The organism is Paenibacillus sp. WC2504 (assembly GCF_052682475.1).
Genome location: NZ_JBQZFH010000001.1, coordinates 1,206,216 through 1,263,886 on the forward strand (window position 1 = coordinate 1,206,216; position 57,671 = coordinate 1,263,886).

49 protein-coding genes and 1 riboswitch (2 of these 50 cut by a window edge) are annotated in these 57,671 nt (G+C 48.4%); of the genes, 32 read left to right on the forward strand and 17 right to left on the reverse strand.

The window, feature by feature from the left end:
• A protein-coding gene (locus ACUN27_RS05495) for a spore germination protein (protein WP_315953939.1) crosses the window boundary here: on the reverse strand, nt 1–272 show its start. The gene continues 1,249 nt to the left of window position 1, outside the view; the window shows 272 of its 1,521 coding nt (coding positions 1–272); its start codon is at nt 270–272; its stop codon lies off the left edge, out of view.
• A 517-nt stretch (nt 273–789) separates the two neighbouring features.
• On the opposite strand from ACUN27_RS05495, the gene ilvB reads away from it, so the two are divergent.
• From ilvB to ACUN27_RS05525, 6 genes are all read left to right on the forward strand, one after another.
• Nucleotides 790–2,535, forward strand: coding sequence for a biosynthetic-type acetolactate synthase large subunit (gene ilvB, locus ACUN27_RS05500; RefSeq protein WP_315953940.1), 1,746 nt, complete (start codon nt 790–792; stop codon nt 2,533–2,535).
• Entirely contained in the window at nt 2,535–3,026 is a 492-nt protein-coding gene (ilvN, locus tag ACUN27_RS05505; RefSeq protein WP_127455556.1) for an acetolactate synthase small subunit, read from the forward strand. The genes ilvB and ilvN overlap by 1 nt, the downstream gene beginning before the upstream one ends.
• Before the next feature lie 167 nt (nt 3,027–3,193).
• Nucleotides 3,194–4,186 carry a ketol-acid reductoisomerase gene (gene ilvC / locus ACUN27_RS05510; RefSeq protein WP_127455524.1) on the forward strand — a complete coding sequence of 331 codons (993 nt, stop codon included), beginning with the start codon at nt 3,194–3,196 and terminating at the stop codon, nt 4,184–4,186.
• Between the two features lie 330 nt (nt 4,187–4,516).
• The gene (locus ACUN27_RS05515) at nt 4,517–6,064 is read left to right on the forward strand and encodes a 2-isopropylmalate synthase (protein WP_181646652.1); all 1,548 of its coding nucleotides are present in this window, start codon (nt 4,517–4,519) and stop codon (nt 6,062–6,064) included.
• A gap of 92 nt (nt 6,065–6,156) precedes the next feature.
• Nucleotides 6,157–7,353, forward strand: coding sequence for an aminotransferase-like domain-containing protein (locus tag ACUN27_RS05520; protein WP_445558530.1), 1,197 nt, complete (start codon nt 6,157–6,159; stop codon nt 7,351–7,353).
• Nucleotides 7,354–7,572: 219 nt separating this feature from the next.
• Nucleotides 7,573–8,028 (forward strand): DUF2269 family protein, encoded by a 456-nt coding sequence (locus ACUN27_RS05525; protein ID WP_315954024.1) that lies wholly within the window; start codon nt 7,573–7,575, stop codon nt 8,026–8,028.
• Nucleotides 8,029–8,122: 94 nt separating this feature from the next.
• Here ACUN27_RS05525 and ACUN27_RS05530 read toward each other — a convergent pair whose 3' ends face one another.
• Together ACUN27_RS05530 and ACUN27_RS05535 are read right to left on the reverse strand one after the other, a co-directional pair.
• Complete coding sequence (locus ACUN27_RS05530) at nt 8,123–8,980, reverse strand: SDR family oxidoreductase (RefSeq protein ID WP_445558531.1); 858 nt, start codon at nt 8,978–8,980, stop codon at nt 8,123–8,125.
• 101 nt (nt 8,981–9,081) lie between these two features.
• On the reverse strand, nt 9,082–9,501 hold the full coding sequence (locus ACUN27_RS05535) for an Rrf2 family transcriptional regulator (RefSeq protein WP_379173350.1): 420 nt from the start codon (nt 9,499–9,501) through the stop codon (nt 9,082–9,084).
• A gap of 220 nt (nt 9,502–9,721) precedes the next feature.
• Between ACUN27_RS05535 and leuB the strand changes: the two genes are divergently transcribed.
• The 3 genes from leuB (at nt 9,722) to ACUN27_RS05550 (ending at nt 12,038) form a co-directional block, all read left to right on the forward strand.
• Nucleotides 9,722–10,801, forward strand: coding sequence for a 3-isopropylmalate dehydrogenase (leuB, locus tag ACUN27_RS05540; protein ID WP_127455529.1), 1,080 nt, complete (start codon nt 9,722–9,724; stop codon nt 10,799–10,801).
• A gap of 222 nt (nt 10,802–11,023) precedes the next feature.
• Entirely contained in the window at nt 11,024–11,572 is a 549-nt protein-coding gene (locus tag ACUN27_RS05545; RefSeq protein WP_127455530.1) for a peroxiredoxin, read from the forward strand.
• A gap of 76 nt (nt 11,573–11,648) precedes the next feature.
• Complete coding sequence (locus tag ACUN27_RS05550; protein WP_445558532.1) at nt 11,649–12,038, forward strand: glycine cleavage system protein H; 390 nt, start codon at nt 11,649–11,651, stop codon at nt 12,036–12,038.
• 392 nt (nt 12,039–12,430) lie between these two features.
• Here the strand turns inward: ACUN27_RS05550 and ACUN27_RS05555 are convergent, their stop codons facing one another.
• The 7 genes from ACUN27_RS05555 to ACUN27_RS05585 all read right to left on the reverse strand — a co-directional run bounded on the left by ACUN27_RS05555 (nt 12,431) and on the right by ACUN27_RS05585 (nt 24,243).
• Nucleotides 12,431–14,395 carry a glycoside hydrolase family 15 protein gene (locus ACUN27_RS05555; protein ID WP_315954025.1) on the reverse strand — a complete coding sequence of 655 codons (1,965 nt, stop codon included), beginning with the start codon at nt 14,393–14,395 and terminating at the stop codon, nt 12,431–12,433.
• Between the two features lie 159 nt (nt 14,396–14,554).
• Nucleotides 14,555–17,518: a 1,4-alpha-glucan branching protein domain-containing protein gene (locus ACUN27_RS05560; RefSeq protein ID WP_445558533.1), complete on the reverse strand. Its 2,964-nt coding sequence runs from the start codon at nt 17,516–17,518 to the stop codon at nt 14,555–14,557.
• Entirely contained in the window at nt 17,473–18,033 is a 561-nt protein-coding gene (locus ACUN27_RS05565; RefSeq protein WP_315953948.1) for a DUF4912 domain-containing protein, read from the reverse strand. Before ACUN27_RS05565 ends, ACUN27_RS05560 begins: the two co-directional genes overlap by 46 nt.
• Nucleotides 18,034–18,154: 121 nt before the next feature.
• The gene (locus ACUN27_RS05570) at nt 18,155–18,367 is read right to left on the reverse strand and encodes a hypothetical protein (RefSeq protein ID WP_246069161.1); all 213 of its coding nucleotides are present in this window, start codon (nt 18,365–18,367) and stop codon (nt 18,155–18,157) included.
• A 73-nt stretch (nt 18,368–18,440) separates the two neighbouring features.
• The gene (locus tag ACUN27_RS05575) at nt 18,441–20,849 is read right to left on the reverse strand and encodes a sugar phosphate nucleotidyltransferase (RefSeq protein WP_445558534.1); all 2,409 of its coding nucleotides are present in this window, start codon (nt 20,847–20,849) and stop codon (nt 18,441–18,443) included.
• A gap of 97 nt (nt 20,850–20,946) precedes the next feature.
• On the reverse strand, nt 20,947–23,781 hold the full coding sequence (locus tag ACUN27_RS05580; RefSeq protein WP_445558535.1) for a 1,4-alpha-glucan branching protein domain-containing protein: 2,835 nt from the start codon (nt 23,779–23,781) through the stop codon (nt 20,947–20,949).
• A 9-nt stretch (nt 23,782–23,790) separates the two neighbouring features.
• Complete coding sequence (locus ACUN27_RS05585; RefSeq protein ID WP_445558536.1) at nt 23,791–24,243, reverse strand: DUF4912 domain-containing protein; 453 nt, start codon at nt 24,241–24,243, stop codon at nt 23,791–23,793.
• Between the two features lie 178 nt (nt 24,244–24,421).
• On the opposite strand from ACUN27_RS05585, the gene ACUN27_RS05590 reads away from it, so the two are divergent.
• Complete coding sequence (locus ACUN27_RS05590) at nt 24,422–24,844, forward strand: hypothetical protein (RefSeq protein ID WP_315953952.1); 423 nt, start codon at nt 24,422–24,424, stop codon at nt 24,842–24,844.
• A gap of 68 nt (nt 24,845–24,912) precedes the next feature.
• Here ACUN27_RS05590 and ACUN27_RS05595 read toward each other — a convergent pair whose 3' ends face one another.
• On the reverse strand, nt 24,913–25,713 hold the full coding sequence (locus ACUN27_RS05595; RefSeq protein ID WP_445558537.1) for a LytR/AlgR family response regulator transcription factor: 801 nt from the start codon (nt 25,711–25,713) through the stop codon (nt 24,913–24,915).
• 339 nt (nt 25,714–26,052) lie between these two features.
• On the opposite strand from ACUN27_RS05595, the gene ACUN27_RS05600 reads away from it, so the two are divergent.
• A complete protein-coding gene (locus tag ACUN27_RS05600) occupies nt 26,053–26,499 on the forward strand; it encodes a hypothetical protein (protein ID WP_445558538.1) in 447 nt (148 codons plus the stop codon).
• Here ACUN27_RS05600 and ACUN27_RS05605 read toward each other — a convergent pair.
• The gene (locus ACUN27_RS05605; RefSeq protein WP_315953955.1) at nt 26,470–27,111 is read right to left on the reverse strand and encodes a helix-turn-helix domain-containing protein; all 642 of its coding nucleotides are present in this window, start codon (nt 27,109–27,111) and stop codon (nt 26,470–26,472) included. The two genes, ACUN27_RS05600 and ACUN27_RS05605, sit on opposite strands and share 30 nt — an antisense overlap.
• 196 nt (nt 27,112–27,307) lie before the next feature.
• On the opposite strand from ACUN27_RS05605, the gene sigI reads away from it, so the two are divergent.
• The 4 genes from sigI (at nt 27,308) to ACUN27_RS05625 (ending at nt 32,679) form a co-directional block, all read left to right on the forward strand.
• Complete coding sequence (gene sigI / locus ACUN27_RS05610; RefSeq protein WP_315953956.1) at nt 27,308–28,087, forward strand: RNA polymerase sigma factor SigI; 780 nt, start codon at nt 27,308–27,310, stop codon at nt 28,085–28,087.
• Between the two features lie 29 nt (nt 28,088–28,116).
• Nucleotides 28,117–29,556 carry an anti-sigma-I factor RsgI family protein gene (locus tag ACUN27_RS05615; RefSeq protein ID WP_315953957.1) on the forward strand — a complete coding sequence of 480 codons (1,440 nt, stop codon included), beginning with the start codon at nt 28,117–28,119 and terminating at the stop codon, nt 29,554–29,556.
• Between the two features lie 579 nt (nt 29,557–30,135).
• Complete coding sequence (locus ACUN27_RS05620; RefSeq protein WP_326063890.1) at nt 30,136–31,149, forward strand: aldo/keto reductase; 1,014 nt, start codon at nt 30,136–30,138, stop codon at nt 31,147–31,149.
• A 21-nt stretch (nt 31,150–31,170) separates the two neighbouring features.
• On the forward strand, nt 31,171–32,679 hold the full coding sequence (locus ACUN27_RS05625) for a leucyl aminopeptidase (RefSeq protein WP_326063891.1): 1,509 nt from the start codon (nt 31,171–31,173) through the stop codon (nt 32,677–32,679).
• Between the two features lie 68 nt (nt 32,680–32,747).
• Here ACUN27_RS05625 and ACUN27_RS05630 read toward each other — a convergent pair whose 3' ends face one another.
• Nucleotides 32,748–33,305 (reverse strand): hypothetical protein, encoded by a 558-nt coding sequence (locus ACUN27_RS05630; protein ID WP_326063892.1) that lies wholly within the window; start codon nt 33,303–33,305, stop codon nt 32,748–32,750.
• A gap of 132 nt (nt 33,306–33,437) precedes the next feature.
• On the opposite strand from ACUN27_RS05630, the gene ACUN27_RS05635 reads away from it, so the two are divergent.
• Both ACUN27_RS05635 and ACUN27_RS05640 read left to right on the forward strand, forming a co-directional pair.
• The gene (locus ACUN27_RS05635; RefSeq protein WP_326063893.1) at nt 33,438–34,706 is read left to right on the forward strand and encodes an MFS transporter; all 1,269 of its coding nucleotides are present in this window, start codon (nt 33,438–33,440) and stop codon (nt 34,704–34,706) included.
• A gap of 9 nt (nt 34,707–34,715) precedes the next feature.
• Nucleotides 34,716–35,639: a Gfo/Idh/MocA family protein gene (locus tag ACUN27_RS05640; protein ID WP_445558539.1), complete on the forward strand. Its 924-nt coding sequence runs from the start codon at nt 34,716–34,718 to the stop codon at nt 35,637–35,639.
• 408 nt (nt 35,640–36,047) lie between these two features.
• Here ACUN27_RS05640 and ACUN27_RS05645 read toward each other — a convergent pair whose 3' ends face one another.
• The gene (locus tag ACUN27_RS05645) at nt 36,048–36,176 is read right to left on the reverse strand and encodes a hypothetical protein (RefSeq protein ID WP_445558540.1); all 129 of its coding nucleotides are present in this window, start codon (nt 36,174–36,176) and stop codon (nt 36,048–36,050) included.
• A gap of 192 nt (nt 36,177–36,368) precedes the next feature.
• Between ACUN27_RS05645 and ACUN27_RS05650 the strand changes: the two genes are divergently transcribed.
• On the forward strand, nt 36,369–37,343 hold the full coding sequence (locus ACUN27_RS05650) for a helix-turn-helix transcriptional regulator (protein ID WP_326062620.1): 975 nt from the start codon (nt 36,369–36,371) through the stop codon (nt 37,341–37,343).
• A 77-nt stretch (nt 37,344–37,420) separates the two neighbouring features.
• The gene (locus ACUN27_RS05655) at nt 37,421–37,930 is read left to right on the forward strand and encodes a DinB family protein (RefSeq protein WP_315953965.1); all 510 of its coding nucleotides are present in this window, start codon (nt 37,421–37,423) and stop codon (nt 37,928–37,930) included.
• A gap of 58 nt (nt 37,931–37,988) precedes the next feature.
• Here ACUN27_RS05655 and gcvPB read toward each other — a convergent pair whose 3' ends face one another.
• From gcvPB to gcvT, 3 genes are read right to left on the reverse strand one after another with little or no spacing between them, the layout of a single operon-like run.
• Entirely contained in the window at nt 37,989–39,482 is a 1,494-nt protein-coding gene (gene gcvPB / locus ACUN27_RS05660) for an aminomethyl-transferring glycine dehydrogenase subunit GcvPB (RefSeq protein ID WP_326062604.1), read from the reverse strand.
• Nucleotides 39,479–40,831, reverse strand: a complete 1,353-nt coding sequence (gene gcvPA / locus ACUN27_RS05665; protein ID WP_445558541.1) for an aminomethyl-transferring glycine dehydrogenase subunit GcvPA — start codon at nt 40,829–40,831, stop codon at nt 39,479–39,481. Before gcvPA ends, gcvPB begins: the two co-directional genes overlap by 4 nt.
• A 24-nt stretch (nt 40,832–40,855) precedes the next feature.
• Nucleotides 40,856–41,950 carry a glycine cleavage system aminomethyltransferase GcvT gene (gene gcvT, locus ACUN27_RS05670; RefSeq protein ID WP_445558542.1) on the reverse strand — a complete coding sequence of 365 codons (1,095 nt, stop codon included), beginning with the start codon at nt 41,948–41,950 and terminating at the stop codon, nt 40,856–40,858.
• Between the two features lie 206 nt (nt 41,951–42,156).
• A riboswitch (glycine riboswitch) is annotated at nt 42,157–42,254 on the reverse strand.
• Nucleotides 42,255–42,415: 161 nt separating this feature from the next.
• Between gcvT and gcvH the strand changes: the two genes are divergently transcribed.
• The 13 genes from gcvH to ACUN27_RS05735 all read left to right on the forward strand — a co-directional run.
• Nucleotides 42,416–42,805: a glycine cleavage system protein GcvH gene (gene gcvH / locus ACUN27_RS05675; RefSeq protein WP_315953969.1), complete on the forward strand. Its 390-nt coding sequence runs from the start codon at nt 42,416–42,418 to the stop codon at nt 42,803–42,805.
• 697 nt (nt 42,806–43,502) lie between these two features.
• On the forward strand, nt 43,503–44,507 hold the full coding sequence (locus tag ACUN27_RS05680; protein WP_315953970.1) for a LacI family DNA-binding transcriptional regulator: 1,005 nt from the start codon (nt 43,503–43,505) through the stop codon (nt 44,505–44,507).
• A 16-nt stretch (nt 44,508–44,523) separates the two neighbouring features.
• Nucleotides 44,524–45,909, forward strand: coding sequence for an acyclic terpene utilization AtuA family protein (locus ACUN27_RS05685; RefSeq protein WP_445560599.1), 1,386 nt, complete (start codon nt 44,524–44,526; stop codon nt 45,907–45,909).
• Between the two features lie 2 nt (nt 45,910–45,911).
• A complete protein-coding gene (locus ACUN27_RS05690) occupies nt 45,912–46,223 on the forward strand; it encodes a DUF4387 domain-containing protein (RefSeq protein WP_315953971.1) in 312 nt (103 codons plus the stop codon).
• Nucleotides 46,224–46,261: 38 nt separating this feature from the next.
• The gene (locus ACUN27_RS05695; protein WP_315953972.1) at nt 46,262–47,146 is read left to right on the forward strand and encodes an ABC transporter permease; all 885 of its coding nucleotides are present in this window, start codon (nt 46,262–46,264) and stop codon (nt 47,144–47,146) included.
• Between the two features lie 12 nt (nt 47,147–47,158).
• Nucleotides 47,159–48,043: a carbohydrate ABC transporter permease gene (locus ACUN27_RS05700; protein WP_445558543.1), complete on the forward strand. Its 885-nt coding sequence runs from the start codon at nt 47,159–47,161 to the stop codon at nt 48,041–48,043.
• A gap of 31 nt (nt 48,044–48,074) precedes the next feature.
• Complete coding sequence (locus ACUN27_RS05705) at nt 48,075–49,547, forward strand: extracellular solute-binding protein (protein ID WP_445558544.1); 1,473 nt, start codon at nt 48,075–48,077, stop codon at nt 49,545–49,547.
• Between the two features lie 81 nt (nt 49,548–49,628).
• Nucleotides 49,629–50,789: an ADP-ribosylglycohydrolase family protein gene (locus ACUN27_RS05710; protein WP_326062609.1), complete on the forward strand. Its 1,161-nt coding sequence runs from the start codon at nt 49,629–49,631 to the stop codon at nt 50,787–50,789.
• 15 nt (nt 50,790–50,804) lie between these two features.
• Nucleotides 50,805–52,910, forward strand: coding sequence for an ADP-ribosylglycohydrolase family protein (locus tag ACUN27_RS05715; protein WP_445558545.1), 2,106 nt, complete (start codon nt 50,805–50,807; stop codon nt 52,908–52,910).
• A 25-nt stretch (nt 52,911–52,935) separates the two neighbouring features.
• Nucleotides 52,936–53,832 (forward strand): ribokinase, encoded by an 897-nt coding sequence (rbsK, locus tag ACUN27_RS05720; RefSeq protein ID WP_315953976.1) that lies wholly within the window; start codon nt 52,936–52,938, stop codon nt 53,830–53,832.
• Nucleotides 53,829–55,535, forward strand: a complete 1,707-nt coding sequence (locus ACUN27_RS05725; protein WP_445558546.1) for a dienelactone hydrolase family protein — start codon at nt 53,829–53,831, stop codon at nt 55,533–55,535. Before rbsK ends, ACUN27_RS05725 begins: the two co-directional genes overlap by 4 nt.
• A 420-nt stretch (nt 55,536–55,955) precedes the next feature.
• Nucleotides 55,956–56,642 (forward strand): FadR/GntR family transcriptional regulator, encoded by a 687-nt coding sequence (locus tag ACUN27_RS05730; protein WP_315953978.1) that lies wholly within the window; start codon nt 55,956–55,958, stop codon nt 56,640–56,642.
• Nucleotides 56,643–56,863: 221 nt separating this feature from the next.
• Nucleotides 56,864–57,671: the 5' portion of an extracellular solute-binding protein gene (locus tag ACUN27_RS05735; protein ID WP_445558547.1), read on the forward strand. 692 nt of this gene lie beyond the right edge of the window; only the first 808 of its 1,500 coding nucleotides appear in the window; its start codon is at nt 56,864–56,866; the stop codon falls past the right edge of the window.

Sequence of the window (57,671 nt, forward strand, 5' to 3'; positions counted from 1 at the left end):
TGCAGGATTTCGTGAACTCCGCAATATTGCTCGCTTGTCTGCTCAGTTGCTTGAACATTTAATAAGGGCTCTATAAGGTGCTTATGGATAGATTCTGATTGGACAAGCCCATCTATGTAGAGTAAAGCAACGGAGAGGTGATCCTGAGTAACCTGCACATCGAGCAGGCGAGTAATGAAGTCTGGAGAATCGCCAAGCGCTTCTCTCAGTCTCGAGATGTTCGTATGCAAATCGGTTGCTAAAGGGAGAGCGGGTTGCAGAGAAGATGTCATCAGCGAAGCCCTCATTTCCTGAATTGGTAGTATATTCCCTCACTTTCGTTTGTTTTATTCGATATGCTATTGACTAATGCTCCGGGGATGCATATAATAATCTCTAATATCATCTTAACGGATGGTGTTCACGAATAAATCGGCTATGAAGAGGAAGAAGTCATAAGGGCACTTATGCGCAGAGAGCGTTGGACTTGCTGAAACCATCGCCTTAATCCCTTACGTACGAAGTCACCTCGGAGCTGTTTTCCTGAAGACTTACGGCATTGTCTGTAAGCACTAGGGAGAATCGGAAAAGCACACGTTATCGTGCTGAGGGTATTGTTCTATGCGAACATACCTGCTAAGGCTGTATGCTGTGAGGCATGTAGCAAATTTGGGTGGTACCACGGAAGCTTAAACCCCTTTCGTCCCGTTTAACACGTTACGTGCGTGTACGGGATGAACAGGGGTTTTTCTTATTGTCTAAGAAAGCTCGAAGTATAACATGGACTTATTTTTTGAGAGGAGGATCACAATGAATGTTCAAACTGAACCAAAGAGGTCGAAAGAAGAACTGATTGACAAGCTGATGAAGCCGGACCTGATCACAGGATCTGAGATTTTGCTAAGAAGCTTATTGCTGGAGGGTGTGGACTGCGTCTTTGGATATCCGGGCGGCGCTGTTCTGTACATCTACGATGCGATGCATGGCTTTTCCGATTTTAACCACCTACTGACAAGACATGAGCAAGGAGCCATTCACGCTGCCGATGGATATGCACGTTCCACAGGCAAGGTTGGCGTATGTATCGCTACATCAGGACCGGGGGCTACGAATCTCGTCACTGGGATAGCTACCGCCTATATGGATTCTGTTCCACTCGTTGTTATTACAGGGAACGTTGCAACGAACTTTATCGGTACGGATGCTTTCCAAGAGGCAGATATTACGGGGATTACGATGCCGATTACGAAACACAGCTACTTGGTTCGTGATGTAGAAGATCTGCCGCGCATCATTCATGAAGCGTTCCATATTGCGAACTCAGGTCGTAAAGGTCCGGTTCTCATTGACATACCAAAGGATGTCTCCGCTCATAAAACGATATTTAAGCCGGTAACAGAAGTAAATATCCGCGGCTACAACCCGACTGTTCAGCCTAACAAGCTGCAAGTTGACAAATTACTTAAAGCGATCGAAGAAGCTGAACGTCCAGTGATCATCGCAGGTGGCGGCGTTGTTTACTCAGACGCTTCCAAAGAGCTGATCGAGTTCGTGAATGCTACGCAAATTCCGGTAGCGACTACGCTTCTTGGACTCAGCGGTTTCCCAAGTGCCCACGAGCTATGGCTTGGAATGCCGGGGATGCACGGAACGTACACGGCGAACACAGCCATTCAGAATGCGGACCTCCTGATTTCCATCGGTTCGAGATTCGATGACCGTGTGACAATGAACTTGGACGGTTTTGCACCGAAGGTGAAAACAATCGCACATATCGATGTGGATCCTGCGGAAATCGGCAAGAACGTGAAAACGGATATCCCGTGTGTTGGCGATGTGAAAGCAGTTCTTGCTTTAGCGAATCTTAAAGCGAAGCCTGCGAAAAGCGAAGCTTGGATTGCTGAAGTTCAAGCGAACAAAGAGAAATTCCCGCTCAAATACGGTGATACGGAAACAGAATTGAAACCACAATACGTGGTTGAAATGATCAGCGAAACGACAAACGGTGAAGCGATTGTTACAACTGACGTTGGTCAGCACCAGATGTGGGCTGCTCAGTTCTACAAATTCAAAAACCCTCGCTCCTTGGTAACGTCCGGTGGACTTGGTACGATGGGCTTTGGATTCCCATCCGCGATTGGTGCTCAAATGGGGAACCCGGATAAACTGGTTGTATCCATCAATGGCGACGGCGGCGTTCAAATGTGCGCGCAAGAGCTTGCGATCTGTGCAATTAACAATATTCCGGTGAAAATTGTTATTTTGAATAACCAAGTACTTGGCATGGTTCGTCAATGGCAGGAAATCATTTATGACAACCGCTACAGTCATATTGATTTGGCCGGCAGCCCTGATTTTGTGAAGCTTGCTGAAGCTTACGGCGTGAAAGGCCTGCGTGCCACGACGAAGGCAGAAGCAAGAAAAGCTTGGCAGGAAGCGCTTGATACACCTGGACCGGTCTTGATTGATTTCGTCGTACCAAAAGGAGAGAACGTGTTCCCGATGGTTAAAGCGGGCGATACAATTAGCGACATGTTAATGGGGGATTCGGAATGATGACGACAACTAAACATACAGTTTCCGTACTCGTAAACAATCAGCCTGGTGTTCTGCAGCGAGTATCCGGTTTGTTCGGACGCAGAGGCTTTAATATCGAAAGTATTACTGTAGGGGAGTCCGAAGAACTCGGACTTTCCCGGATGGTTATTGTAACAACAGGGGATGACAGCACTTTGGAGCAAATTTCCAAGCAGCTGTACAAGCTGATTGATGTCATTAAAGTCATCGACCTCAGCTCCAACCCGATGGTCGCTAGAGAATTAGCACTTATTAAAGTAAATGCTGAACCTATCATGCGTCCTGAAATACTCGGAATTGTCGAAACATTCCGTGCCGCGGTTGTCGATATTGGTCCATCTTCAATTATCGTGCAAGTTGTCGGAGATTCAGATAAAATAGATGCTATGGTAGAGTTGCTTCGTCCATACGGTATCCGTGAGCTCTCCCGTACGGGAGCGACGGCGATGATTCGGGGTTCAGTTAAATAAAGAATAGTCAACAATGTGAAAAAGTAGGGAAAGCCTCCTTGAGTGGGGCTTTGAGCGATAGACTCTTTAGCGCTTTAAAAGGCTAGTTGTTCAGGGTTAATCGTTGAAACACCCACTCAAGGGGTAGACATTACGGATTCATCATATCAAAGGAGGATTTATACGAAATGGCAGTTACTACTTACTATGAAAAAGATGCAGACTTAGCGGTACTTAAAGGCAAAACGATTGCAGTTGTTGGTTATGGTTCCCAAGGGCACGCACAAGCGCAAAACTTGCGTGACAGTGGTTTGAATGTAATTATTGGTCTTCGTGAAGGCCGTTCTTGGAACGCAGCAAAAAATGACGGTTTCGAAGTTGTATCCGTTGAAGAAGCAGCAGCACGCGCTGATGTCATTCAAATCTTGATGCCGGATGAAACACAAGCTCGCGTATACCGTGAGTCCATTCAACCGAACATGAAAAAAGGCGCAGCTTTGATGTTCTCCCACGGCTTCAACATCCATTTTGGTCAAATCGTAGCTCCTGAAGGTACAGATGTATTCTTGGTTGCTCCTAAATCCCCAGGTCACATGGTACGTCGTACTTATGTTGAAGGCTTCGGCGTTCCTGGTCTGATCGCGATCGAGAAAGACGCTACAGGCAATGCAAAAGCAATCGGACTTGCTTATGCGAAAGGTATTGGCTGTACTCGCGCAGGAGTTATCGAAACTTCCTTCCGTGAAGAAACAGAAACGGATCTGTTCGGTGAGCAAGCTGTTCTTTGTGGCGGTGCATCTGAACTGGTTAAAGCAGGTTTCGAAACATTGGTTGAAGCTGGTTATGCACCTGAGATGGCTTACTTCGAGTGCTTGCACGAGTTGAAATTGATCGTTGACATGATGTATGAAGGCGGAATCTCCTCCATGCGCAGCTCCATCTCCAACACAGCGGAGTATGGTGACTACGTAACAGGACCTCGCATCATCACAGCTGAAACGAAAAAAGAGATGAAAGCTGTTCTTGCTGACATCCAACAAGGTAAATTCGCTCGCGACTTCATCTTGGAGAACCAATCCAACTTCGCGTTCATGAACGCAACTCGCCGCAACGAAGCTCAACACCCAATCGAAGTTACGGGTGCTCAATTGCGCGAAATGATGCACTGGATCAAAAAGTAATGTAATGCCTTATTGAATCATATAGTTATTCATCCCACAGGGAGTGATTGCGGAGAATTTCCCAGTCACTCCCTGTGAATACTATGTAGACGAGTAAAAATTAATCTGTAAATTTTTAGAACCTTCCCTGAAATGCCAAGTGGAGGGCTCAGTGTTTGTCGGAGAAGCGTAGCGTTTGTATTTGAAAACGTGTCCCGACTTTTTGTTTTATTCAAATCAGGGGACACGGTTTCAAGGAACGATCGGAGACAAATACGGAAGAACGGAACGGTCAGCAGTTAGGGTAAGGTTGTAACTCATTTACAAAGAATCTTTTAGGAGGTGACCATGGTGCGCAAAATCTACATCTTTGATACAACGCTCAGAGACGGAGAACAATCGCCAGGCGTGAACCTGAACACACAGGAGAAGGTCGAAATCGCGCTTCAACTAGAGAAGCTGGGTGTCGATCGGATGGAGGCCGGCTTCCCGGCTGCATCACCTGGTGACTTGGCAGGCGTTAATGCCGTAGCGAGAGCGATTAAGAACGCCTCTGTAATCGGTCTGTCCCGCTCGAAGGAGACGGATATTGAGGCTGTCCGTGAAGCGCTGCAGGGCGCTCAAGACCCATGCATTCATTTGTTCCTGGCGACGTCCCCGATCCATCGGAAGCATAAGCTGAAGATGGAAAAGCACCAAGTGCTGGAGACAGCGGAAGCTGCGATTAAATATGCGAAGAAGTATTTCAGCAAAATCGAGTTTTCACTCGAGGATGCCGGACGTACGGAGCTTGATTTCATCGCAGAAGTAACAGCAATGGCGATCCGCGCCGGCGCTTCGGTCGTGAATATTCCCGATACAGTCGGTTATATGACACCGTACGACTATGGGAATATTTTCAAAATGCTGAAGGACACAGTCCCAGGCATTGAGAAAATCCAACTGAGCGCGCACTGCCATGACGATCTTGGCATGGCGACGGCTAACGCGCTAGCGGCGGTTCTGAATGGTGCCGATCAAATCGAAGGCACCATCAACGGCATTGGCGAGCGAGCAGGGAACACCTCGATCGAGGAAGTTGTGCTGGCGCTGGAAACACGCCAGGACTTCTACCAAGCGAAAACTTCGCTTGTGTTGAACGAGATCTACCGTACCAGCCGTTTGGTCAGCAAGCTGACCGGCATGGTGGTGCCAGGCAATAAAGCGATCGTCGGCGCTAACGCGTTCGCTCATGAGTCCGGCATCCATCAGGATGGGATGCTCAAAGAGAAAACGACCTACGAGATTATTTCCCCGGAGACCATTGGGGTCAAGGAAAGTAAGCTCGTGATGGGTAAACACTCCGGCCGCCATGCGTTCCGTGAGAAGCTGATCGACCTCGGCTACGACCTCGCAGACGAGCAAGTGAACGTGGCGTTCGGTAAGTTCAAGGATTTGGCCGACCGCAAGAAGCAGGTGGAAGACGAAGATATTCGTGCGCTGATCGAAGAGAAACTGATCGAAACGCCGGAAATTTTCGCTCTTGGCACGCTTCAAGTGGCCTACGGCAATCAAATGACACCGACAGCGACGGTGCACGTTCGTTTCCAAGACGGCGGCGAAGTGACGGAAAGCGCTGTGGGTAATGGTTCTGTTGATGCGATTTACAACGCCATTGACAAAGCGACAAAGGAAGAAGTCGAGCTGGATGACTACTCCATCAAGTCGGTCTCTCACGGGAAAGATGCGCTCGGGGAAGTGCATGTCGTTCTGAAACAGAACGATGTGTCCGTTCAAGGACGCGGTATCTCGACAGATATTCTGGAAGCAAGCGCCAAGGCTTACCTGGACGCGGTGAACAGACTTATTGATAAACGCAAAACCCCAACAAGCAATAGAAGCAACGTTACGTTGATTTAATAACCCTAAGTCCACGGGACTACTAGATAAGCACCTCACCTCCAAGCTAGAGGAGGGGTGCTTTCTACAAATGCGAAAGGATGCGTCCATTTATGAAATATCGATTTTCTAAATCGCTAGAAGGTTTCTCATCCTCGGCGGTAAGAGAAATTCTGAAGCTGACACAAGGCAGCTCGATTATTTCTTTTGCCGGCGGATTGCCAGCGGAAGAGTTTTTCCCATTGGACGCGGTGAGCGATGCGTTTAAACGAGTTGTTGGCGGCGGGAAGTCAGCACTGCAGTATGGATTAACCGAAGGGTACAAGCCGCTGCGCGAATCCTTAAGCAAACGTATGGCTGCCAAAAACATGCAAGTCACGCCAGACGAGATGCTGCTAACGACAGGTTCTCAGCAAGCGATTGATTTGTTGACGCGCGTATACATTGATGAAGGCGATGTCATCTTGGTCGAAAGACCGACTTACTTGGCGGCGATTCAAGTTTTTCAAGCTAAAGGAGCGAAGATTTACTCCGTAGATAGCGATAACGACGGTATGATTCTTGAGGATTTGGCTGCCAAGGTTGCTGAGCATAATCCGAAGCTGGTTTATGTGATTCCGACATTTTCGAATCCCGCAGGCCGTGCGTGGAGCTTAGAGCGCCGTCAAGGATTGCTGAACATTTGCCGTGAAGCAGATGTCCTGATTCTTGAGGATGACCCTTATGGTGAAATTCAATTCGATGAGAATGAAACGTATCCATCCATTTTCTCGCTTGGCGGTAAAGCCGAAGGCGGTAATGTGGTGTACACGAGCACCTTCTCCAAAACGGTAGCACCTGCTTTCCGGACAGGCTGGGTGATGGGGGATGAGACGCTTATTCGTCAAATCGCTCGTTTCAAACAGTCGGCGGATTTGCACTCCAGTACGATTGATCAGCAAACCCTGTATCATCTGCTTGAGCATTTCGATCTTGACGCGCACATCTCTTTGATTCGTGAGCAATATTTGGACCGGATGAAATTCATGTCGGGTCTTTTGAAAGAGTTGAATTGGCCGGGTCTGAAGTGGGAAGAACCAAAGGGCGGCATGTTCATCTGGGTGGAACTTCCACCAGGTATTCGCGCAGAAGATCTGCTGAAAATTGCGGTAAAAGAAGGCGTAGCTTTTGTTCCGGGGTCCACATTCTATGCGGAGAACCCACAGTACAACACGATGCGCCTGAACTATACACACACAGATCGTGAGAACACGATTCTTGGTATGCAAAAACTGGCGAAAGCCATGGAATCTTACCTACAAAGCGTATAAAAAGAAGGGACTATCCCGAGAGTAGATGCTTCTACTGTTGAGATAGTCCTTTTGTTATTGGCATGCGACATGGCTGCGAATCTAAATTTGATGAAAACTTAATCATTTAACTGGATCGGGGAACCAGATCTAACAAATTAAACATGGATGGTACAATTCCTTCGATTGTATGATGAAGCAGTTCGTTGTCTTTATATTACATGCGAAAGGGTGTTCAGAATGAAGCTTCTGGTTCTGATCCATGTGCTTTCAGCCATCATCGGGGTTGGCCCGACGTATTTCGCTCATGTGCTTCTTAGGAAAAATCAATCGCTGGATGAACTTCGCTCGTCTTTACGTGTAGGAGCACGGCTTGAGATTTTTCCGAAAATAGGAGGATCACTTGCTGTATTGACAGGATTACTGCTGATTTGGCTGGGCGATTACGGCTCCTTCATGCAAATTTGGCTGTTCGGATCGCTGGTTGCTTACGTGTTGATTCAAATTATTGCTATTGGTTTCGCTACACCCTATCAGAAAAAGCTCGGAGGTTGGGTACTCGATCCAGCCAATCAAAAGGCTTCGAACTTGCCAGCCGAGCAGCTCATGCAATGGATAAAGGCACGCAAATATTTCTATGGTGCATCGGCTATTGGTCTTATTTTGTTCATTTTTATGATTGTAAAGCCTAGTTAGTGAAAGGTAAAAATAAACGTGAATTTGTATAAAACAGAGCGGTAGTAAGGACGTAAAAAACTCCTAGACTACCGCTCTGTTTTCCAATTGTAAATTACGACTTAACGATCTGAGCCAGCGCTTCACGGATTGGCGTTGCCGGGCGGCCGAGCAGCTTCTCGAAATCATCGCTTTCGATCTCAAGCGTACCTTCCCGAATACCTTGTTGAATACTTACAAGGATAGGGACAACGAAGTCGGGAACCCCTACGCCTTTCAAAATATCCGCATAAGTGGCATCATCGACTTGCTGCACAGAAACTTCCTTGCCTAGCACTTCACCAAGTGCAGATGCGAGCTCATCTTGCGTGTGTAATTGACCTGAAAGCTCATAGGTTTTATTCTCGTGTCCGTTCCCGACTAACACAGCCGCTGCCGCCTCCGCGTATTCTTGCTGCAGTGCCCAACCCACCTTGCCAGAACCGGCAGAGGTCACCCAAGGAGTTCCAGCCATCACGCCTTGAATACTCGACAGTTCATTCTCCAAGTACCAGTTGTTGCGCAGGAAGGTATAAGGAATGCCGGTTTTGACGATAGCTTCTTCTGTTGTACGGTGCACCGGGGCCAGGAAATTGGTGCTGCCACTTGCATTAGCTATGCTGGTATAGGCAATAAATGTAACGCCAGCATGCTCTGCAGCAGCTACAGCATTGTTGTGCTGGCGAATTCTTGTTTCTGTATCTCCATCCGCCGAGATGATTAATAAGCGATCGATCCCTGCAAAAGCAGTCTGCAAGGTTTCTGGACGATCAAAATCCCCCAGGCGAACATCTACGCCGCGAGTACGCAATCCTTCGGCTTTCTCCGGATTACGGACACTCACAGCCAGTTGACTTGCCGGTACTGTTTTCAACAAAACGTCTACTACTCTCGATCCCAATTTTCCTGTTGCGCCTGTGACTAAAATTTTCATGTTCTTATCCTCCTAAAATTATGTGTTGTAATCATCTTCGTTATAACAATAATTGTTACAACTTATATATAAAATAAAAGCTCTCTATATGGAGCTCTTACTTATTTGAACTTCTCGGTAAGTTGACTCAAAGTCGTCTGTGACAGCCTGTGTTCCATAGCGGATTGAGCCTCGCTGAGCTCCGACTGAAGAACGGATTCAATGTTCCTCCCGACAGGGCACCCCTCATTCGGATCTTCATGAAATCGGAATAACTGGTTATCTTCAATGACGTGTACAGCCCGGTAAATATCCAGAAGCGTAATGTCTTCCGGTGTTTTGAGCAGAGAAGCGCCCCCAACCCCTGGACGTACTTCCACTAATCCTGCCTTTTTCAACAAACCCATAATTCTTCGGATAATCACAGGATTGGTATTCACACTTCCCGCAATGTAATCACCTGTACAGTCCTCACTCGAACTGACTGCAATCAGGGAAAGTGTATGTACAGCGATTGAAAAACGAGTACTGATTTGTTTCAAAATCATTCACCACCGTTGTAACCATTATAGTTACTACTCGGAAATGTGTCAATATCCTTGTATTTAAAAGGAGCTAGATTGCTATTATAGGAGGAACCTATTAAAGCAATAGCTTTTATATCTAATGAAAAGGGTTATCTTATGTTACAATGAGAGCATCATATAGTCGATAGAGATGCTTACCAAGCAGCTTTACTAATTTAAGGAGTGAATGACAGTCATGGCAGATGTGAAAAAAATTGCTGTAATCGCTGGAGACGGCATTGGTCCAGAAGTCGTTGCAGAAGCGGAAAAAGTATTGAAGCGTACCGAAGAGCTTTTCGGTTACCAATTTGAAACAGAGCATGCTTTGTTCGGTGGAATTGCCATTGATCAAACAGGTACACCACTTCCGGAAGAAACATTGAAAGTTTGTCAATCCGCAGATGCTGTTCTTCTAGGTGCTGTAGGTGGACCGAAATGGGATAACAACCCGAAAGAAACGCGTCCGGAAACAGGTCTTCTGGGTATTCGTAAAGCGCTTGGTTTGTTCTCTAACATTCGCCCGGCTTTCATCTTTGACTGCTTGAAAGAAGCTTCCACATTGAAACCGGAAGTACTTGAAGGAACGGATCTGATCGTTGTTCGTGAATTGACAGGCGGTATCTACTTCGGTGAGAAATTCCGTCGTGAAACAGCGAACGGTCAAGAAGCTGTAGATACTTGCGCATATAACGTTTCTGAAATCGAGCGTATTGCTCGTCAAGCGTTTGACATTGCCCGCACACGCCGCAAAAAACTTGCTTCCGTTGACAAAGCAAACGTTCTGGAAACTTCCCGCCTATGGCGCGAAACGGTTAACCGTATTGCGGTTGACTATCCGGATGTTGAGCTTGAGCACGTGCTTGTAGACAACTGTGCAATGCAACTGCTGCGTCGTCCATCTTCCTTCGACGTCATCGTGACAGAGAACATGTTCGGTGACATCCTGAGCGACGAAGCTGCAATGCTGACAGGCTCGATCGGGATGCTGGCATCCGCATCGCTTGGCGAAGGCAGCTTCGGCTTGTATGAGCCGGTACACGGTTCTGCGCCTGATATCGCAGGCCAAGGTATCTCCAACCCAATCGCAACGATTCTATCCGTTGCTTTGATGTTCCGCCTGACTTTCGGTTACCACGATGCAGCGGATTCCATCGAACGCGCTGTGAAAGAAGTGCTTGATGCAGGCAACCGCACAGGCGACATCGCTGTCGATAAGAGCAAAGCAATCGGAACATTGGCTATGGGCCAACTGATTGTAGACGCTATGCGTAAATAAGAATAAGAGCTTGTCCGCTAAGCATCTGTGCTGCAGCGAGCAAGCTCTTTTTTTAGTGATACGTGGGATTAGGATGGAAAAGGAAGCGCAATTAAACGTGTTCAAGGACCTTTCATATTTTAAAGTAATTATTATGTTGTATGTGGTCTAATTATTGACTTTCATCTATTCGGATGATACCATTTTATACGAAGAAGATAGATTTGAGGAGGAATTATACACATGGCAGAGCGTTTAGTTGGTAAACAAGCTCCAGATTTCACAATGGAGACAGCTACAGGTGACGGTACAGGGTTTGGCAAAGTATCTTTGTCCGACTACAAAGGCAAATGGTTAGTATTGTTCTTCTACCCATTGGACTTCACATTCGTATGTCCGACAGAAATTACAGCGCTTAGCTATGCTGCTGCTCAATTCAAAGAATTGGACACTGAAATTCTTGGCGTTTCCATCGACAGCATCCACACGCACAAAGCATGGATCAATACACCTGTTAACGACAATGGTCTTGGCAAATTGGAATTCCCACTTGCTGCTGACATCACGAAATCCGTAGCACGTGACTACGGCGTTCTAATCGAAGAAGAAGGTATCGCACTTCGTGGTCTTTTCATCATCGATCCAGAAGGCGAATTGAAATACGAAGTTGTTAACCACAACGATGTAGGCCGCAGCGTAGAAGAAACACTTCGCGTGCTTCAAGCGCTACAATCCGGCGGATTGTGCCCAATGAACTGGAAACCAGGCGACAAAAACCTTGTCGTAAAATAAGCTTTTTTTTACATAGACAAGCTCCTCTTAGCTGGCATGCGAATGCGGCGGGGGGAGCTTTTCTTCATGAAGGAGAATGAACGTGACCGTACCTACGCATCTGCAATATACAAGAGATCATTATTGGATACGCATAGAAGGGAATGAGGCTGTCGTCGGCCTGACGGAAATCGGCTTGCTTGCCTGGGGGATGGTTCTATTCATCGAGCTTCCGGAACGCGGAGTGGTGCTTGGGCAAGGTGATTATGCAGGCTCCTTGGAGACTGCTGAAAGTGAGCATGATTTGCTAGCGCCGTTATCCGGCGAGGTCATTGCTGTTAACATGCTGCTGGAGCGGGCTGTGATGATGCTGATTGAGTCGCCTTATGATAAAGGGTGGCTGTTCAGAGTAGCATGCAGCGAGCACTCGGAGCTGGAGCAGCTGTGGGATGCGCAGACGTATGCGTCGAGTTATTCGTTTGAGTGAGGGTACAGCCGAAAGCCGTAGGACTACTTTACAGGGTCTTGCGGCTTTTTTATTGGTGTAGCCGGATTGAAGCCTGTTTCATTGGACGTCTTCCAATGAAACGGCGATTTCAATGGCTACAAAGGTCATCTCGTTGGATGAATTCCAATGAAAGGACTGAATTTGGCCCTTTTTCGGCGCAAAAAAGTCAGCTTTATTCGATTTTGTCCAACGAGAATGAGATATTACCCGCCAGTTTAGCCAATTTATTGGTTTTCATCCAATGAACCCGGTGCATCATTTTACACGCTATGTCCAAAGCAAAGGTTTGAATCGAAGTTAATGGAATCAGCAAAAAAACCGCCGGGTTAGCACTTATTCAAAAAAAGTGTTAACCCGGCGGTCCAGTTGCATTATTGTTTGGAGAGCTGCTTGTATTTGTTTAAGTACTTCACAACGGCAAGCACATAAGTCGCATGCGACCAGGTAAGAGGGGCGACGGAGACCGGATCGCCTGAGAAAGGATCCAACTGCTCAGAGAGGACGCCGCTTTCCATAGCGTGTTTGACGACCCATTCTAACGTCTGGCGAGGCGCTTCGAGGTCAGCGAGTGTTTTGGCGTATTCGATTTCCCACTCTGCGATCCAAAGCGTACAGATGATCCAAGGGTTTCCGGGTACATTTTCGATATCGGTGGAACGTTGGAAGTAATAATCATGATGATAGCGGGCAATGCCACCGACGCCTGTTTTAATTCTAAGACCTTCTTTATTCGCTTTCATGGTGCCGACAACACGCTCATCGTCAGCAGGCAGGACGCCGAATTCAAATATACCGTAAACCGAGCTTTCGAGCGTCATATCTTTGACCCATTCGCCGTCCTCCATGTACAAACCGCGAACGAATCGGCCTTCATTCTCATCCCATAGGTGCTTGAGAATACCGGCTTTAATTTTCTCCGCTGTATGCTTATAGCGGTTGCTGCGCTCTTCGTCCCCGAAGAGGTTGCTGAAATTGGAAGCTGCGATAAGTCCGCCATACACCGCTGAAGCGGTAAAGGTATAGATCCCGTAACGCTCTTCCCATAGATCATAACTAGGCTTCGGCAGGTTCAATTCCTGATCGATATAAGTGGACATGAATCTGGCCGCTCTGCGAATTAAATTGCGATAGAGAGATTGGGCGAATTCAAGGCTTCCATTTTTCTGGAAATCGGCCCAGAGAGCGAAGAGCACAAGCGCTGTTTCATCTTCTTGAATAGGGAGCTGGACACGTCCGGAATGAATATAAGGATGCCAACTGGAGCCTACGGTGCCGTCCGGATTATATTTATGATGCAGGTAACCTTCAGGAGACAGCACATTCGCACAGAAGTTGAAGAAAGGAATAATCATCCCTTGGTAGCCGGCCATGGACATGGAATAAGCGATCAGGGCGCCGTCCCGAGGCCACATGTAGCTGTAATGATCGCGGTTGCTCTGCATGATATCCGAATCGTTCGCGGCGATAATCGCGCCGTTCACATCGGTTTGCGTCCTGACAAGGAGCAAGCTTTGTTTGAAGAGGCGCTGTACATCGGGATTCAAATCTCCGTAATCTCTTTCGATCTTATTCGCCCAGCGCTGCCAATAAACCGTTACGCGATCGAGCAGCTTGCCGGGGTGGCTGTCTTTGACGTAGGCGTCAAGCTTCTTGACTTCCTCAAGCGTTTTGCCGGCGCCCATCCAGTAGTAGAGCGTTTGGTCGGCATTTGGCGGCACAAAAAGTCGAAAGGAGATCGTACTATCGACAGATCCTTGGGCAATGGCGTTGCCCATGAGATGCCCGTCTTCCGCATCGCGCCATGTGCCTTCCGCGTTATAAAATCTTTTGACACCTGTAGAGTATTGATAAATGCCTTCTGTTCCGGTGCTGCCATTGAACATGAAATATCTGTCTTTTTTATAGTGGAATACCGTATTCGTCAAAGGATAGAAGGCAGCGGTATCGCCGACCTCAGTTTCATTAATGAGCAAGTCCTGATTGAAGAACATTCTCACTTCGCGAACGGTATGATTGTGATTCGTAATTTGGATGCGTTTAATATAAATATCCTCTCGCTGATGAACGCCGTCATTCATGAGTAAAGTGATGCCAAGACCAGGATGCGTAGCTCTTACTTCAGTAACAAGAGAATCTTCCACATAACCAAGCTGGAACTGCCACTCGGGGGAATTCAGCCAGGCAAAGTCACCATCCACCCAAATACCGACACGGCACTGATAACCGCCAATATGATTAAGCTGGCCTACGAAAGGATAGTACAGATCTCGCATATAGGAATGCTGATCGAGATTAATAAGAAATTTTCCGTTTCCGATGACCAGATGTCTAGGCAATACAATCACTTCCCCACTCTTTTGTTTGATCAAAATCGAACATCGTTAGCACAAGGCCTGCCAATAGGTTACCTAATAATTACCAAGGAATCAATGTTTCTTTGAAAAAATTCTGAAAATTTCGACCGAATACGCTTTCATTTGGCATAGATGTCCATATTATTTGATTATTTCCTTTTGATGCGGGATTATACCCGATGACCGCTCGTGAGCGATTAATTTCGTGTACAAAGTAGCCGTTATGGCACCGATCTGCTCCCATCCAAAGTTGTCATGGATTTTGGCCAAAGCCTGAGCAGCAAGTTCAGAAGCAGCAGCGGGATTTTGTAAAAGCTGAACAATTTGCAAAGCAAGCAGGTTAGCATCATCTGCAGGAACTTTATATCCGTTAATTCCATGGTCTACGATATCGGACAGACCTCCTGTATCCGAAACGATAAGCGGTGTACCGCTGGCCATCGCTTCCAAGGCCACAAGGCCGAACGGCTCGTAGAGGCTGGGAAATACACAAAGCTCGGCATGATGTAATAGCAAGCTTTTGTCCCATTCATCCAAGAAACCCGTGAAATTGACACTGTCGCCGAGCGGGGCAGCCGAGAGTTGGAGCGCTTCAAGTTCTGGTCCTGTACCGGCAATCACCAACTGAACCCTAGGATACTCCTTGTGAACGTGCAGCATGGCGTTAATCAAGAGGTGCACGCCTTTCTCATAAACAAGCCTGCCGAGGAAAGCGATAATGGGACGAGCAGCCTCTCCATCCATAACCGAGAGTACGCGAGAAAGCTCCAGGTTAACCGCTGAATCATGAGCGCCGGGTACCCGAAATGGCATAACGCCATTAGGGATATGGGTCATTTTATGAAAAGGAGTATGAAAAAGGTGCATAACTTCTTGCAGCATATAGGGGCTGCAGACCACCAGGTGATCGGCTTCGTGCGCTAATTTATTTTCTAGGGCATGAATGCGCTTTTGCGCTGGCGTATCCAACTTGCCCAGATTGCGTCCCGACTCCGTCGCGTGAATCGTGGCTAGAAGAGGGATGTGCAGGATCATCTTGCACTCTTTCGCGGCATAGTAGACGAGCCAATCATGAGCATGGATGATATCGAATTGTTGTCCTTGAGCGAATAGGCGCTGGACGGTATCCGAGAATGCCAGGTTCATCTGAAACACCCAATCCAGGAAATGAAGGGGTTCAGCGGAAGAAAATACGTCTACACGGTGAATATGCACACCGTCGAGCAGCTCGTAGGACAAGCATTCGGGAGACAGGCATGTGACGACATGAATCTCCAAACCGCTTGCAGCAAGCTGTACAGATAGGTCACGAACGGCTCTGGCGAGACCTCCGATGACTCGTGGCGGATATTCCCAGGCAAGCATCAGAACGCGTAGAGGTTTTGGAGCTTCCGGCAGTGAAAGGGCATGGAATGAACGCTCGGCGGCATCTGGGAAAAAGCTGATCGATGAAGCAGGCTGAAAAAGACGATAATGCGCCTCGGGCATAAAAGGCGTTTGCCGCTCCAGGGTCAGCACAAGCTCGGAAAGTGCTTTGTCTGTCATTTCAGCTTTATCCTCGTCGTCAACAGTATCTAACAATTTATGGAAAGAAGCGAGATGCGTCTCGATTCGTTTCACGGCGTAGCTGGTTACCGTTTCAGCATCCAGGATGAAGGTCCAGTCGCTGCTTTGTGCGAGCATCAACTCGCGCGCGGCTTGATTCAGCGCACGAACCTGCAGGCCGCTGAGCAGCTCCGGCTTCCGGTGCTTATGCGCCGCAAGCACCAAGCGATCCTCCGCCGCATGCAGCAGCGGATGCACCCACTGGCTGCGCGGCTGCAGCCAGACCTCGGCGAAGCCGCCACGGCCCCAGCTGGACTCCGGCAGCGTGGCGGCCGTGGTCGGCACATAGGCGGCTGCATAGCCGCCTAATGTCGCCGTCTCGCAGCGCGCAGCGGCAAGGCCGCGCAGCACGGCCTCCAGCCACTGGTGGCCTTCATGCCACCAGTGGCCGAACAGCTCAGCATCGTATGGACATACGATGACCGGCGGCTGCGGCTGCTGATCCGCGCAGCCCCGAAGCTGCGCCACCCGGCTGGCGACGAAATGCTCAGCATGCTGCTGAGCTTTCTGCGCGGCCAACGCCGGGTCGTAGGGCGCTTTGGCGTCACCCTTACCGGTGACGCGGTGGTACTTGAAGCCCGTATGAATGCGTGCGCCGTCCGGCAGCACATAGGGCTTCAAGTACTCCCATTCGGCCCCGCCGCTGTGGCCGAGGTCAAAGCCGATATCGCGGTAATATTCGCGATAGTCGGGGTCGCTCGGGTAACCGCTTTCGGCGCTCCATACTTGAGCGCCGGCTTCGAGGTCCCGAGCGTAGGCGCAGGCGCCGTTTGGCGTGCGCAGGGGATAGCTTGTGGGTGCCCCGGCAAAGGCATGGGCATCCACCACGAAATAGCGCAGCCCCAGTGCCTGCAAGTGAGGCTCCACGGCAGGCGTATAGCCGCACTCCGGCAGCCAGATGCCTGCCGGAGCGAATCCGAAATGCCGCCTGAATTCCTGGACGGCGGCTTCAAGCTGCGCGCGCAGAGCGGCGTCGTTCTTGACCAGGGGCAAGAAGGCATGTGTCGCGGCGCACGTTATTAACTCTAAGCAGCCTGAGCTTCTCAGGCTGCGGAATTTTCCGATCAGATCGCCCCTCAGGCGATCGTACAAAGCAAGCAGCCGATGATAGTGATCGGCGTAGAGCCTGGCTGTTGGGCCAAAGTCGGCATGACCCCACAGGCGAATCACTTCGCGCTGGGACAGCTCGCAGAGGGAGGCCAGATGCTTGCGAAGCCGTTTCTGCAAGCCGGTATCTTCCAGCATAGCAAGCAGCGGCGGAGATAGGGATAAAGTCAGCGCGAAGGGCACGCCGTCCTCAAGCAGCCGATCCATCATTTCAATGAGAGGCAGATAGCTGTCCACAACCGCTTCGAAAAACCAACGTTCTTCTAACGTAATTTCCGCTTTATGATGACGCACGTAAGGGATATGGGCATGCAGGAGCAGAGCAACATAACCGTGTACGTTTGTGCTCAATCGAGATCGCCTCCGAATTCCGAATCTGCTGGGTGTGTGCACTTGGGTAAGTACACGGAGTAGGCCGAGAAATACTCATGAGCTATAGAAGCCTTAAGCTGAATGGAAACGGCAGCAGGCCTGTAAGTAACTTGGTTTTCCGTTGTTAAAACGTTTGAAGGAAATTCTTGATTCGTATGTATATGGGGAGTCTGAATCGTATTAGAACGCAGAAGCGGGAGAAATTGTCCCTGCTCATTCTTAATGCCGAGTTCTGCGAAGTAAAACCGGCCGGGTAGGAAACCGTTCAGGAAGCAGCATTCTCCTTGTGGAAGGGGGAGTTCAGAAATTGTATCTGGCCGGTGAGTGCTGACGGCTTGTTCGACAGTTGTTTCATAAAAACGCAGAGTGGGCTGAAGCAGGAGCCAGTCCGCTCCGAAGTGATCCTGCACCATCCTTTTTTTCCGCGAAGAAAGCTGCCAATAAGCAAAAAGATTAGCCGATGACTGCACCAGCAAGTAGAGTGTATCCCTGTCATTTGAATGAGCAGAGAAAGCTTGAGTAGGAATCAGACTCACCTTTTCTTAGGTCGTAATGGGAAATAAATGGGATAGACCATTCGGACAACATTGTAGCATACGCACCTAGGAAACGAAAAATCTCCTCCTTTCAAGAAGGGGGAGATCTCCTGTATGTGCTTTACTTGATTGGAGGTTGACCTTCCATGTATCGGGTCTCCGTAAGCCTCATTAAAGAATCATATCGATTGACAGAACTCAAAATCAACAGATAATCATCCTGATTAATATTCGTATAAGATGCCTTGAAACCGGTATGATATTGAACCGTCATACTGGAAGATTGATCGTCATACTGCACAAAAGCGATCTGCCTGGAAACACTTGGAATCATATTCACGCCGCTCTCCCCTTCATCTTAAGACTTCGGATCACCCGCTAATGGATATATCTGTCATATAGTATGCTTATTGCAGCACATTTAGAATGTGGTCTCGGTAGGAATGGACAAGCTCTTCGGCAAGAGCCGGATTCTGAGACTGGGCGACAAGCCTAAAAACAGGGTCTTCACTATCGGGCAGCAGCAAAATCCAACCATTTTCGTGATAAAATTTGATCCCGTCCACTAAATCAACAGGCGTGTCCTTGGCCTTGTTCATCATACTCCGCATCACTTCTCCCTTGGCGTCCCATGGGCAATCGATTTGCTCGCGGTGCAGATAGAAACTCGGAATCAGAGATAGAAGCTCTGACAGCGGTAAACCGGTTCTGCCTAGATGAAGAACGACAAGTCCAATGGCAAAAAGCGAGTCAAACAAAGGATGCATCCGCGTCTGCTCCGTAGCTTCTAGAATGGAGCGTTCCCATTCCTTGGTGCGAATGATTGTAGCGCCTAGTCCCTCGGCCATGCTCTCCAGGAGCTCAGGCGCGCTGACGGGAGCGCCGATGGTTGCTCCTGGCCGACTGTGCAGGTAGCACAGGTATAGGAAAACGGTCTGCAAATCCGTATCGACAAGCTCTCCCTTCTCCGTCACAAGCTGCAAGGTGCGGCCGTCGTCCAACATGCGCAAACCCAAATTGGCCCCGGCTAGCGATGTGAACAGGGGGAGTGGTTCCTGGTTATTTGCCGCGGTCACATGAATCGCTTCCAGTCCCAATTTCTCGAAAAACGGCACCAGATAAGGCTGCAGCCAAGGGCTGGCTTCAATGACGATCCTCATAGTCGATAGGGGCAATTTTTCTCCTTCATCTGCGATTTCTTCAGATAACGTACGGACATAGGTCTGAAACCAATGTGTTTCATCTTTATAGCTGCCGAGGTGTTCCATCGATGCCCGTCCGTAATCCTCTTGCCAAAAGCTGTTTTCCACTTTGCGCTCGGCGGATCTTGTAATAGGGAGCCCTTCGGCATCCATGCAAGCCAACAGGCACCGTTCGTTCTCCTTGCCTGACCAATCCAGGTGGATACCTCCTGCGGCGCCCAAGTGACGAATGGCAAACGAAGCTGCCGGAGCCAAGCAATCCCCCAAATCAATGACATGCGTGCCGACGGATTGCAAGCTTGCTGTCAAAGCACGCTTAAGCAAACGAGTGAAGGTATGCGGGGCACAGCTTACAGTGAGTGTTTTACCGATAGCAAGCGTTGCACCGTAGGCCGTGCCGAACTTGGCGGTCATCTCGGGTGTTAGTTCGAGATTGGGAAGGCCGCTGACTCCGCGGGTTTTGAAAAGCGTTTTAGCAGCATGCTCCCCCCATATATGAGAAGTATGAAGGCGGGATTTATCGCGAATTTGTTTATGGGGCCATATTTTCACATGAGGCTCGATTCGGCTCTTTTCCCCGATGATGACATGATTGCCAACGACCGACCCTTCACCGAGATACGAGGCCTCTTTGCAAACAATGCGGCTGGTTAGCGTCGAACCGTCTAATTCGTTATGGGGGGCGATGTGGTTATGGTCCCAGAGTACGCTGCGCGTGAGCTTGCTGCCCTTGGAAAGCCGATTATTTTCCCCGACGATGCAGTATTCTCCGAGTTCTACCCCGTCCTCAATCTTACTCCCTTTGCCGATAAAAGCGGGTCCAACGACGCGGGCTGTGTCACTGGTCTCTACATCGTCTGCGATATATACGCGAGGCCGAATTTGAGTGCCGTGGATATGGAGCTGTACCTTGCCATCGAGCATATCAAACTGGGTTTGCCGATACTGCTGCAAGTTTCCGATGTCCATCCAATATCCGCTGCTGACGTAACCGTAGAGCCCTCTATTTTCTTGAAGCAATGCCGGGAAAAGCTGCTGGCTAAAATCAAACTCCTGGCCCAGCGGCACGCGCTCCAACAGCTCCGGCTCCATGATATAGATGCCGGTATTCACCGTGTCGCTGAACACTTCCCCCCAGCTTGGTTTCTCCAAGAAGCGGGTAATCAGGCCGTTCTGATCGGTCATGACCACACCGTATTCCAGCGGATGAGGGACACGGGTCAGCAGTAACGTAGCTTTGGCTTGCTTTTCTTTGTGAAAAGCGAGCGCCTGCTCCAAATCGAAATCGGTTAAGGCATCACCGCTAATGACGACGAAGGTATCGTTTAGAAACTCATGCGCCTGCTTGACGCTTCCGGCTGTACCCAGTGGACTCATTTCTTCAAAATAGTGGAGATTAACGTCAAACGCTTCTCCATCGCCAAAATAGTCGCGAATCACTTCAGGTTTATACTGCATTGTGACGGCAATGTCCTGGATGCCGTGTTTGTGCAGCAGCTCAATAATATAGGCCATGCACGGTCTTCCCAGGAGAGGCACCATGGGTTTGGGAAGATGGCAGGTAAGGGGGCGAAGCCGTGTGCCTTTGCCTCCAGCCATAATAACAGCCTTCATAGTGGGTCCTCCTTAGAGTTTTCTTTAGAAAACTTGCTTCGTAAGCGTGTGCTTGAGTTTTCTTTAGAAAACTTGCTTCGTAAGCATTTGCAGTTGCTTAACTTTTTACTGTAACCGGAATGTCAGAGAGATTGGTGGTCAGTTTGCGATAATCCTCCTGAACATGCGCAGCAATATGGTTCCATTGGTAATTTTTCTGCAGCAGCTGGTAGGCGCTGTCGGCCATTTTGGCGGCTAATTTGGGATGCAGCAGCATTTCGGAAATATGCCATGCCAGCGAATCGACGTGTCCCGGCAGAGCTTTGTAGCCGTCCACGCCATGCCGAATGATTTCAGCCAGACCGCCTGTATCCGAGAGAACGAGTGGCCGCCGACTGGCCATAGCCTCTAAAGCAACGATTCCGAATGGCTCATACAAGCTCGGTATGACACAAACATTGGCATATTGATAGAGCTGGGCACGGTAGCTATCATCTATGAAACCAGTAAATAAGATGCGATCTCCTAAATGGGCCGCTAACGCGCGAAGTTCGTTTTCCATCGGTCCTGAGCCGGCAATGATGAGCTTTGCTTGCGGCACATGCGTTAAGATGCCCGGCATGGCATGGATGAGCGTGTGAATTCCCTTTTCATAAACAAGCCTGCCAATATAGAAAATGACTTTATCCTGTTTCGCAATTTCACGAGGACGTTTCCCTGTTTCCTTGCCGGATGACAGAGAGAGCTGAATGCCATTTGGATGAACGGTGACTTTATCCGGAGGCAAGCTGAAGATGCGGACAACTTCCTCTTTCATATAGGAGCTGCAAACAAAAACGCGGTTGGCCTCATATGTCAGTTTCCACTCTAACTGATGAATTTTGCGCTGTAAGTCGGAGCCCAAATTCCCTTGATTTCTTCCCCATTCCGTCGCATGAATCGTCGCTATCAAAGGGATGTTGTAACTCATTTTTATTTCTCTCGCAGCGTGAAAAACCATCCAATCATGTGCATGTAGCAGATCAATGCGGCCGCCATTATGCACCCAATTGACCAAATGATCCGTCATGGCCAGATTCATTTCGAAAGTCCAGTGATAAAAGGATGTATCACCGGAATGCTGAACAGGCAATCGATGGACATAGACGCCATTTTTATTCTCAAAAGAAGGTGCGCCGTCATAGGACGTCGTGATGACATGCACTATTTCTCCAAGGGAAGCAAGGGCTTCCGACAGTTCATGGACGGCTTTCGATAAACCGCCGACTTGTTTGGGCGGATATTCCCACGCCAGCATGAACACATTGTGGCGATGTTTTGTAGCTTCGAGTAAGTCTTCCCATTCACTTCTGCTAGGAATAATAGGAATAGGCGACTGGAGGCTGACGCTTCTGAAAGCTTGATACTCGACATCCGGAAGGCAATGATCGTGCTCCTCTAATGCAGCAAGGAAATCCTCATCGATCTGATAACGATTCAATTGATCACAAAGTTGGTGGAAGCAGCCTAGATGGTTTTTTATCCGGCGGCTGGCATAATCAGCATAGGTTGCCGAGTCCATCAGGAAGGCCCAATCGCTGCTCTGAGCCAGCATGAGCTCTCTGGCGGCTTGATTCAATGCACGCTGGAACACATCGGCGTTTGCTTTGTCAGCGTGATTGAGATGCTCCTGATTTGCGGCTAAGTGAATCATCCGCTTCTCCGCTTCATGAAGATGACGGTAAATCCAGTCATTGCTTGCTTGCAACCATGTTTCAGAGTTGTGGTTGCGCCCTGTGCTGGAAGGGTTCAATTGGCCGACACCGGCCGTTGGATACTCATCTAGGTATTCGCTGGGTGTTATCATTCTCACCGCCGTCTGATCGAGAAACATTTTGCGGCAAAGCTGCTCCAGAAAGTGGGGACCTTCATACCACCAATGCCCAAAAATCTCCGCATGATAAGAGGAGACGATAACCGGTTTTCGGTCCAGCCAGCGACGCGCTTTTTGCACCTGCTTTTGGCGATGTTTGAGAAAATCATCAGCATGCTCTTCCGCTCTTTCGGAGGCGAGTGCCGGATGATAAGGCATTTTGAGCCGGCCTTTACTTGTATTGCGGTCGTATTTGAACCCTGCGTCGTTAGCCGAATAATAATCTCGATAAAGAAAATCGCTGCTATACCCATCCTCAGGTGAGCAAATTTGATGAATAGATGCTAGATCGCATGGAAAAGCCGTCACGCCGTCAGTCGACGTCAGCAACGGAGCCAACTGTTCACGATGGGGGTGAGGGGATGCAAAAGCAACGGCGGTTGCGTCCGTGAAAATATACCGAATGCCGGCTTCGCTCAAAATCCGCTCAATCCCCGGCGTATAACCGCATTCGGGTAACCAGAATCCGCGCGGCTTTTGATCGAAATAACGCTCAAAATCTTTAACCGCCGTTAGAATCTGAGCCCTGATGGATTCTTCCGTTTGCATCAAAGGCAGATAGGCGTGTGTAGCGGCAGATGTTACGATTTCTATATGACCTAATTCTTGAAAATGTTTGAAGGCGACAATGACATTTCCGTCATAACTTTCGTACAAATCCTGCAGCTTTTGGAATCTTTGCGAATACTGGTAGGCAGCCGGGAGGAGGACGGGGTCCTGTTGTAACCGAACCTGTTCGCTATCTGTAAGCGTAATAAGCTTTTGGAGATAAACACGATATTTGGCTTGCCAGAACGGATCGCTGAACAGAGATAACAGTGTCGGAGTTATGGAAAAGGTCATGCGGAAATCAATTTGATCTTGCGAGAGTTGTTGCATGACTTCCAATAATGGCAAATACGTTTCTGTCATAGCTTCAAAAAACCAACGTTCTTCCAACGCAGTGTCCGGACTTTGATGGCTGATATAAGGAAGATGAGCATGCAGGACGAGGACGAAATACCCCTTAATCTCAGGCTTTGATTTCAAGCGATTAATCAAAACTTATCGTCACCTCGGTTCTCCCCAATTCTCTTCCGAATCTTTGGGGGTTGCGACACAATTGGATCGAAGTAAAGGGATGAACTCATGCTCCCACGTATACGTCCCTACATCCACGATATAGTTGCGATTAGCCCCAGCTTGATGCAAGTAGGCATGCGTAGTTTCGGGCGGTATGGTTGTATCCCAGGAGGTATGGGCATTATGTCCATTAAAGAGTACATGGGTCACATCGTACAAACGGATGACACACGGCATGGCGCCGAAGTCGCATTCAAAATGCTGGGACACCAGCCACCTGCGCCTGTCAGATATTTCCCAATATACATAGAGCGAATTTGTACCTACAACCATAAGATGGAGTAAGTCCTTGTAATATCTTCCAGGAACCTCATACTCCGAGAATGGTGAAGCTTTCAAGGCTATTCCTCTTTTCTGGGCAATCGCATTTCTGGCGACCATTTTCTTGTAAAAGCATTCGCTTTTCAACAGAAAAATATGCGTGGATTGCTAAAATCTAGATGTCTCGTAAAAAAGGAATTTCACACTTTTAAGGCGAATATATTGGATTAATCCGGGTGACAAAGATGATGCTATGATGCAAGTTTTCCTCACGGAAAACGCAAAGGGAGTGATATCGATGAGTTTTTGTTGTGGCGCTAGTATGATTGGAACAAAAGGTACATTGAAGCACATCCGTACACAAATTCATAATGTGCCGATTCTCTTCTGCCCGGTATGTCACCACATTGAGGTTCACTATCTGGTAGAGAACGAATACGAAATATTGGCGGAATACGCCCACGGTGATGGGGCTGCCGAGGTTGATTTTGTAGAATACGTAGATGGGAAAGACCATCTGCTGCATGACAATTGTGTGAATCATGAAGGCGAAGAGCCTATGGATATTGTGCGCAGCCAAATCGATATGGCGCTGGATCTGCTCATGGTGGCCAAATCCTTAGCGGATGCCGAATGGGAAGATCAGCTCATGAAACGATTGAAAATGCTGAGTGTACGCCGCGATAAGCTGAAAAACAAAAAAACCTCCAAGCCCATGTAGAGGTTCTAATGATAAAAGCCGCTATCTTTTCCTAACGGAAGAGAGAGCGGCTTTTTGTTTGGATGAGTCTAGACTTGGTCATGTATTTCCTGGAGCAATCGCCCGAACTCTTTTTGCAGACTTCTGCTTAAAGGGATTTTTATCGGCGTATGATTCAAGTGAATAAGAAATCTGCGGGATGTAGGAAACCCGCTTTCCTTCACATAGCTGACAACATGCCGCATATTGACAAGAAAGCCCTTGAAGGGGCTGAACATCAGTGGTGAGCTCTGAGATAAGATGTCCGATAAATTGGTGCTGGAATCCATATGTGCACCATTCTTGAGATGAATTCTTGATAATCGCTTGTCCTCTTTCTCGATGAAAAGAATCGATTCCTCTGAGATAGGCAACTGCGATTTTTGATTTTTTACAGTAATCCAATTTGTTTTCATTGGGGGCGGCGCTTGCTGCGCATGATTGCGTTCCAATTGAATTTCGGCGATGGCCTTTCGAATGGCAGCTTGAAACTTAGGCAGCATGACGGGCTTTGACAAGAAATAAACAGAACCCAGGTCATGAAAACTCGTGAGGATATGATCGATATTGGTCGTTCCGCTAACCATGATGACCTTCTGCTGATAACCGGCTCTGCGTAATGTCTGTACCATGGTAATGCCGTCCAGATTGCCTTCCAAGCCAATATCGACGAGCAGGATATCCGGAAGAAGCTGGTCATACATCCGAATGAATTGTTCGCCATCCGCGGCGATCGAGACGACATCCAATCCGCACTGCTGACAATAGCTTTCAAGTAATTTACCAACCCAATGATTATCTTCCACAATGGCAACGGTGTAATGAAGCCCCATACGATCATCGCACTCCATTTCTCTCGATCATCCATGCATTCTGTCAGCTCATGCTAAGAAACAGCCAACTTAGTCCACATTGAACGCAAAAGAGCTATTATCCTGTATAATTCTAGTTGTAGAGTTAAGTGACGTAATTTCTAAAGAGCAAGCTTAGAAATGAGGGGTTAGTCTTTGTTTACATGGGCGATATTTATCTTGACCTGTCTTGATTTTGTTCCCATGATTCTATTCTCATTGGTTCTATTCAGACAAAAAATAAAGCCGCACAGGTTGCCGATTGCTTTGGCATTCCTTGCTGGAACGTTGGTTACATACCTTGGCCAAAGGCCTATTTTATACATAAGTATCATCTGTGTGCTATTAATATCTGTTTGGAGATTTTATCCGATACCTGCCGTCATTCTCGCATTATCCGGATATATCCTGTCTGTGATTGTATCGACAGGCGTCTTTGCGATATGGGAACTGACTCCGCTCACGTCGTATGTGTCTATGAAAAATGATCCGGATGAGTTCGTTATCGTCCTGCTGTTGGCATTAGGCGCGAAATGCGGTATTCTTGCAGGTTTACATAAACTTCGCCTTGGTTTTACATTCTTGACGCATTACACGCGAATAATGCCAACCAAAGAAAATGCAGGCTTCTATCTTTTTATTATTGTCGTGATGGTTGGAATTATTTACCGACATTCCTATCCAAACAATGTGCTAAGCGCACTGATGCCGATTCAAATGCTTGGTATCGCAACAGCTCTATTCATCTATGTTATGCTAGGTAAGGAGCTTAGCTTTCAACGATAAGGGATGGGCATCGCCATCGGCCTGAGCAGTAGCGCCCGTATTGCGAGCCACATAATCCACAAGGGTTTGATGATATTTCATCTGCGCCATGGCAGCGATAGTAACATAAGGTCCATCTTCATAAGCATCAAAATAAAGTTTGCCTTCCGAGGGGGCATACTTTTTTATTTTGTTCAGATTGACGAACAGGTGCATATCCATTTTTGCAAATTGAAGATCCATTAATGCTTCTATGAAACTAGTAAAAGCCACGAGTGATTCTACGTTTTCTTCCACCATTCCATCTTGTGAGACGTACTTGATTGATTTCGTACCGAACTCCACATACCAGACATTATCTAAACGGATTTCGTTAGGCGTCTGCCAAGATGACGCTTCTTCCAGATATCCGGCTTTCATTAAAAGATCCGTGTAAGGATATTGATAAGCTTGCGAAAGCTTCCTTAAGGTGTCAGGGGATGGCTTGATGATGTCATTCGTGGTACGATTACGTCCAAGCTCTAAGTCTCGGATGTACGCATGAGACAGGCCGCTTTTGCTGGCAACTTTGCGCAAGGACATTTTGCCTCGCAGCGTCTCTAGAAACTTGCCAAATTGATTACCTTGTTCCAAATGAAACACCTCCTTACCTTAATTGTAAAGGATTCTAGTTTAAATTGAAATCGTCTACAAAGGTTTTATTTCCCAGTAGGTGCTCATTTGGACATCTATGTTATAATAAATTTGCTTTTTATTTCTTTTTTACATATGCTGTACCCCCCGAATTGATATACATAAGGACGAAATTACTATACTGTGAGGTGGAAAGGTGCTACTGGTACTATTCAAAAGGTTCCTTGGAAAAAAGGAATCCCAGGGTCAAAGTGAATCCTATGCCTCTTCCCTTGAGGTTACCATACATCAAATTCAATCCGGAGACCTAAGACTTAGGAATCAATTTATTTCAGACTATCAGCCCTATGTGGCTAAGGTGACAAGCAGGTTCTGTAAAAGGTATATAGATCCGGCTAGGGACGATGAATTCAGCATTGCTTTAGGGGCATTTAACGAAGCCATTAATCAATATTCTTCTGTGATGGGGAGATCTTTCCTCGGGTTTGCCGAAACTGTCATGCGGAGAAGGTTAATTGATTTCTTGCGGAAAGAACAACGTTTCAAAGGACAGATTCCTTATAGTTCATTCGATCAGGAAGATGATGAAGATAACCTACTCAATCCGATTGAGGTTCATCAAGCGATAGAAGCTTATGAAAAGCAAAAAGGACTTGAAGAACGGCGAAGTGAAATTATGGATTTCAGTCGCTGCTTAAGTGACTTTGATATCGATTTCTCTGAGTTGACGGAAGCCTCTCCTAAACATGACGATTCCAGACAGATGCTTTTCGGCATCGGTCGGACGCTGGCACAGGATGCGGAACTTATGCGGACTCTTCTAACGAAACGGCAGCTACCCATTAAAGAGCTGCTGGAGCAAGTACAGGTTTCTAGAAAAACCTTGGAGCGCAACCGTAAGTATTTGATAGCTATCGCTCTCATTTACAACGGACCATACCCTTACTTGCGGGATTATTTACAGATTCGAGAATGAGGACGGCATTAAGAAAGGAAGAACAGCGCATGAACAAGGGAATCGTAATGGAAATTAGCGACAGCTCCATTATTGTCATGAGTCCAGAGGGTCGATTTGAGAAGCTCCCTAAGGGAACACGAAATTGTGAAGTAGGAGAAGAAATCCTGTTCGCACCTGCGACAAGACGTTTCCGGGTACCGCAAATAGGGATTCTTTCTGGTTTGGCCGCCGCAATTATCGTGTGCTTTGTCTTGGTATCCACTTTAACGGGAAGTGTGCCAGGTGGCCAAGTGGTTGCTTACGTAACCATAGATATCAATCCAAGTATCGAAATTGGGATTGATAACGAAGAGGTTGTTCAAGATCTGCAGGGTTTAAACTCAGACGGCGATGAGTTAATCAGCACCTTGGAGTACAAGGGCAAGTCGTTAGAAGCTGTTACCTCAGACATCTTGGATAAAGCGGAGCAGGGTGCCCTTGCAAAAGGGGAAGGTGATATTATCATCTCATCTACAGTCGTAGAACAAAAAGCAGCGGTGAATGATGAGGCGATTGCCACCAAATTGAAGAATCAGGTGAGCAAACATATTGAACAATCGCATCCCGATCAAGTCAAAAACTATGAAGTGACTGCGTTCGCAGCACCGCAAGAAGTGAGACAAGAAGCTAAGGCCAGCGGTGTATCCGCAGGGAAATATGCCATCTATCTCAATGCGGTAGACAACGGGGCAAAAGTATCGCTGGATGACATCAAAAGCGTCTCCATTCATCAGCTGGCCAAAGAAAACGGCGGGATCGACAAGCTGGTGCCATCATCGAAGCCTATCGATAAGTCTTCCCTGCAAAGACTTGTCGCCGATGAAAAATCAGGGAAATTGAGTGAGCGAATTCAGCAAATTCAAAATGACCGAGATAAAGGCAAAAGCAATGCAAGCAATGATAAAAACGATAAGAGCGATAAGAGTGACAAGAACGACAAAAATGGCAATGGCAATAATAACAATACCAAGTTCGGTAAAAACGAAAATAATGGCAAGCCTAGTGTGAAGCCGACACCTACGCCTACGCCAAGAAACAATCGCAATGACAGCAAGAACGGCCAGGATGTTAAAAACGGTCGTGACGATAGAGATGACAATAATGACAATAATGACAAGAATGGCAAAAACGACAACGATAATAAAAACGGCAAAGATAACAACGGCAAGGATAATGACGATGAGGACAAAAATTCATCAAAACCAGGCCGTAAGGACAACAATGACGATGATCCGAAAAATGGATCATCGTCAAAGCCACAAGAGACCCCAAAGCCTAGTGTAAAGCCTACCGTCAAACCAACAAGCACGAGCAAGCCGACGGCAAAACCGACAGCGAAACCGACGGCAAAGCCGACATCGACTCCAAAGTCAGACAATGATAACAATTTTAATTGGAATTGGGGCAATCGGGATTGGGGACAGAAGAAAGACGGCAAGGATGATTGATGAGTTAATAACCCTGAGACACTTTGAGTGTCTCAGGGTTTTTTATTGGGGGGAGAGGTGGCAGGGGGGCCGTCTACCCCGATCATTTACTCGGATCGATTAACGCTGCGACGACGCAACCGGTGCACACTGACAAGCTACCCCAGCTAACTCTACCAAGAGAGTAGACTGACAAGCTGCCCCAGCTAACTCCACCAAGAGAGTAGACTGATAAACGGCCATAACCAACTCCGCCAACGGTCTACTTCGACCTGCTACCCCAACCTGCTTACGAAATCTACAGGGTCTCCCCATAGGGGAACTATGGTCCACTATTTGTAGTAAAACAGGCGATTGGCTAGATGCAAGGGGACTCTGATCCCTTATTTTTCTAGTTTACGGCGAATTGCTGCTTATTTTAAGAGAATAGCGCCCTGTAGTTCCCATATGCACTCCAATATACTGTTTTCTAATGATATAGCTTCCTATAGTTCCTCTAAGCATGCACGATCTCGTGGAAAGTAGGATAGAGTTGTATTACAATGGTTGCATGTGCAATTATTCATATCTTCGTTAACGGAATGGAAGGGTGATCTTGGCTTGAGATATTCGAGATTCGGTAAATCCGGTTATAACGTATCGTCACTGGGCTTTGGGGCAATGAATCTTCCCAATGTACCCCTGGAACAGGCTAGAGAGGCGTTGAACTATGCCTTGGATCACGGCATTAATTATATCGATACCGCAGCCGCCTATCGTAACAGCGAAGAGATCATCGGCGAATGCATTTCGCATCGCAGGGATGAGTACTTCTTGGCGACGAAGACAGGAGCACGCGATTACGAAACGGCGAAGGCGGAGATCGAGCGAAGCCTGGTGCGTATGAAAACGGACCATGTCGATTTACTGCAAATTCACTATGTGAACTACGTAACTGAATTTAAAAAGGCAATGGATATCGAAGGCGCTTACAAGGCAGCGCTGGAAGCTCAGCGAGAAGGCAAAGTCCGCTTCATCGGCATTTCCGGACATCGGCCGGATTTGCTGACGAAATGGATCGCAAAAGGGCAATTCGATCAAATTTTGTTTCATTTGAATTTAGCGCAGCCTTTTGCCTTAGAGGAGCTTATTCCCAAAGCAACAGAGATGGACTTGATGAAGGTTGCGATGAAGCCGCTATCAGGCGGATTCATTCAACCCGTTGACCGGGCCATCCGGTATCCGTACAGCCAGAACGTTCATGTAACCATTTCGGGGATGGTCAGTGTGAAGGAAGTGCAGGAAAACCTGGCTGCACAAGAACAAGAGGTTGGCACGGAAGAGCGTCAAGAGCTCGAACAATTGGCAATTGAACTCGGTCAGCACGATTGCAGACGGTGCAACTACTGCTCCTGCCCACTTGAAATCGCCATTCCGGATGTGATGATTTCGAGCAGATTCAGAGAAAAATTTGGTTTGCTGCCGAAGGGCGAGGGATTTTTCGAAAGACAAAAGGATAGAATAGTAGGCTGTGCTGACCATGATCCGTGCAAAGAGAAGCCGATTTGCGAAGAGAAATGCCCATATCACCTGCCTATGCAGTCCGTTATTCAGAAGGCAGCATCTTTTTATTAAGCTAACAGGGAGAATGACACTATGTTTGAAAAAAACACAGCAATTACGACGGGCGTGTTCACGTCATTCACGCATAACGAGCAAGGGGCAGACGCCATCGTCGTCTGCCTAAGTGAAGCCGAGCTGCGCGAGGACACCGTCCTCGGCGAGCCGCAGCTCGACCAAGCCCTTCAGCGCATGCGCGCGAAGGGCATCTTCACGGGCGCCTCAGGCGAGCTCGAGGCGCTGCCCACCTACGGGCTGCTGCCGTACGCGTACGTGCTCGTTGCGGGGCTCGGCCCCGCAACCTCACGCGATACGCTGCGAGCAGCCGCCGTGCATGCAGCGCGCGAGGCACTCGCGCTGAAGCTCGAAAGCTTGGCGCTGAAGCTGCCAAGCGGCTTCGACAGCCGGTCCGCCGTCACGGCGCTGACCGAAGGGCTGCTTCTCGGTACATACCGCATCGCGGTGTACCGCAAAGACGAGCCGGCGCGCGCAGAGCTGCGCCGGGCGGTACTGCTCACAGAAGCGGCTGCGGATGCAGCGCTTCTGGCATCGGCGATCGCAGCCGCTGAGGCGGTTGCGGAGGGCACGAACTATGCCCGGGATCTCACGAACCTCCCGGCCAACAAGCTGCTTCCGGCTACCCTCGCAGAGGAAGCCATGAAGCTTGCCCAGCACTACGGCTTCGGCTGCGAAGTGCTGGACGAGCACGAGATCGCCGCCCGCGGAATGGGCGGCCTGATCGCGGTTGGCGCAGGCAGTGCCAACCCGCCACGGATGATCACCCTGCAGTACAAGGGTGATCCGGACTCAGCCAACGTGCTGGGCCTCGTCGGCAAAGGCGTGACCTTCGATACCGGCGGCATCTCGATGAAAAGCCCCGACGGCATGGAAGAGATGATCAGCGATATGGGAGGAGCCGCCACGCTGCTTGGAGCTCTTCACATCGTCGGGCAGTTGAAACCGAAGATCAACTTGGTCGTCGTCATCCCGTCGGCGGAAAATATGACGTCCGGCTCGGCGTATCGTCCAGGCGATATTGTGAAGATGCTTAGCGGACACTCCGTGGAAGTGCTGAATACGGACGCAGAGGGCCGTATTATCTTGGCGGAGGGAATAACCTACGCGAAGAAGCTCGGAGCAAATCGTCTGATCGATGTCGCTACTTTGACAGGAGCTATCTTAATTTCCTTCGCCGATGTCGCGACGGGAGCTGTGACGAACGATGATGAGTTCCTGAAGCCACTGCTTCAAGCGGCTGGCGAAGCGGGAGAGAAGCTCTGGCAGCTGCCTAACTATCCGGAGTATCGCGAAATGCTGAAAAGCGATGTGGCGGATATTAAAAACCAAGCCTCCTCAGATCGCTGGGCGGGAGCTATTACCGGAGGGCTTTTCATCGGGTACTTCGCCGAAGAAACGCCTTGGATTCATCTCGATACAGGCGGCACCGCGTGGTTATGGTCAGCCAAAGGCATCGAGCCCAAGGGAGCAACAGGCGTTATGGTGCGGACATTAGCTGCTTATTTATGCGGCGATCAATTAAGATAAATGCTTTTCTAATAAAAATGAGGCTGTCCCAAGTCATCCAATGACCGTAGGACAGCCTCGTTTGTCGTTTAAGCACCGACACTTCTACCGGCTGCAGCAGGCTGCGAAACCGTTTTTTGCAGTAGCTCATTCACATCAGACAATTGAATGACGATTCTGTTGATTTCATTCGTCGTATAAGAGAGTTGGCTCATACGCTGCTGAAGCTGGGGCAAGGAGATGCCGATCCAGTTTTTCTTTTTGCGATGCAGGGACAGGTCATATTTGAGCACCGTCATTGTGGCGGCGAATGGATCTGGTTTGATATAGACATCTTTCATGACATCATCCAGATTGAAATAGAGCTGCCTACGGTCCCATTTAACAAAACCTTGCTCGAACAAGATCACTAGGAAATCGGAACCTGACTTGTCTTTGTTCTCCATCGTAATAAGTCGGACAGCGCCTTTGGCCTGATTTGGCTTGATGTACTGGCCTGAACGAATATCAGGAAGGAAAGGAACAATGAGAAGCGGGCCTACACTGGCGATATACAAATAAGTTGTTGACTGAAACACAAGAGAGAGTACAATAAAGGTCAAAAAGAGTATTGAGCTTGTGATAAGACCAAAATGGTTTGGTTTCATAGTATGTCGATGATCCCGCCTGACATGATAGATTAGGTAGTCTGTCCCATTTTACCATAAGCGCCCTATATCTTGTAAACTATTAGATCTTTCAATAGGTTTTACCCTTACAAAATGGAGGCGAGCACGCTTATGAAAATGCTGGACAGCTTGTGGAATCCCCGGAAAAAACGCTCCTACTACCGAAAAAGTCTTCTCATTGCTACGCTGGAGGGATTCCCGGCTGTTGTGATTTTTCAGCTTTTGGGCGGTCCTTTCTTGACCGGGTATTTATTGTACCTTGGTGCGACATCAACGGAGATCGGGTTTATATTAGCCATCACGACAGTGGTGAATATCATCCAAATCGGTATGGCTGTAGCGATGCAGAAATTCAGGAACCGCAAGCGGATGCTTCTCATTTTCGGCTCCTCTCACAGGTTGTTATGGGCTTCCGTAGGTTTGATCCCGTTTCTGTTCCCGCAAGATTGGTGGGTCGTGATGTACATCATTCTGTACACGGTGGCTCATTTAGGCAATGCCGCAGGCGGTGTCGTATGGACCTCGTTGATCAGCGATGCGGTTCCGGGCCCGGTTCGCGGGCGGTATTTTGGAATTCGCAATACGATTCTAGGCGGAGTAAGTTCCCTTGCTCTTTTTATAGGCGGTCAGATTCTGGATAAATATCCTGGCGGACAGGGTTTTACCTATTTATTTATGATTGTCGGCGTTTGCGCGCTCCTCAATATATTGGCTTATTGCTTATATCCGAATCCGCCTTTCGAGCCATCCAAGGAATCGAATCCGATAGGAATGATTGGGAAGCCATTGAAGGACCGCGCTTTTATAAAAGCGATTATTTTCTTAGCTGTGTTTTTATTTGTGCAAAGTTTGACCGTACCGCTATTTTCCTATGTCATGCTAAAGCTCATGGCCATTAATTATGAAACAGTTTCCTACATCACCGTCGTCCATACGTTGGTCATGATGGCGAGTTACTATGTTTGGGGTAACCTAAACGCACGTTATTCAGCGCAGACCTTGCTGTTATGGTCTTTACCGATCATTGCCCTCGCTTGTCTTTTGTGGGGGGCGATTGCCCTCATTCCGGCGATTGTCGTGCTTTATGCGGTTCATATCGTGCTTGGTATAGGACTCGGCGGGTTTAACCAGATGGTCTTTACATTTACAATTGGTGATACACCGAAAAGTGAACGGCCTATGTACATTGCAACGTATTCGGCGATTACGGGTTTTGCGGCCTTTTTAGGACCGATCGTTGGGGGAAAAGTATATGAGCTCATTGCGGAGGCCCCGATGTGGATGCAGATTTATGGCGTTTCGACACTTGTGGGTGCTGTGCTGATGATACTTGGATTCGTGGTAGGACGCCTGGTACTCGGGAAACAAATAAGGAGCTGACTTTTTAAAATGACAAGAAAAAGAATCGGAATCATCGGGCTTGGGGATATCGCACAAAAAGTATATCTGCCGCTGCTTTCCGTTAATGAACAAGTGGACATCGCTGGCATTATGAGCTCCACACCGGCAACCGTTGAACGAATGAAGACCAAGTATCGTATCCCTTTCGGGACAACGAAGCTGGAGGAGTTGCTCGCGCTTGATTTGGACGCTGTTTTCGTGCACAGTCCGACCCCAACCCATTATGAAATTGCTATGAAAAGCATGGAGCAGGGTGTTGCGGTTTATGTAGATAAGCCATTGTCCTACGATTGGGAGCAGTCGGTAGAGATGGCTTCTTATGCGGAACGAAAAGGGGTGCTCCTTGTAGCGGGCTTTAACCGCAGGTTTGCTCCGCTTTATCTCGAAGCGCGTGATTGGCTGAAGGAAGCAGGCGGTTTTGATTGGTGTTCAGCGGTTAAACACCGGATTAAACAGCAGGGTCATGGCGCGAAAGAGACGCTGTATGATGATTTGATCCATATGTTGGATCTTTTGCTCTGGCTGGGGGAAAGCCCCTATGAAGTGGCTTCGCATCATCAACAAGTGGATGAAGTTGGAAGGCTGCTTCACGCTTCAGGTACACTGTCTTTCGGCTCCTCGCAGGGTACCTATAGCATGGTAAGGCTGGCGGGCGTGGATCTGGAAAAAGTCGAGCTGCATGGCAGCGGCCGTTCGGTCGAGGTGACGAATCTGGAGTCAGCAGTCTTCTATGAAAAAGGCGCCGCGCCGCGCGTACGTTCCTTCGGAAGCTGGGACACCGTGCTGGAGAGAAGGGGATTTGCCAGCGTCGTTCAGCATTTCCTGGACAGCTTGGCTGACCCGAATGCCTGCACGATCCGCGGCGACCTTGTGCTCGCGTCTCATCAGCTGGTTGAGCGGCTGTCTGTTTAGAAATGTTACTAGGGACTGTCTTTGAGTAGAATGTAGGGTTCTACTTGAGGGAGTCCCTTTTTGGTTTAGCTGAGCTAGTTGGGTAGCTTCGTATCAAAGGTGTGTTTTGCTGTGCGGGAGAGGGGAGCGGAACTACAGGGCGCTATTTGAGCGGAATGAGCTGATTTTGGGTCACTGGGGAACTACAGGGTCTTAATTGATGGGAAAAGCTGTTATTCGCTCTGAAAATGGCGGAATAGAGGATCACAGTTCCCTTAGAAGGCTGAGCTAGCGGATTATTGCAAAATAGGGGATTGTAGTTCCCTATTATGAGGATTCGTCTGGGATAGCGGCTAATTTTACTCAGTAGGCACTTTTTGAGGCACTTTGGTCCGATGGAAGATTGATACGTAGATCTGGTTATAAAGTTTAGTTGGAGTAAATCCAACGAGCAGGTCGTCTTGGCGGATTATTCGTGTAGTTCATTGGATTATTTCCAACGAGATGGTTGGAAATGACCTGATTATGGCTCATTTCAGAGGCTTTATTGGAAATCATCCAATGGGAAGCCGATTTACGAGCCTAAAATGACCTTCTCATTGGAATTCTTCCAATGTAACTTGAATTTGAATCGTATGGCCAGCCACTTAGGCAAATGCGCGTGCGAAACGAATCTTGAAGAGTAACCTCAGACCGGAACATGCTATGATAAAACTACACGTAACCTTTTCTTAGGAGGACTAGCCCCGAATGTCAAAAGCGGATCAAATGCTAGCCATTCTATGGCTCATCAAATCACATAAACAAATAACGGCAAAGCAATTAGCCGAAAAGCTGGAGATTCACATCCGCACGGTGTACCGGTACATCGATGCGCTATGCGCGAGCGGTGTTCCGATCATATCGGATTCCGGGCATCATGGCGGTTACCGCTTGCTCGGGCAGTTCAACGAGGCGCCGCTCGTCTTCGATCTGGATGAGCAGAAGGCGCTCATCCACGCTGCCTCGTTTGCCTTGGAGGCAGGGTATCCCTATGGAGAGAAGCTTAATCAAGCTGTTGCCAAGCTTAAGCTATACACCAATCGGGAGCAGCTGGAGCAAATCCATCTTCATGAGCAGGGGTTGGACGTTATATCGCCGCAGGCGGATGCCGCTAAATCTTCCTTGCTGCAAGAAGTGGAGATGGCCGTCGCCAAACGAGTCACGCTTCGCATGCACTATCAAAAAGGCTACGGTGCGGCAGCAGAAACCCGCGATCTGAATCCGTATGGACTCGTTTGCTGGAAAAACAAATGGTATGTCGTTGGACACTGTCATCTGCGGAACGAAATCCGCAGCTTTCGAGTGGATCGCATCCGGGAGTTGTCCAAGATGGATACGACATTTGAGAGGCCGATCGATTTCTCGGCTCGCCAATTTATTCTCACAAGCGTCCTGCCTGAAGCAGATAAATCGGAAGAACGGATCTCCGTTAAAATCACCGGGAGTGAGCAAGCGCTGGACGACCTGTGCGGGCATTGGTTCCTGGCCCATGCCCTAGTAGAGCGCTCGCAATATGAAGCCCATTTTCAAGTCCAGGAGAAAGCCATCCACACTCATCTTCCATATCAACTCCTCAGTTATGGAGGCACAATTCAAGTTAAGGAACCTCAAATGCTTATCAAGATGCTGCGGGACATTACGCTGAATTTACATCATTATTATTCGTCGCTGCCAATTGACTGACCGTTTTTGTCAGTGAAGCCGAGGTACAATGAGCTCATAGTTAACACAGAGTTCCATTCTGAGGAGGATGATGAAGCATGAGAGAACAAACGATCAAAACCTATGATTATCACGTCTGGGCCAATAAAAAAGTATTTGAACGACTGGAGGAATTGCCGGAGGAAGTCCTGCATCAGGAGCTTGGCAATGTGTTTCCGACGATTTACAAAGGGCTGGTGCACATTTACCAGGTGGATACGGTTTGGTTGTCAGGCATGATGGGGAACAGCTATGAGCAGATTGTAGAGCTGATAGGCACGATTGAAGCTAAGACAGCGGGTAAAAGCCTGAAGGAGCTGCAAGCAGTATATTGGGAAAAAGCCGAGGATTATCGCGTTTTCCTGAACCGTGTAGACGATCTGCAAGCGAAAAAGCAGTTTCCGCATCCAACCTTTGGCGTGCTGAATGCCAACATTCAAGAATTGATTCAGCATATCGTGAACCATGGCACCTACCACCGAGGCAATATTTCCTCGATGCTCCGTCAGCTGGGACATGCGGGGGCTTCAAGCGACTTCGTCTTCTATTTATACGAGGTCAATAAGTAAGAAAAAGGGCTGCCCTAAAAGTCTATGGATCATAAGACTTCTAGGGCAGCCACATCTTTTATCCGCAGCTGCAATTCAGGACAGGCTTGCGGGCGGCAAGCGCTTCGTCCATACGGCTGACCACGGTGGTGTATGGCGCATTTTTAACGATATCGGGATTTTCTTCGGCCTCTTTGGCAATGGCGATCATCGTGTCGATGAATTCGTCCAGCGTCTGCTTGCTTTCCGTCTCGGTCGGCTCGATCATGATGCATTCTTCGACGCTAAGCGGGAAGTAGATCGTCGGTGGATGATAGCCGAAGTCAAGCAATCGTTTGGCGATATCGAGCGTGCGCACGCCAAGCTTCTTCTGACGGTTGCCCGACAGCACGAATTCGTGCTTGCAGAAGCGCGGATGCGGTACGTCGAAGTAAGGCGTAAGCCTAGCCAGCATATAGTTGGCGTTGAGTACGGCAAACTCGGATACTTTGCGCAGGCCTTCCGGACCGAGCGTCCGGATATAGGTGTAGGCGCGGACAAGGATGCCGAAGTTGCCGTAGTAGCCTTTCACGCGGCCAATTGACTGCGGATAGTTGTAGTCGAAATAAAAGCTGCCGTCTTCCTTTTGTGCCACAAGCGGCGTAGGCAAGAATGGGATGAGCTTTTCTTTGACGCCGACTGGGCCGGCGCCGGGACCGCCGCCGCCGTGCGGGGTGCTCATTGTTTTGTGCAGATTGAGATGGACGACGTCGAAGCCCATGTCGCCGGGGCGGGTAATGCCCATAATGGCATTCGCATTAGCGCCGTCGTAATAGAGCAATCCGCCTGCAGCATGAACGATCTCGGCGATCTCTACGATCTGCTCCTCGAATAGGCCGAGTGTGTTTGGATTGGTGAGCATCAAGGCGGCCGTGTCCGGTCCAACGGCTTTGCGAAGCTCATCGAGATTCACGAGACCGCGTTCGTTGGACTTGATCGTGATGGTCTCAAAGCCTGCGACTGTAGCGCTGGCAGGATTCGTGCCGTGCGCGGAGTCAGGGCAAATGACCTTGGTCCGCTTCTCGCCGCGGCTTTCATGGTAAGAGCGAATCATCATGAGTCCGGTCCACTCGCCATGTGCGCCTGCTGCGGGCTGAAGGGTGACGCGATCCATGCCGGTGATGGCTTCAAGGTCTTTTTGGAGGTTGTAGAGCAGCTCCAAGGCGCCTTGCAGCGATTCTTCCGGCTGGTACGGATGTATTTTGGCGAAGCCTGGAAAGCGGGCGACGTCTTCATTGATTTTGGGGTTGTACTTCATGGTACACGAGCCAAGGGGGTAAAAGCCGTTGTCCACGCCGAAATTACGGCGGGAGAGGGCCGTATAGTGGCGGATGACATCCACTTCATATACTTCCGGCAGCTCCGCGGCGCTTTTGCGTTGGAACTTGGAAGGCAGGACGTCGTTCAAGTCCAGCTCCGGCACATCGGATTCCGGCAGGGAATAAGCGACACGGCCCGGATGGCTCATTTCGAAAATGAGGGCTTTGCCGTCATTTTTTACGGTAATGTTGTTCTCATTCGTACTTGTTGTCATACGAGTTCCTCCAGTGCATCAGCGAAGGCATCGATCTCTTCGCGCGTTCTTTGCTCTGTGACGGCAATTAGCATATGGCCGGCGAGCTCGGGATAATCGCGGCCAAGGTCGTAGCCGCCGATGATGTTACGCTGCAGGAGCTTGGTGCTGAGCTCCTGCACATTCGCGCCGTCCGGAAGCTTGACGGCGAATTCATTGAAGAAGCTGCCGGCAAATGGCAGCGAGAGCTTACCGGACACGGTGAGGCGTTTCGCCGCGTAGTGAGCTTTTTGGACGTTGAGCTTGCCAACGTCCTGGATGCCCTGCTTGCCCATCGTGGACAAGTACACGGATGCGCAGAGCGCGAGAAGCGCTTGGTTGGAGCAAATGTTCGATGTGGCTTTCTCACGGCGAATGTGCTGCTCCCGCGCTTGGAGCGTCAAGACGAAGCCGCGCTTGCCGGCGCGGTCGACGGTTTGGCCCACGATGCGCCCCGGCATGCGGCGCATCCAGCTTTCGGCGACGGCGAAGTAGCCGCACGTCGGCCCGCCCAGCGCAGCTGGGATGCCGAGCGGCTGGCAGTCGCCGACAACGATGTCAGCGCCGAGCTTGCCCGGCGCTTCGAGCAGCCCTAGTGTGAGCGGATTCGCGCTCACGACAAGCAGGGCGCCCGCGCCGTGCGCGATCGGCTCCGCCGCGCCGATATCCTCCATGCAGCCGAAGAAATTCGGCGATTGGAGGATGACGGCGGCGGCGCCTTCGGCCTTGGAAGCGAGGTCATCCAGGTCCGTCACGCCCTCCGGCGTGAGGCCGATCTCGACCACTTCTAAGTTCAGCCCGCGGGCGGTCGTGCGCAAGATGGCGCGCGCCTCCGGGTGCACCGCGCGCGAGACGAGAAGACGGCTGCGCTTCGTCGCTCCGCTGGCCAGGGCGCCGGCTTCGGCCAGCGCCGTGGCGCCGTCGTACATCGAGGCGTTCGCTACGGCCATGCCGGTAAGCTCGCAAATGTACGACTGAAATTCAAAAATCGCCTGCAGCTCCCCTTGGGAGATCTCCGGCTGATAGGGCGTATACGCGGTGTAGAACTCCGAACGCGAGATGACATGATTGATCACCACGGGAAGGTGATGATCGTAGATGCCAGCGCCGAGGAAGCTGGGGTAGCGGTCGAAGTCGGCGTTGCGGCTGGATAGGCCGCGCATGTAGCGCAGCAGTCCTTGCTCATCCAGCGCCTTCGATACGTTCAGTTCGCCTTGAAAGCGAACCTTTTGCGGAATATCTTGAAACATCTCTTCCATCGAGGAGATGCCGATTGTCGCCAGCATATCTTTCTGATCTTGCTCGGTAATAGGCAAATAACGATGCTTCATGGTGGGGGCTTGCTCCTCTCCGGGTTACGGCTTTCTTTTATAAAAAGGGGTGGCCACGACTTTCGCTTTGACCTGTGCCCCGCGAATTTCCACATTCACTTCCGTGCCTAGCGCACTGTAGGCGGAATCAATTAAAGCGAGGCCCACATTCGTTTTGAACGTAGGGGACTGTGTGCCCGTTGTGACTTCCCCTATAGGCGCACCCTCCGTCGAGAAAACCTTGTAATGCGGCCGCGGAATGCCACGCTCAATCATTTCAATGCCAACGAGCTTGCGCGGCGTGCCGTTCGCTTTATGCCCAGCAATCACATCACGGCCTATGAAATCTCCTTTATCCAATTTCACGAAATAGTTCAGACCAGCTTCCAACGGCGAAATATCCTGGGTGAGTTCCTGCCCGTAAAGGGGAAGCCGCGCTTCAAAACGCAGCGTATCGCGAGCGCCCAAACCAGCCGGTACGAGCCCTTGTTCTTGACCTGCCTCCAGGAGCAGCTTCCATAGTTGAACGGCATCGTGCCCATCGATGTACAACTCGAAGCCGTCTTCTCCGGTATAACCTGTACGGGATAGTAAGGCGTTAATACCGGCTACCTTCACGTCGGTTAGGAAACGAAATGTTTTCAAAGTCTGAATAGGCGCGTCTGTCAATTTGGCTAAAATCCGTTCGGCGTGAGGACCCTGCAATGCGAGCATAGCGGTTTCATCGGATATGTTGGAGATTTCAGTGCGGCCAATAAGATTCTGCTGCATCCATGCCACATCCTTGTCGATGTTGGATGCGTTAATGACCAGCATGTAGTTGTTGTCGCTTAGTTTATAAACGAGCAGATCGTCAACGACACCGCCGTCCGGGTAGCACATGAGGCTGTATTGGCATTGCCCGTTTTCGAGCTTTGCCACATCGTTCGTGGTGATCTTTTGCAGGAAAGGAAGGGCGTCTTCCCCGGTAACCCGGATTTCTCCCATATGTGACACATCAAAAAGCCCGGCTTGCTGTCTGACGGCATCGTGCTCTTTTTGAATACCCGTGAACTGCACCGGCAGCTCCCAGCCTCCAAAGTCAATAACTCGCGCTCCATACTCCGCATATACAGGAAAGAGCGGTGTTCGTTTCAGCATGCGTTTACCTCACCTTCGATTTTGTACATCCCATATCTTGCCCAAAATACAAAAAAGAGCAAAAGATATGCAACACAAACATACCTTTTGCCCTGTCCTTTTTACCTGAGAGTTACCTCGATTAGACCCCTGTTATGCGGCCGTCAAGTTTCCCCTTTGGTGTTCGAGTTTCCGCATGCGCGGTCACTCGAAGCTCTCCAGAGTTGCGTCCGGTACAAGTCCTTTTGCCTGAGAGATTCACCGTTATTCGGCTTACTCCTTCGGCGCCGCGATCGTTCTCTGCGGTCTCTCCCTGCACCATCATTCGCCAATATTCAATTTGTAGTATTGTATTAATTTTTGCCTATGAAGGTGTGAATTGTCAATTGTAACTTTTCATAAAATTTACCTTCGTCCGCCTTGACTTTGATGTTCCCATTAGATTAAGCTAAAAGCAAAATTTGCTGGTAAGCGAGGCGTAAAACGATGAGTAACGTACAAGCCAATTTGTTATACACCAAAGAACATGAGTGGGTAGAAAAGCTTTCGGACACGGTAGTTCGTGTAGGTATTACTGATTTTGCCCAAGATCAATTGGGAGATATTGTGTTTGTTGAATTGCCTAAGGCTGGAGCATCCATTACCGCAAATGAAAGCATCGGCAGTGTGGAATCCGTCAAAACGGTTTCCGATATTTTCTCGCCCGTATCCGGCAAAGTAACGGCTGTGAACGGCTCATTGGAAGGATCACCGGAGCTGGTAAACAGTGCGCCGTTTGCCGAAGGCTGGATGGTTGAGGTCGAGGTATCCGGCGCGGATGCGCTTGAAGGTTTGCTGACGGCTGCTGAGTATGCTTCGTATATCGGCAACGAGTAAGACGTATTTGCATAAAACGAGTTCCTAGCTATCGATTTTTCGATAGTAGGACTCGTTTTTTTTGTTTGCCGGAATGTGGTAAACAATTGTCCAACGTAGGTTGTATTTATTGCAACCAAAACACATATTTTCTCTGCAAACAGCCGCTTCGTTGTACAAAATACAACCATTTTAGAGGAGAAGGTGTCAAAACAGCCCTTTAGAGTCCAAATTGTTGTATTAAGTGCAATGAAGCGAAGGGTTGGATCCTGTAAAGCGCTCTCAAGTTGCACAAAGTGCAATATGCACTTGAACTCGCACTGCGCTTGAACGCGCAATTCACTTGAACACGAGCCCGAACACGCACTTGCACGCTGACGGAAATGGATAAACCGAAGGTAAACGTGCACCAATCCAACTGCGATGTTCGGGTATGCAGGGTGTAAATATCGCCCCCAAGGAAAAAGTCGATTTTTGTCGGTAAAACGGAGTTTGGACTTGACAGCTTTTAAAGAGGAGGCATATAATAAGAAACATGAAATAGGTAACCGGTTACACATCGTGTATCACAGTAACATTAATAATTAATATGCAATGTGTAAATAATAGTATTTATCGAGATAAAGGAAAATTTCGGGAGCATGTAACCGGTACCCTACGCAAGGATTTCTTTGCTAAGAGTACGGGTTTGCTTTTTAGTAGGAGTGAGTCGTAACCAGTGGCAACAATCAGAGATGTAGCAAAGTTGGCAGGCGTTTCCGTAGCGACCATTTCCCGATACTTGAACAAAAACGGATATGTCAATGAAGAAACAAAATTGCGAGTAGAGCAAGCGATCAAAACGCTTCAGTACGAACCAAACGCGATGGCTAGAGGGCTTGCAGGAAGAAAGACAGGAACGATCGCCTTAATATTCCCCGATATCACGAACCCATTCTTTGCGGAGCTGGCCAGAGCGGTTGAGGATGTTGCCCGCATGTATGGGTATACAGTAATCCTGTGCAATTCGGATAATCAGGCAGATAAGGAGCAAACCTACATCAGGGTGCTGAAGCAGCGGTATGTAGACGGCATTTTGTTTGCTTCCTACAGCCTTCGCTCCGATGATGTTGATGCTCTGAACAACGAGAAAATTCCTTTCATTATGTTGGATAGAGCGCCGCGCGAGACTTCTTGCACGGTCGTCAGCTCCAAGCATTTGGAAGGGGCGCAGCAAGCTGTACAGCATCTGCTCGATGAGGGCTGCACGAAAATTGCTCATATCTACGGCCCGCAGGATACGGTAACCGGAAGAGAGCGATTCATGGGATACGAGCAATCCGTGAAACATTTTCCTTGGTATTCGCCAAGCCTCGTCGAACCGGGTTATTTCCGCGTCGACGGCGGAATGGAAGCGGTTGAAAACCTGATGAAACGCCATCCTGATATCGATGGAATTTTTGCAGGCAACGATACGATGGCGGTTGGAGCGCTTAAAAAATTGCAGCGAATGGGCGTGCGCGTCCCTGATCAAGTTGCGTTGTGCGGTTTTGACGGTATCGACCTTACGGTCATCGTAGAGCCGGAAATTACGACGGTCGCACAATCGATTTATGATATGGGGATGCTGTCAACACGGCTTCTTATTAAGAAAATCGAAGGTGACAACAGCGAAGATCAAACGCATCTATTCGATGTCAAACTCATTCCTCGCGAATCAACGAGAAGAAAAAGAAAAGAATGAACCATCGAATCGGATGATGGACAGTGGAGGTTGTAAAGCAATGGAACAATTCAAAATTTTGGCGCCCTGTGGGATGTTAGGCTACGGATTTCCGAAGTCATCGTTTATAAGAGGGATGGAACATAAGCCGGATGCGATCGTCGTAGATGCCGGATCAACGGATGCCGGTCCTCATAAATTAGGAGCGGGTACGGCGATTGTCAGCAAACAAGCTTGCAAGAAAGACTTGGAACTGATGATCGTAGCGGGCGCTGAGGCCAAGATTCCGGTCATTATCGGATCTGCCGGAGGAAGCGGCGCAAAGGTCCATGTTGAATGGACGCGAGCGATCATTATGGAGATTCTTGAAGAAAACAACATTAACGGTCTGAAAGTCGCGACAATCTGGGCGGATATTCCGAAAGATGTCGTGGAAGCTAAATTAGCAGCAGGCGAATGTGAACCTCTTGGCCTTGCAGTGAAGACGCTTACGAAGGAAAGGTTGGAAGCTACCAACGGTGTTGTCGCCCAAATGGGACATGAACCCATTATCGCGGCGCTTCAAGAAGGCGCTAACATTATCATCTGTGGTCGCGCTTACGACCCTTCGCCGTTTGCCGCGGTCGCGATGTATCATGGTTTTGATACAGCGCTTGCTTATCATTTGGGTAAAATTCTTGAATGCTCTGCGCTTTGTGCAGAACCGGGGACAACGAAAGATTGCATGCTGGGCATTCTGACCAAAGATTCCTTTATCGTCAAACCGCTGAACGACAAACGTAAATGTACGGCCGTTTCCGTAGCTGCGCACACGTTTTATGAGAAGGATCATCCTTATCTGCTTCATGGTCCTGGACTTGTTCTGGATCTTGAACATTGTGAGTTTAAGGAATTGGGAGACGATAGCGTTGAAGTGCGTGGCAGCCGGATCTTGCCAACTCCTGAATATAAAATCAAGCTCGAAGGGGCAATGAAAGTCGCTTACCGTACGCTCGTCGTCGCAGGTATCCGCGATCCGCTTCTGATCGAACGGATTGAAGAAGTTGAGGACTTGGTCAAACAGCAGGTTTGGGAGTATTACAGCGAAATACCGCAAGAGGATTATGAAATCAATTTCATCAATTACGGCCTTAACGGCGTGTTGGGTGAATTGGAGCCGCAAAAAACAGCCGGTCACGAATTAGGTGTCGTCTTCGAAGTTATTGCAAAGACACAAGAGCTAGCGAACACAATTTGCAGCTCGGTCAGATCAACATTCTTGCATTACGGCTATGAGGGCAGGAAATCGACAGCGGGTAATCTGGCGTTCCCTTTTGCCCCAAGTGATATCCCTTTCGGCGCTGTGTATGAATTCTCTGTTTATCATTTGATGCAAGTTGCGGATGGCGTGGAGATGTTCCGCAACGAGTATATCGAGGTGTAATTATGAAGCTAGTAGATGCAGCGAAAGTACTGAGAAGTAAAAATAGCGGACCGTTTGAAATTACGGTGGATGCCCTTTTTACAGATCCGGAGATTTATTACAAAATCAAGAGTTCCGGCGTCATTAACAAAGATTTGGTATCGAAGCTTTACAACATTGAGCAAGATAAGATCATGCATATCGTCTTTTTCGATCAAGCGCTCGGCTTCAAAATTACGTTCGCGCGGAAAGTTTCTTCAGGCACGTTCTTGGATCGTGACGTATACGGAGCTCAACAGCATGCCCCACTGATGGAATTGGAAGTCGACGTATGATGGGAAAGGAGTCGATTCAAATCAGAACGCATTCGAAAATGAAACAAATGTGGAGTGACAAAGTGCTCTACTTGATGCTTTTGCCGGGAATCGCTTATTTTATCATTTTTCACATCTGGCCGATTATCGGCATGAAACTAGCCTTCTACGATTATCAGATTCTTGGAGATAACGTTTTTGTTGGATTGAAATATTTCCGTGAGCTCTTCAGCACGCCAATCTTCGAGCAAGTATTAAAAAATACGCTCATTATCAGTGCGATGAAAATGTTTCTTATTTTTCCAATTCCGATCATCTTCGCGCTCATTCTTAACGAATTCATTAACGGAAAGTTCCGGAAATCGATTCAAGTCATTTCGTATTTGCCGCACTTTCTGTCCTGGGTCGTTATCGCCGGGGTATGGTTCGACTTTTTATCCAAATCAAACGGTGTAGTCAACGAGATCATTCAGGTTTTCGGGTTTCAACCGCACGACTTTCTGACTGATAAATCAGCGATCAGATGGGTGCTTGTTGCCAGTGAAGCTTGGCGGAATATCGGATGGGATTCGATCATTTTCCTTGCCGCCATCATGGGTGTGAATCAAAGTTTGTATGAAGCGGCACACGTTGATGGAGCCAACCGCTGGCACATTGTGACGCGAATTGTATTGCCTCATCTGTATATTCCGATGGTGACCATCTTCATTCTGAATGTCGGATTTATTATGAATGCAGGGCTGGATCAGGTGTTGAACTTCACGAATGATTCCGTTAATAGCCGGATTGATATCATTGATACTTATGTTTACCGCGTTGGTTTGATCAACGGTCAATATTCATTCGCAACAGCGGCTAATTTGTTCAAAAGTATGATTGGGGTCGTGCTGGTGCTTTCCACGCATTTCATTTCCAAGAAACTGACCTCGAAAGGCGCATGGTAAGGAGGAGCTAGCATGAGTGTCCAAAAATTTTCGTTCACCAAATTAGTGCTCGGTGCCATACTCATCCTCATATCGCTGACGATGTTTGTACCGATCATGAACTTGATCGCCAAAGCTTTCTCGAACCCTAACAAAGTTCATATGCTGCACGGCTATGACATTTTGCCAAAAGGTTTCTCGTTCATCAATTTCCAGGTCGTGCTCAGCAATCCGATCGTCGGGAAAGCGTTAATGAACTCTTTATTTATTACGATTGTCGGAACGGCTTTCAGCATTTTCTTCACCACCATTACAGCTTACGTATTAACGCGTAAAAATCTGGTCGGTAAAACGCCGATTATGATTTTCCTCATCATTATCATGATTTTTGAACCGGGGATCGTGCAAGAATATATGGTAATCAAAGACCTGCACTTGCTGGATAATCTTTGGGCGATGGTCCTCTACCGCACGATTAACGTCTTTTATTTGATCATTATGATGCGGTTTATTGAAGAAATACCGGATTCCCTGGTTGAGGCTGCGAAAATCGATGGCGCTGGGCACATGACCGTGTTCATGCGGATTATCTTACCGCTGTCCCGCATTCCGCTTTTGACCATCGGTATGTTCTATGCGGTGGCTAGATGGAATGAGTTTTTCAAATCGAGCATTTTCTTATCCAGCCGAAGCAAAACCGTACTGCAAGTACTGCTCAGGCAGTTCGTTGTTGAAGGAGATACAACGACCTTGGTCGGCGCGGCTGATTTGATGAAAAATAATCATATCGCACAATTGGACTTCTCGTCCTTGAAAGCGGCTACGATTGTTATTGCTATGGTTCCGATTCTAATGCTATACCCCATTATTCTGAAGCATTATACCAAAGGAGTAATGGAAGGCGGCGTAAAAGAATAGTATTCAAACATTATCTTGGGAGGCAATCCAAATGAAAAAAGCGCTTTTTGCAATGGCAGCAGTCGTTCTGGTCACAACAGCATGCAGTTCCGGGGGGAACAATTCAACGAACACATCTGCACCATCCGCAACGCAAAACGGCCAAGCGGTTACGACGGTTTCCATTTTGGCTAAAGATTTTGCACCAGATGATCCTAACGTTCAGAAGTTGATTAAAGGCATCGAAGACGGCATGAAAGCAGAAGGTAAAAATGTAAAGCTGCAAATTACGCCGGTTCAAAGCGGAACGTATTCCGAGAAAATGGGCTTGCTCTTACAAAGCGGCAATATCCCTGATCTGATCTACTTCCAAGGTGGAGATTATCAATTTGCAACGACTCAGAAAATTTTGGAGGACTTGACTCCATATATTGATAAATCCAAATATGTTAAGGCTTCTATGAATCCTTATAACATTGAAAGAATGAAGAACTACCCTTACTTGCTATGGTTATCACCGGTTAATAGTGCTATTCCTGTCGTGCGTCAAGACTTGATGGACAAAACAGCATCCGGTAAAGCAGCTTTGGAAAACCCAACAATCGATAACTACTACACGTTCTTCAAAGAGTTAAAAGAAAAAAGCGGTGCGAAATACGCCTATACGACAGCGGGCAATCTTGATGAGTTGGATGCTATGTTCGGGCAAGCCTTCGGATTGACGACAACTTGGATCAAGGGTACAGACGGTAAATTCGAATTCGGCAAAACAACCCAGTTTGAAAAAGAAAAACTAGAATTCTACGCGAAGATGTACAAAGAGGGCTTGCTTGATCCTGAGTTCCTGACGAAGAAATGGGATACGAAGGAAAAAGCATTCTATGATGGTCAAGTAGCTATCATGGCGGGTACACAAGGGAAAGTAATCGACTTGTATAACTCCAAATCAACTGCACAAAATGGCGCAGGCGCGAAAGTCGTTCCTCTGCCGCCGGCAAAAGGCAAGGCACAAGGCTACACACCGGTAGATACAAGCAAAGAAAGCCGTGGTTTCGCGATTTCCAAAACGTCCAAAAACAAAGATATGGCTTTTGCCGTATTAGAATACATGGCAAGTCCAAAAGGTCAAATGATGGATAAGCTTGGTTTTGAAGGCTCCGAGTACCAAATCGTGGATAACAAAATCAAATTGACAGATAAGTTTGCCGCTTGGTATCCACACTTTGTCGAGTCCGTGATCAGCTTCACGCCGGACAAAGAGTTTGATCCGACGACACCTTACTTCTCGGAACCGGCAGCGAAATCGCTCAAAATGTTCGAGAGCAATTCAACCAAAGACAATATCTTCATTATGCCAGCTGATTTGACAGCGAAATGGGATGCAGCTACAGCGGTTTACAAAGAATTTGCGGCTGATATCGTAACGGGTAAGAAAACAGGTGCTGATTTCGATAAATTCGTTCAAGCCTGGAACGCAGCAGGCGGTAAAGATGTAACGGATTACGCGAATAAAACAATTAAGTAAATCGGGCTTTGATGCCAATAAATGAACTGCAAAGTGTGGGGCGTAACAGCCCCGCACTCCCTGTAGAAGGGAGTAAGTCAAATGGTTACTTTTGCTGATAGAGTGAAAGGCGTTGTTTTCGGTACGGCGTATGGCGATGCAATGGGCGCTGTCGTTGAGAAAATGACGTTTAATGAAATTTATGAAAAGTATGGTCGGGTTGAAACGACGATGACCAAATGGTGGAAAGCGGATTGGTCGGAAGACAAGAGACTCGGCAGGATGAGAGGCGAGGGCATCGTTACTGATGATACGCTCATGACGCTAGCGCTTATGAATGTATACGGCATTGAACGCCGCCATCTAGACGCTTACGATCTGGCTAATGAGTTTGTCAAAGAAATCTCGTTCCGTCCCAAATACATTCCCGAGTTGGGGAAAGTCGCGATGGTGATGGACCGTTTGTTTTATCCGGAGAAGCATATCTTCAACCGTCATGTGCTTGCCAATTGCGAGCCTCGTGAAGGCGGCTATGGCAATATGGTTAACTGCGGCGCTGCCATGTATATCTCGCCGATCGGTATGGTGAATGCCTGCAATCCGAAGGCAGCGTATGATGAAGCGATCCTTTTTGCATCCGGTCATCAAGTCAGTTATGGCTTGGAAGCGGCGGGCGTATTGGCTGCTTGTGTTGCGAAAGCTTTTGAACCCGGTGTGACGGTAGAAGATATCATTCAAACAGCCTTAACGTATGCAAAAGATGGTACAAAGCAAGCCATTCAAGATCTGTGTGACACCGCTCGATCCCTCAAGCCAATCAAGAATAATCGGGCCGAAGTTGTTGGGCAGCTGCATGCGGCAATGGCTAAATACTCGCCAATGGGCGATGATGTCAATCGAAGCATTCATAAAGTAGGCATTCCTTCTAATCACTATACCCCAAGTCGATTATTCTCGATTGAGGAACTTCCTTTAGCATTAGCTTACATTATTTTGCATGATGGGGATTTATTGGAATCTGTAAAAGACGGGGTAAGCTCGGGACGCGACACGGATTCTATTGGTGTTATGGCCGGTGCCATTCTCGGAGCTATGCATGGCGTTGCGGCTATTCCGCAAGATGAGATTGCTATTATTGAACAGATTAATAAGCAAGAAATCGAGAAACACTGCAATGAATTTATTGAAGCAGCCTCATTTATTATTGAGCAAGATCTTGCACTGAGCAACCGAAGACAACAACAGATTCGTTCTATTATTTAAAAGGTGGTGTAATCGTTGATTCCTTCTAATTATTTGGAAAAACTTTATTCAGGTTACTTAGGTATGAACATTGGCATAAGACTGGGCGCTCCGGTAGAACCGACGATTTGGACTTATGAAAGAATACAAAGCACATATGGTGACATCACGGACTATGTCAAAGAATTTAAAAACTTTGCGGCGGACGACGATGCGAATGGTCCTTTCTACTTCTTGCGCGCGCTGTATGACGATGCGAAAGACCGGGATATTACACCTAACGATGTCGCTCGCGCTTGGTTGAACTATGCCCGTGAGGGGATCGGGATGTTCTGGTGGGGCGGTTATGGCGTAAGTACAGAGCATACAGCCTACATCAATTTGAAAAAAGGGATTGAAGCTCCACAGTCCGGTTCGATTGAGCAAAATGGACTTATTATCGCCGAACAAATCGGCGGTCAAATTTTCATCGACACATGGGGTCTCGTCAATCCTTGCAATCCGAAAAAAGCGGCCGATTTCGGTGAAGCGGCAGCTCGTGTTTCTCATGATGGCGAAGGCGTGCTAGGCGCAAGATTTTTCTGCGCAGCTATTTCCAAAGCGTTCGAAACAAGCGACATCAATGAAATTATTGAAGCCGGTTTGGCTCAAATTCCAGCTGACTCGATCTATGCTCAAGTGTCCAGAGCGGTTCTTGCGTTCCACGCGCAGCATCCGAATGATTTCAGAGCATGCCGAGATATGCTGGAAAGAGACTGGGGTTACGACAAATATACCGGCGTATGCCACATCATTCCTAATGCAGGCGTCTGCGTACTGTCCATGATTTACGGCCAAGGCGATTTCAACAGAACCGTTGAGATTGCAACAATGTGTGGTTGGGACACGGATTGCAACGCTGGTAACGTTGGTACTGTGCTTGGTGTAGCTTGTGGCTTGGAAGGTATTGCGGATAAGTATCGCAAACCGATCAACGACTCCATCGTCATGTCAGGGATTTCAGGTTTCATGAACATTCTTGATATTCCGACCTATGCGAAAGAATTGGCGATTCTCGGACATCGCTTGGCGAATGTTCCCTGCCCGGAAGGCCTTGTGGAGAGCTTCACGGAGCACGATATTTATTTCGACTTCGAGCTGCCAGGTTCCACACATAACATCCGTATTTCGGATCCGTTTTTCTGTCAGGCGAAGCACTCCACGGAGAAATCATTCAAAGGAACAGGCTCTCTGGAAGTAGTCTTTGACCGCATGGTTCGTGGGGAAAAATCAAAAATATTCTACAAACCATTTTATACACGCGATGATTTCAGTGACGAAAGATATTCACCGACATTTGCGCCTAAAGCATCCTCCGGTCAAAAAGTATCCATGCAAATCTTTTTGGATCAGTGGGGCGGCAACGAAACAATGGGTATCGCACCTTATGTGCGCCTGTCCAAAAGCAAAAAAGAGCTTGTACAAGGTTATGTGAAGCTCGTTGATCAAGAGTGGGTTCATATTGAATTTGTCATTCCGGATTCCGAAGGCGAACTGATTGTTGAGGTCGGTATCGTGTTGGAAGCTTATTCGACTCGCAAACCGAAAAGCTTGGGACGTATTTTCATCGATGAATTCCGGATCTACGGTAACGCTGATTACACAATTGATTTCAACAAGCAATTGAGCAATTTTGGCTGCATCACGCCATTTGCGCATAACAACGGGGCTTGGAGCTTGGAGAATGGCGCGATGTATCTCATGACGGCGGAGCCAAGCGAAGCGTATACAGGTAACTATTTTGCCAAAGATTACTCCGTCTCTGCCCGGCTCAACCCTCAAAGCGGACATTCCCACTTAGTGGCTGTTCGTGCGCAAGGCGCAATGAGAGGTTATCACGTAGGATTTGATGGAGCGAATCAAGTGTCTCTGTACATCAACAATTTCGGGTTCACGAAGCTGGCGGGTGCGGAGTTCCCTTGGCAGCTAGGCAAAGATTATGATTTTAAAGTGACGGTTCAGGGAAATACCCTAACATTTGCTATTGACGGGCAAGAAGTTTTGAAGCACACTGACGATACATTCGATTACGGTATGTTTGGTGTAAGCACAAGAACTGCAGCGAGAACTTATTTTAAACATATTAGATTTACGGAAATTTGAATTTGTGGGTGGATCGGGGAACGTTATGAAAATAATCGTAATTGGCAGTGCAAATATGGATATGGTCATGCAGACTAGCCGTATTCCAGAAATGGGCGAAACAATGCGGGGCGATGGATTTATGCTATCCGCCGGAGGCAAAGGGGCCAATCAGGCAGTTGCTTGCGCAAAAATGGGCGCTGATACCTGGTTTATGGCGAAAGTTGGCGACGATATTTTTGGGCAATCGTTGATCGGCAGCCTCAAAGGGTTCGGTGTAAAAACTGATTATGTAGGAATTGAACCTGAAGTTACAACAGGTGTAGCCGCGATTACGGTTTGCGATGGGAATAATGCGATCATTCTTGACGGCGGCGCCAATAACCTAGTTAAACCTGACTATATTGAAAGCTACAAAGATCAGTTGCTCGCAGCTTCAGCGGTCATGCTGCAGCTGGAAATTCCATTGGAAGCCGTCTATGAAGCCATTCGACTTGTGAAAGGCAAGGTGCCGATTTTCTTGAATCCGGCGCCTGCCGTTCCACTCGATGATGAGATTTTGGATGGTGTGGATTATTTCACACCGAACGAGATCGAATGCCGGTTGTACACGAATGTGGAAGTGAAAACCACGGAAGATGCTTTTGCGGCGCTGGATATTTTACGCGGCAAGGGCATTCGCTTCCCGTTGATTACTCTTGGCGAGAAAGGCATTGTGTACTATAACGGCACCGAGAATGTTTACATGGAAGGCCGTAAAGTGAAGGCCATAGATACAACGGCTGCTGGAGACACGTTCTCAGGGACGCTTGCAGCTATGATTACTTCAGGTAAATCCCTCGATGAAGCGGTAAACATTGCGCAGCATGCGTCTTCCATTTCGGTTACCCGGAGGGGCGCACAGAATTCGATCCCGTATTTATCGGAGCTTGCAGGTCTATGATGAGCACAGGGGAGATCCGTTTTCATGAGTTGTTGAAAACTGCCGAGCACTTAGGTGAACACCGTATCAGTACGGTGGAAAATAGGTCAGATGAGCATGGTGACTATGCTGCTGTGTATCTAGAGACCGAACTAATTCCTGGCCAGTGGGTGAAAACGTATTTCTGGATAGGCGTTCCTTATGGGGAAACGCCTTTTCCTGCTATGCTGCACATCCACGGGGGAGGTTCGCAGACGGCGAATTTGGAGCATGTCCGGCATTGGACGAGCAAAGGGTATGTCGCGCTTAGTTACGACTGGAAAGAGGAACTCTCCGGGCAAGCGCATTACTCCGATTTGGCGGACATGCCTACGAAAGACATGGAAGAAGAGTTTGACCCGCTGCAATCGGTCATGTTCACGCGCCTTATTCATGCGAAGAAAATGGTCACGTGGTTGGCTGGGCTGCCAGAAGTGGACGCAGGCCGGATGGGGGCGTTCGGTATTTCCCGAGGAGGCACGGTAACGAGACTGCTTAACGCCTGGGATAACCGTTTGCAGGCGGCGGCTCCTATTTATGGCTGTGGCAAGCATATGTCGCCGGGACGGCTGAACCGCAACGTTCGAAGGCCGCATACGTTGGAGGACACCTACGAATGGGAGAAGCTGCTTAGCGGTTGGAGGCTAGCCGAGCGGGAGCAGTCGCCAATGCTGATCATGTCAGCTACGAATGACTATTGGGGCTGGATGGACGCGATCTGTGAAGGAGCTGCCCACCTCCCGAAGGCGAAGCGCGGGTTATTTTTTGCAGCCAATCAGAACCATCATCTGGATGGCTGGGCAGGCGCCACGTTGGATTGCTGGATGGATGCCCTGGTCAAGGGTGATGGGCATTGGCCGCAAGCCCCGGCGGCTGCAGTTTCGGTTCACGAGGGAACCTTGCGGGTGAGCGCCGTATTTAGCGCTGACAAGTTGTCCGCGCTTCCTCAAAAGCTCCGCTTTTGCTGGTCTTGGTATGACTGGAGCGAAGTGCTTCCGCCGGGCAGATACTGGCATGTGAAGGAAATCGATTGTTCGCCAGACAGCGGCTTTAGCGTGGAAATACCGGTTATCGATCCTGCAATAAGCGGTTTCGTTTATGTGGATGCCATTTATGCAGATGGGGTAAAAACGAGCAGCTTCCCTCTGCGATTCTCTCCCATTTATCTGGGAGCTGTTGCATCTGCTATGCCTTTAACGCTGGAGCTGGCTGATTTCACTAGCGGGCTGGACGGATGGCATTGTCCGGAGCAGCGGACGGAGCCATTCGATCCTGATTTCCGCTACGTATTTGTGGATGATCCGGAGGGCGGCAAGGCGCTTGCCTTGGACAAACCGGGCATGAAGTTTGCCCTGGTTACGCATAAGCCGGTCGATCCGATGATGCAAGCGGACAAAGACCATTTGCAGCTACAGCTCAGGCTGTACACGGATGTTCCGGGCGTGTGGGAGATTTCGGTTTTACATCGTCCAGATCAAGCGGGTCAGATTGTTTGGGTGAGCGAGGTAAAGGGAGTGCTCGGCTGGACAGACGTACGACTGGCTAGGCAGTCGTTTGACAGTGCAGGCGGCAAAGGGTTCTCATCTTGGGATAAAATGCACAAGATCTCCGTGTGCTTTGTCCCAGAGCAGGTGAACGCAAGCAGCGGTTGTAGGCCGGCTCTTGGCTCGGTTCGTTTTGTTTAAGATGGTGGGTTACCATTAACGCCGATTGCTCCTGCTATTTTCTGTGATTTTGCCAATATCGAGTAAATAACTGGAAATTGTACCGCTAAAATCACCGAATCTAGCAAATTTCGTTCAGTTACCTCGATATAGATGTAGATTCTACCGTTATTTCGTTCCCTGCCAAGGTGCAGCGCGGAATAGCGGTAGTTATTGCTTCTACGTAAACTAAGCCGGGTTAAAGGATTGATAGAAGTGCTTAACAGGACTACGGAGAAAATCCGTAGTCTCTTTATATGACGACGGGCACTCCAAGGCGCATGGCTGCGCCCTAAATGGTCAAAATAACTGTTGACACAATCTGAGCTACTTACTACTATAAAAGTGTGGGTAATTGGATGATCCAATTCTCAGCATATTGCCAGACGGAAGGTACTCATCATGACAATAAAGAAAATCAAGTACCACAGAGTGTATGAGGATGTTATTGAGCAGATTGAAAAACTGATTCTTGAAGGCAATCTTGCGCCTGGAGACGTTTTGCCTACGGAAAGAGAGCTTGCCCAAGCGTTTGGGATCAGCCGCGGAACTTTGCGTGAAGCGTTCCGAATTCTGGAACGAGAAGGGCTGATTGAAACTCGTCCCGGCGGCGGCCGTTTTCTTAACAAGAACCTCAGCAAAGCGGAAGATAAAACGAGAATCCTCGATAATATTGAGCGAGCTACGATTATTGAGCTGCTGGAGGCTAGAGAAATTTTTGAAACTGGTATCGTGGAATTGGCAGCCTTGAGAGCATCCGAACAGGATATTCTAGAAATTGAAAGCGCTCTCGAAAAATGGGGTACCATTGACACGGAATCGGATGATCCCGTTTCTCCAGATCAAGCTTTCCATCTATCCATAGCTAAGGCTACACATAATGTGGTGCTGGTAAATCTTATCGATCTTAACATGGATTTGTTGAAACGAACGGCTACGAAGACGGTTGAGATACCCGGTCGCAGAAACGAAGTGTATAAGGAGCATTTTAACATTTTCCAGGCTATAAAAGAGAGAGATCCGCATAAGGCCAAAGAAACGCTGCTGTACCACTTGAAGCAGGTCAAACAAAATATTCAAATGAAATAGCCAAAAACGGACGAAGGTTATCCGTCTTGACTAATTGGATCATCCAATTACCCAAATCATTCATGTAATCGCTTTAACTAAATTGTAAGCGGCTACAGGAACATTAATGGCGATTCTCGTTCCGTATCCCATTCTTCTACAGGCAGGCACGACTACGATACGAATGAAGTATGGAAGACGGCTTCAAAGAATAATAGAAAGAATAAAAGGGAGGAAATAGAATGAAAAAGGCACTTCTCATGGTGGTCTCGGCTTTAATGGTTGTAACAACCGCATGTTCCAGCGGCGGCAGTAAGTCTTCTAGCAACACATCAGCTCCGACGTCCGCTCCAGCAGCAACAACCTCAGGGGAGGCGAGTAAAGAACCGGTCACTCTCTCCATCGTAGCGAAAGATTTAATGGGAGATGACCCCGGCGTTCAGAAGCTGGTGAAAGGCATCGAAGAAGGAATGAAAGCGGAAGGTAAAAACATTAAGCTGAAAGTGGTCCCTGTTCAAAGCGGGACCTACTCGGAGAAGCTTGGCCTGCTGCTGCAAAGCGGTAATATTCCTGACCTTATTTACTTCCAAGGCGGCGATTACCAGTTTGCTGTAACGCAAAAAATTCTGGAAGATTTGACGCCTTTTATCGATAAGTCGACGAACGTGAAGGCATCGATGAACGTTTATAACCAAGAAAGAATGAAGAACTATCCATATCTGCTATGGCTGTCGCCTCCGAATAGCGCTGTACCTGTGGTTCGCCAGGATTGGTTTGATAAAACCGCATCGAGCAAAGACCTGCTTGCCAATCCGACAAGCGACAACTATTATACCTTCTTCAAGGACTTGAAGGAGAAAAGCGGTGCCAAATACGCCTACACGGTGGCCGGCACACTCGATGAGCTTGACGTCATGTTCGGTCAATCCTTCGGCCTGACATCCACATGGATCAAAGGGGACGACGGTAAATATGCTTATGGTAAAACTACACAGTTTGAAAAAGATAAGCTCCTATTTTACGCAAAATTGTACAAAGACGGCTTGCTGG

Coding starts and splice junctions, on each gene's coding strand:
- ACUN27_RS05635 (WP_326063893.1), top strand. CDS start 33,438: ATGAAAATGCTGGACAGCTTGTGGAATCCCCGGAAAAAACGCTCCTAC.
- ACUN27_RS05585 (WP_445558536.1), bottom strand. CDS start 24,243: ATGGTCGCCAGAAATGCGATTGCCCAGAAAAGAGGAATAGCCTTGAAA.
- ACUN27_RS05640 (WP_445558539.1), top strand. CDS start 34,716: ATGACAAGAAAAAGAATCGGAATCATCGGGCTTGGGGATATCGCACAA.
- ACUN27_RS05725 (WP_445558546.1), top strand. CDS start 53,829: ATGATGAGCACAGGGGAGATCCGTTTTCATGAGTTGTTGAAAACTGCC.
- gcvPA (WP_445558541.1), bottom strand. CDS start 40,831: ATGAAGCATCGTTATTTGCCTATTACCGAGCAAGATCAGAAAGATATG.
- ACUN27_RS05575 (WP_445558534.1), bottom strand. CDS start 20,849: ATGAAGGCTGTTATTATGGCTGGAGGCAAAGGCACACGGCTTCGCCCC.
- ACUN27_RS05650 (WP_326062620.1), top strand. CDS start 36,369: ATGTCAAAAGCGGATCAAATGCTAGCCATTCTATGGCTCATCAAATCA.
- ACUN27_RS05710 (WP_326062609.1), top strand. CDS start 49,629: ATGGTTACTTTTGCTGATAGAGTGAAAGGCGTTGTTTTCGGTACGGCG.
- ACUN27_RS05690 (WP_315953971.1), top strand. CDS start 45,912: ATGAAGCTAGTAGATGCAGCGAAAGTACTGAGAAGTAAAAATAGCGGA.
- ilvB (WP_315953940.1), top strand. CDS start 790: ATGAATGTTCAAACTGAACCAAAGAGGTCGAAAGAAGAACTGATTGAC.
- ACUN27_RS05700 (WP_445558543.1), top strand. CDS start 47,159: ATGAGTGTCCAAAAATTTTCGTTCACCAAATTAGTGCTCGGTGCCATA.
- ACUN27_RS05595 (WP_445558537.1), bottom strand. CDS start 25,713: ATGGAGTGCGATGATCGTATGGGGCTTCATTACACCGTTGCCATTGTG.
- ACUN27_RS05615 (WP_315953957.1), top strand. CDS start 28,117: ATGAACAAGGGAATCGTAATGGAAATTAGCGACAGCTCCATTATTGTC.
- ACUN27_RS05520 (WP_445558530.1), top strand. CDS start 6,157: ATGAAATATCGATTTTCTAAATCGCTAGAAGGTTTCTCATCCTCGGCG.
- ACUN27_RS05685 (WP_445560599.1), top strand. CDS start 44,524: ATGGACAGTGGAGGTTGTAAAGCAATGGAACAATTCAAAATTTTGGCG.
- rbsK (WP_315953976.1), top strand. CDS start 52,936: ATGAAAATAATCGTAATTGGCAGTGCAAATATGGATATGGTCATGCAG.
- ilvC (WP_127455524.1), top strand. CDS start 3,194: ATGGCAGTTACTACTTACTATGAAAAAGATGCAGACTTAGCGGTACTT.
- ACUN27_RS05545 (WP_127455530.1), top strand. CDS start 11,024: ATGGCAGAGCGTTTAGTTGGTAAACAAGCTCCAGATTTCACAATGGAG.
- ACUN27_RS05525 (WP_315954024.1), top strand. CDS start 7,573: ATGAAGCTTCTGGTTCTGATCCATGTGCTTTCAGCCATCATCGGGGTT.
- leuB (WP_127455529.1), top strand. CDS start 9,722: ATGGCAGATGTGAAAAAAATTGCTGTAATCGCTGGAGACGGCATTGGT.
- ACUN27_RS05570 (WP_246069161.1), bottom strand. CDS start 18,367: ATGATTCCAAGTGTTTCCAGGCAGATCGCTTTTGTGCAGTATGACGAT.
- ACUN27_RS05730 (WP_315953978.1), top strand. CDS start 55,956: ATGACAATAAAGAAAATCAAGTACCACAGAGTGTATGAGGATGTTATT.
- ACUN27_RS05550 (WP_445558532.1), top strand. CDS start 11,649: ATGAACGTGACCGTACCTACGCATCTGCAATATACAAGAGATCATTAT.
- ACUN27_RS05655 (WP_315953965.1), top strand. CDS start 37,421: ATGAGAGAACAAACGATCAAAACCTATGATTATCACGTCTGGGCCAAT.
- ACUN27_RS05645 (WP_445558540.1), bottom strand. CDS start 36,176: ATGATTTCCAATAAAGCCTCTGAAATGAGCCATAATCAGGTCATTTCC.
- ACUN27_RS05630 (WP_326063892.1), bottom strand. CDS start 33,305: ATGAAACCAAACCATTTTGGTCTTATCACAAGCTCAATACTCTTTTTG.
- ACUN27_RS05695 (WP_315953972.1), top strand. CDS start 46,262: ATGAAACAAATGTGGAGTGACAAAGTGCTCTACTTGATGCTTTTGCCG.
- ilvN (WP_127455556.1), top strand. CDS start 2,535: ATGACGACAACTAAACATACAGTTTCCGTACTCGTAAACAATCAGCCT.
- gcvH (WP_315953969.1), top strand. CDS start 42,416: ATGAGTAACGTACAAGCCAATTTGTTATACACCAAAGAACATGAGTGG.
- ACUN27_RS05530 (WP_445558531.1), bottom strand. CDS start 8,980: ATGAAAATTTTAGTCACAGGCGCAACAGGAAAATTGGGATCGAGAGTA.
- ACUN27_RS05590 (WP_315953952.1), top strand. CDS start 24,422: ATGAGTTTTTGTTGTGGCGCTAGTATGATTGGAACAAAAGGTACATTG.
- ACUN27_RS05705 (WP_445558544.1), top strand. CDS start 48,075: ATGAAAAAAGCGCTTTTTGCAATGGCAGCAGTCGTTCTGGTCACAACA.
- ACUN27_RS05625 (WP_326063891.1), top strand. CDS start 31,171: ATGTTTGAAAAAAACACAGCAATTACGACGGGCGTGTTCACGTCATTC.
- gcvPB (WP_326062604.1), bottom strand. CDS start 39,482: ATGACAACAAGTACGAATGAGAACAACATTACCGTAAAAAATGACGGC.
- gcvT (WP_445558542.1), bottom strand. CDS start 41,950: ATGCTGAAACGAACACCGCTCTTTCCTGTATATGCGGAGTATGGAGCG.